Source organism: Streptomyces sp. NPDC093586, assembly GCF_044764905.1.
In the GTDB taxonomy this organism is placed as follows: Bacteria; Actinomycetota; Actinomycetes; order Streptomycetales; family Streptomycetaceae; genus Streptomyces.
Window position 1 is genome coordinate 1 of record NZ_JBIWJA010000038.1, and the last position, 57,671, is coordinate 57,671.

Annotated in this window: 24 protein-coding genes and 1 pseudogene (1 of these 25 running past the window's edge); 12 read left to right on the top strand and 13 right to left on the bottom strand. The window is 69.8% G+C overall.

Features of this window, described 5'->3' with window-relative positions; translation table 11 throughout:
* The 4 genes and pseudogenes from ACIRFH_RS29605 to ACIRFH_RS29620 form a co-directional block, all read right to left on the bottom strand.
* A partial coding sequence (locus ACIRFH_RS29605; RefSeq protein ID WP_403527312.1) for an IS3 family transposase occupies positions 1-425 on the bottom strand: 425 nt, incomplete at its 3' end.
* Complete coding sequence (locus tag ACIRFH_RS29610) at positions 337-786, bottom strand: transposase (RefSeq protein ID WP_403527314.1); 450 nt, start codon at positions 784-786, stop codon at positions 337-339. The genes ACIRFH_RS29610 and ACIRFH_RS29605, both read right to left, overlap by 89 nt.
* 20 nt (positions 787-806) lie before the next feature.
* A pseudogene (locus ACIRFH_RS29615) lies at positions 807-2,084 on the bottom strand (transposase); the annotation flags it as partial.
* Positions 2,085-2,163: 79 nt separating this feature from the next.
* Positions 2,164-2,292, bottom strand: a complete 129-nt coding sequence (locus ACIRFH_RS29620) for a hypothetical protein (protein WP_403527316.1) — start codon at positions 2,290-2,292, stop codon at positions 2,164-2,166.
* A gap of 716 nt (positions 2,293-3,008) precedes the next feature.
* Between ACIRFH_RS29620 and ACIRFH_RS29625 the strand changes: the two genes are divergently transcribed.
* From ACIRFH_RS29625 to ACIRFH_RS29645, 5 genes are all read left to right on the top strand, one after another.
* On the top strand, positions 3,009-8,627 hold the full coding sequence (locus tag ACIRFH_RS29625; RefSeq protein WP_403527319.1) for a DEAD/DEAH box helicase: 5,619 nt from the start codon (positions 3,009-3,011) through the stop codon (positions 8,625-8,627).
* 5 nt (positions 8,628-8,632) lie between these two features.
* Positions 8,633-10,936 (top strand): hypothetical protein, encoded by a 2,304-nt coding sequence (locus tag ACIRFH_RS29630; RefSeq protein ID WP_403527402.1) that lies wholly within the window; start codon positions 8,633-8,635, stop codon positions 10,934-10,936.
* Between the two features lie 131 nt (positions 10,937-11,067).
* Positions 11,068-17,133: a hypothetical protein gene (locus tag ACIRFH_RS29635; RefSeq protein WP_403527321.1), complete on the top strand. Its 6,066-nt coding sequence runs from the start codon at positions 11,068-11,070 to the stop codon at positions 17,131-17,133.
* A gap of 172 nt (positions 17,134-17,305) precedes the next feature.
* Positions 17,306-19,120: a DUF4041 domain-containing protein gene (locus tag ACIRFH_RS29640; protein ID WP_403527324.1), complete on the top strand. Its 1,815-nt coding sequence runs from the start codon at positions 17,306-17,308 to the stop codon at positions 19,118-19,120.
* Positions 19,121-19,327: 207 nt separating this feature from the next.
* A complete protein-coding gene (locus ACIRFH_RS29645) occupies positions 19,328-21,217 on the top strand; it encodes a DNA/RNA helicase domain-containing protein (protein WP_403527326.1) in 1,890 nt (629 codons plus the stop codon).
* Between the two features lie 133 nt (positions 21,218-21,350).
* On the opposite strand, the gene ACIRFH_RS29650 is transcribed toward ACIRFH_RS29645, so the two are convergent.
* A complete protein-coding gene (locus tag ACIRFH_RS29650; protein WP_403527328.1) occupies positions 21,351-23,150 on the bottom strand; it encodes an HNH endonuclease in 1,800 nt (599 codons plus the stop codon).
* Positions 23,151-23,498: 348 nt separating this feature from the next.
* Here ACIRFH_RS29650 and pglW point away from each other — a divergent pair, with 348 nt between their 5' ends.
* From pglW to pglZ, 4 genes are all read left to right on the top strand, one after another.
* The gene (gene pglW, locus ACIRFH_RS29655; RefSeq protein WP_403527331.1) at positions 23,499-28,202 is read left to right on the top strand and encodes a BREX system serine/threonine kinase PglW; all 4,704 of its coding nucleotides are present in this window, start codon (positions 23,499-23,501) and stop codon (positions 28,200-28,202) included.
* The gene (pglX, locus tag ACIRFH_RS29660; protein ID WP_403527334.1) at positions 28,199-31,834 is read left to right on the top strand and encodes a BREX-2 system adenine-specific DNA-methyltransferase PglX; all 3,636 of its coding nucleotides are present in this window, start codon (positions 28,199-28,201) and stop codon (positions 31,832-31,834) included. Before pglW ends, pglX begins: the two co-directional genes overlap by 4 nt.
* A 113-nt stretch (positions 31,835-31,947) precedes the next feature.
* The gene (locus tag ACIRFH_RS29665) at positions 31,948-35,835 is read left to right on the top strand and encodes a phage resistance protein (RefSeq protein WP_403527337.1); all 3,888 of its coding nucleotides are present in this window, start codon (positions 31,948-31,950) and stop codon (positions 35,833-35,835) included.
* Entirely contained in the window at positions 35,832-38,756 is a 2,925-nt protein-coding gene (gene pglZ / locus ACIRFH_RS29670; protein WP_403527340.1) for a BREX-2 system phosphatase PglZ, read from the top strand. Before ACIRFH_RS29665 ends, pglZ begins: the two co-directional genes overlap by 4 nt.
* 58 nt (positions 38,757-38,814) lie before the next feature.
* On the opposite strand, the gene ACIRFH_RS29675 is transcribed toward pglZ, so the two are convergent.
* A complete protein-coding gene (locus tag ACIRFH_RS29675) occupies positions 38,815-39,027 on the bottom strand; it encodes a DUF397 domain-containing protein (protein ID WP_403527343.1) in 213 nt (70 codons plus the stop codon).
* Positions 39,024-39,881, bottom strand: a complete 858-nt coding sequence (locus ACIRFH_RS29680; RefSeq protein ID WP_403527346.1) for a helix-turn-helix domain-containing protein — start codon at positions 39,879-39,881, stop codon at positions 39,024-39,026. The genes ACIRFH_RS29675 and ACIRFH_RS29680 overlap by 4 nt, the downstream gene beginning before the upstream one ends.
* A gap of 174 nt (positions 39,882-40,055) precedes the next feature.
* Between ACIRFH_RS29680 and ACIRFH_RS29685 the strand changes: the two genes are divergently transcribed.
* A complete protein-coding gene (locus ACIRFH_RS29685; RefSeq protein WP_403527349.1) occupies positions 40,056-40,505 on the top strand; it encodes an ATP-binding protein in 450 nt (149 codons plus the stop codon).
* 28 nt (positions 40,506-40,533) lie between these two features.
* Here ACIRFH_RS29685 and ACIRFH_RS29690 read toward each other — a convergent pair whose 3' ends face one another.
* The 3 genes from ACIRFH_RS29690 to ACIRFH_RS29700 form a co-directional block, all read right to left on the bottom strand.
* Positions 40,534-41,586 carry a CBS domain-containing protein gene (locus ACIRFH_RS29690; RefSeq protein WP_403527351.1) on the bottom strand — a complete coding sequence of 351 codons (1,053 nt, stop codon included), beginning with the start codon at positions 41,584-41,586 and terminating at the stop codon, positions 40,534-40,536.
* Complete coding sequence (locus tag ACIRFH_RS29695) at positions 41,583-43,400, bottom strand: DUF262 domain-containing protein (protein ID WP_403527354.1); 1,818 nt, start codon at positions 43,398-43,400, stop codon at positions 41,583-41,585. Before ACIRFH_RS29695 ends, ACIRFH_RS29690 begins: the two co-directional genes overlap by 4 nt.
* Positions 43,401-43,551: 151 nt before the next feature.
* Positions 43,552-44,280, bottom strand: a complete 729-nt coding sequence (locus ACIRFH_RS29700; protein ID WP_403527357.1) for a DUF4839 domain-containing protein — start codon at positions 44,278-44,280, stop codon at positions 43,552-43,554.
* 196 nt (positions 44,281-44,476) lie between these two features.
* Here ACIRFH_RS29700 and brxD point away from each other — a divergent pair, with 196 nt between their 5' ends.
* Together brxD and ACIRFH_RS29710 are read left to right on the top strand one after the other, a co-directional pair.
* Complete coding sequence (gene brxD, locus ACIRFH_RS29705; protein WP_403527359.1) at positions 44,477-45,826, top strand: BREX system ATP-binding protein BrxD; 1,350 nt, start codon at positions 44,477-44,479, stop codon at positions 45,824-45,826.
* On the top strand, positions 45,826-48,009 hold the full coding sequence (locus tag ACIRFH_RS29710; RefSeq protein WP_403527363.1) for a DEAD/DEAH box helicase: 2,184 nt from the start codon (positions 45,826-45,828) through the stop codon (positions 48,007-48,009). Before brxD ends, ACIRFH_RS29710 begins: the two co-directional genes overlap by 1 nt.
* 91 nt (positions 48,010-48,100) lie before the next feature.
* Here the strand turns inward: ACIRFH_RS29710 and ACIRFH_RS29715 are convergent, their stop codons facing one another.
* From ACIRFH_RS29715 to ACIRFH_RS29725, 3 genes are all read right to left on the bottom strand, one after another.
* Positions 48,101-54,787 (bottom strand): DUF3320 domain-containing protein, encoded by a 6,687-nt coding sequence (locus tag ACIRFH_RS29715; protein ID WP_403527366.1) that lies wholly within the window; start codon positions 54,785-54,787, stop codon positions 48,101-48,103.
* 180 nt (positions 54,788-54,967) lie between these two features.
* On the bottom strand, positions 54,968-56,320 hold the full coding sequence (locus ACIRFH_RS29720) for an AAA family ATPase (protein WP_403527369.1): 1,353 nt from the start codon (positions 56,318-56,320) through the stop codon (positions 54,968-54,970).
* Positions 56,317-57,671, bottom strand: the 3' portion of a protein-coding gene (locus ACIRFH_RS29725; RefSeq protein ID WP_403527372.1) for a hypothetical protein. It continues 151 nt past the right edge of the window; 1,355 of the gene's 1,506 nt are visible here — the last part of the coding sequence; its start codon lies beyond the right edge, outside the window; the stop codon is at positions 56,317-56,319. The genes ACIRFH_RS29720 and ACIRFH_RS29725 overlap by 4 nt, the downstream gene beginning before the upstream one ends.

Consider the following 57,671-nt stretch of genomic DNA (forward strand, 5'->3'; position numbering starts at 1 on the left):
TACACCCAGCCCGTCCAGGTGCGGACATAGGTCATATCGGCCACCCGGAGCTGGTCGGGCCGGCTCGCGGTGAAGTCACGGTCGACCAGGTCCGGCGGCCTGGGCGTCGACGGCTCCGGCACGGTGGTGCGGCGCCGCCGGCCGCGGATGACGCCCTCCGGGCCCAGCTCGGCCATCAGCCGCTCGACCGTGCGGCGAGCCACGTGCACACCCTTGCGCTGAAGCGCGCGGGTGATCCGGCGGACGCCATAGGTGCCGCCGGATTCGGCACGGACCTGTCCGGTCAGCGGCATGAGCTGCTCGTCACGCAGCCGGCGGGCCGACTTCGGCCGCTTCTTACGCGCGCAGTACGCCGGCTCGGGCAGCCCCGGCACCCGGCAGGCGAACCCGGCCCCGAGGCCCTTGTCCCTGAGGTGCTTGATCACCTGGTCGGCCTCGTCCGGGGACGGTCGAGTTCCGCCGCAAAAACGCGCTCGCGGCCTTCAGGATCTCGTTCACCCGCCTCAACTCCGCGTTCTCGCGCCGGAGTTTCCTGAGCTCTTCCCGCTCGGCGGTGGTCAGCAGGTCGTCGCGTTCGCCGGTGTCCGCCTCGACTTGGCGGACCCGGCCGCGCAGGGCCTCCTTGTGGATGCCCAGGTCTTTCGCGACATGCGCGATCGGACGGCCGGTGGTACGGACCTCGCGGACGGCCCGCTCGCGGAGCTCGTCCGGGTATTCACGTGGTGCCGGCACTGCTCGTGGTTCTCCTTCGGGCCAGGACCATAAGCCTGGCTTCAGGGACTCCACGAAACCGGGATCAGCTCAGTACGGCAGTCCAGCACTGAGAAGGCGACCCGGATGACGGGCATGCGCCACTGTGAGCTGTGCACGGCCCAGGCTTTGCTGGTGCGGCCGTTCGGGCAGGTGGCGCGCTGGTTCTCCCAGTCGATGGTGAAGGCGTCCTGGTCCCAGGCGCCGTCACCACGCGCGGACTGGACACTGTTGACCGGTTGAAGCGGGCCGTGCAGCTCGACGCCGTAGTCGCGGCGGGCTGCGACCATCGCGGGGCTGTTGGCGTAGCCGGTGTCGACCCAGTGCTCGTCGGGCAGGAGTTCCCGCCGGGCGAGCCCGGCATGGACGGCAGCGGCGGTGGTGACCACATTCATGATCAGGTGCAGGACGTCGGGGCCGCACGTCTCGGTGAGGTGGACCTTGTAGCCGTCCCAGTACAGGTCACGCTTGGAGCCGGTGCGGGTCTCGGTGTCGTAGGGGGTGACCAGGCGTTGTGTGCCTGGCGGGTGGTCTTTTGGGGCCCGGCGCTGCACCTCGCCTTCGACCAGGTGGAAGTGCTGGATCCAGATCTGCCGCAGGACCTCCACCTGCGGCAGAGCACGCAGATGGCACGGCGTATTGGGCGAGGTCACCGCTTGGAGCAGCCGCATGCCGTCGGTGCCGATCCGCCGACCGATCTCCTCCCGTTCGGAGTGGGCCTTGGGGAAACGTGAGTCCTCGGCCCGGGTGGCGTAGTGCCTGAACCAGTCCGGCTCAGCGATCTGGCCCAGCCACTCGGGAGCGGTCTGGGCCAGTGCGTTCAACGCGGCGCACAAAGCCTCCGCCACCATCTCCAGCCAGCGCAGCTCCCGCGCCGCCGACAGCAAGTGAGTGGAGTCGGTCCGTGCTTTCCCGCCGCCGACGAGTAAACCCCTGGTCCGGGCAGCATTCAGGATGCCGTCCAGCACCCGCCGCCCGGCATCTGCCTCGATGATGCGGTCGCGGAACTCCGACAGCACCGAGAAATCGAAGCCAGGATCGGTCAGCTCCAGACCGAGCGCGTACTTGAAGACGATCCTCGCCCGCACCGCCTCCGCGGCCTGCCGGTCGGTCAGCCCCTCCACGAACCGCAGCACCAGCACCACAATCAGCCGGCCCGGCGACCAAGCGGGCTTGCCCCATGACGGAAACAGGTCGGTGAACTGGTCGTCGGTGAACAGCGGGCCCAGCTCGTCCCGGACCCGGATCGCCAGGCTGCCCTTGGGAAAGGCAGCCTTCGCCACCCGCGCGGTCTCTTCCGGGACCTTCCCCTGCGCCACCGGCCGCATCGGCATCGACACTCTCCCCCTACAGGAACGTCGGTCTCCAAGACCACAACCGGGTCTTGGAGACCGACGTCACGCGGGCCCCGAATTAACCAACAGCGTCCGGCCCGGGCGGGGCGGCGTCGGCGAGGGTGGCGGCGAACTCCCGGCGGAGACGCTCCCGGCCGTCGAGGCGGCCGACACCGCCCTGCGCAGCGCCGACCCGGCGGCCGCTCACCGCACCCTCCTCTTCCCGGAGAGCCGCCACCTGATGGGCCGTCTGCTGCACCACCGTGACCGCGTCCAGGTCCGCTGGCTCAAGGCCACATCGGACACGACCTCAACGAGACCGCCGACACCTTCGCCCGCCTCACCCTCCGCCGAGCCACCGGCCGCATCCCTCCCGCAGCGGCTCGCAAGGAGGAGATCCGCATCCTGCGCACACTCGACTCCGGGGCGGCCCTCTTCCGGCGGCCGCCTGAGGGCGGGGGTCGTCATGTGGTTCATCAGGTTCTTCCCGTGTGCCCGTGAACAAAGGGCGTCGACCCAATTATTTCCTCCCGATTCCAAAGTTTTCCAAAGGGGGCTACGATGGGTGCCGTCGTAAAGCGCCGGGGGAGGGAAGCTGTGACTGAACGACAGGGTGCCTCTGCCGCGGCACGCAAGGTCGCGGAACTGGCTCGAGATTTTCCCGCCGGGCTCACGGAACGCGACCTGGTCCAGAAGGCCTCACAGTGCTTCGAGAGGCTTCCGAAACAGCGACTGGCCAAGCTGATCAACGAGGCCCTGGACGCAGGGTTGCTGACGCTTTCCGATGGCCGCCTCCGACCTGTCGCGCCACCGCAGTCGGCCCCTCTCGGTCCGACATCGGAGGGTGGCCCGGTACCGGACGACGGTGCAGTGCGGTCCGAGGCGACCTCGCTTCGAGCGGTGGTGATCGACGTGGAGAGCATCGTGCGCAGCACGACAACCGCGCCCTACGTGGAACGCCACGTCTACCAGGTGGCGGCCGTACGGTTCGGAGCGGATTCCGAATGGGTGCGAGCAGGCAGTCCCTGGCAACGGCACCTCAGATTCCCGGGAGACGCTCAGGAGCTGCACGATCCCGACGTACGGAACACCGTGGTGGAACGAGGGGTTTCCGCCGAACAGGCGTGGAAGGAACTGCATGTCTTCCTGAAGGACGCCGATGTCGTGGTCGCGTACAACGGCAGCGCACTCGACTTTCCCCTCATCACCGAAGCGGCGACGCAGTCAGGGACCGAAGACCCCCTTGCCGCCCCGCGAACGGTCGACGCTCTGTACCTCACCCATGCCCTGTGGCCGACGGCTCCGTCGCACCGGCTCCACGACCTGGCGCGAGAGCTGGGTGTCACCGTGACGGGACTCCGCGCACACACAGCGGACGGTGACGTGTCCCTGCTCGTCGGATTGCTGGAGCAGGCCGCCGCGGAGTTCGCGAACCGAGCGCCCGGATGGCGTGATCTCGTCGCCGATGTCTGCCCGGATTCCGACGCTTGGCGGCTGCTGCGGGAACTGGCCTCCGGTCAGTCGGCCGGCGAGCGTGAGCACCTCGTGTGGGAACAGGCCCACGTGGCCCGGCTGCTGGGCGCCGAGCTCGCGCAGCACCCGCCGCGTCGTATTCCTGGCAGCCGGCCTCCGGGGCTCGGTGCGGTGGTCGTTCCCGACACGCTCCGGGACTCCGACGGCCGGGTCGACCCGACCGCCCTCGCACGCGTCGTGCACGGCTCGCGCGTGGAGCCGCGCCCGGCCCAGCAGCGGATGACGAAGGCACTGCACGAGTGGACCGACCGCGGTGTCAGCGGCCTGTTGGAGGCGCCCACGGGTACCGGCAAGAGCTACGCAGTACTCGCCGCCGCGCTCGACTGGCTGGCCGGTGGCGAGGACCGTACGGCGGTCATCGCCACATACACCAAGCAGCTGCAGAGCCAGATGGCACGGGACCTGCACGACCTGGAACAGGCACTGCCCGATGTTCTCGGGGTCGCCGACCTGGTCAAGGGCAAGTCCAGTCGGCTCTCCCTGGCGGCGCTCACCAAAGCACTGGCCGACGCCACCCGCCCGGGGCCGTCACGGAGTCCGGTCCGCGTCCGGGGTGCCGCGCAGCCACGCTTCCGGGAGCTGATCGTCTTCCTCGCGCTGCGGCTGCTCACCGACAAGAAGCCCCCGCAGTCATGGGTAGCACGTTCCGTGGACATTGTGGACCTGCCCGCCTTCTTCCCCCCGTACATGGGGCCTGCCCTGCCCTCATGGCTGGAGACGCTGTCCCAACGTGACGGGGACTACACCTCCGACGCGGGTAATCCGCTCGCCGCCCACACAGACACCGTCCGCGAAGCCATCGACGGCCACCGCCTCATCCTTGCCAACCACGCCCTGGTCCTCTCCCACCTGGATGATCTGCGTGCCCTCGGCCCGGACATCCTCCTTGTGCTCGACGAGGCGCACGAATTGGAGAGCGCCGCCACCTCGGCGTTGACGACCGCCGTCGACTACCAGGACCTGGAAGCGGTGCTGACAGAGCACCAGGCATGGCTGGCCTCGGCATTCGCCGGCACCGAACAGGACCGGGCCGCCACGGCGATCGGCGAACTGGAACGTCTCCTCGACGACGAACGCCTGCCCCGGCTCGCCGCACAGGCATTCGACGCCTGTGCCAAGGGAGTGGGCGTACGCATCGGCAACCGCACGACCACGCTCGCCAGCCCGTACTCGGGTACCGCCGGAAGCCGGGACACCCGCCGGCTGTCCCGGCTGCTGGACCGTGTCGCCAAAGCGCTCTCGACCTGCCGTGTCGCTCTGGAACGGTACATCGCACAACACGCAGCCCGGATCGATGCGTTCACGCAGGAACGCCTGACCGCACTCGCACAGCGCACAGACGCCCTCACCGTGGCCCTCGACCGCATCACGGCCGACATCGGCGTTTTCCTCGACCCCGCCGTCACACTGGACGATGCGCTCCCCTCGCGCGTCATCCACCTGGAGGAGCTGGCCGAACCGAAGGCAGAGTTGCGGTCCTACCGGTTCCGGATCGCCACCAGCCCCGTCGACCTGCCCGCCGATCCGGAATGGCGGCGCTGTCTGGAGTCCTTCGACCGAGTCCACTACGTCTCCGCCACCCTCCGCGTCGCCGGGGAGTGGGATTTCGTACGGAGCCGGCTCGGTCTGCCGGAGGACTTGCCCGCCCTGGCCCTGCCCTCACCGTTCGATCTGGGGAACCAGGCCGAAGTGGTGTGCTTCTCCGACTTCCCCTCCTGGGCCGAACAGGAAGAAGGGGCGCTGCGCACCGTCGCCCACCAAGTCGCCGGATTCGCGGAGGAAATGACGTACAGGCGTCCCGACGGCCAGGGGTTCGACGGCGGTGGGCTGATCCTCACCACTGCTCGCTCGACCGCCGCCGGCATCGGTTGTCACCTCGTGGCCGAGCTGCGTTCCCGTGCTCGGGATATCCCGGTCGTCGAAGCGGTCCCCCTCGGCAACGCCCGCGCTTACCAGACCTTCACCGACCCCCAGGACGGCGGTGGTTTTCTCGTCGGGACCAAGGGACTGTGGCAGGGTGTCGACGTCTCCGACGCCGCACGGATGCGCCTGGTCTGGATCAACAAGTTGCCCTTCGCACCGTTCGCCGCCCCGGTCGTCGAGGCTCGCCGCGCAGCCGTCGCCGCCCGCGCGGCGCAGGCGGGACACCCCGATCCGGACGGCGCCGCCACCGAGCACTACTATCTGCCGCTCGCCGCGCTCCAGCTCCGCCAGGCGGTCGGACGGCTCATCCGGTCCGACCGGCACCGCGGTGTCGTCGTCATCAGCGACCGTAAACTCGGCGGTCAGAGCAGCCTGCGCCGTTCCTACCGGCGAGCCTTCCTCGGGAGTCTCGACGAAGGGCTGGAGCGACCCCACCCGGACACCGGCGAGACCGGCGGCGGCAACGTCACCACCATGGCCGAAGGGTGGCGCCGCATCTGGCGGTTCATGGCGGACCATGGAGCCCTCGACCCGGCACGAGCCGACGAACTGTGCACCGACGAAGCCCTCGAACAGCACACCCTGCTGCCCCACACCCGGCGTATCCGGGACCTGACCCTCACGACAGAGGATGTCCAGAAGCTGCGAGACCAGGGCACACTCGCCGAAGAAGTGCTGGAGCGCTGCGCCAGTATCGGCGGCCTGCTGCGACTGTCCGATGATCCGGTGTCCCTCAAGCCCGCCCAGCAGGCCGTCGTCACCGCCGCGGCCGAGGGCCGCAACGTCCTCGGGCTGTTGCCCACCGGATTCGGGAAGAGCTTCACCTTCCAGCTGCCCGCGCTGGTTCTGCCCGGGGTCACCGTCGTGGTCAGCCCGCTCGTCGCCCTCATGCACGACCAGGCCCTCGAACTCAACCGCTCCATCGGGGGAGCGGTCCGCGCCCTGATCTCACCGCTGCGCGAGTCCAGCAGCAGAGCCGGCAAGACCGAAGTGGCGGACCAGCTGCTCGGTCGAGCCGAGCACGGCATCCGACTGGTGTACGTCAGCCCGGAAAGACTGTGCCAACGGCGCTTCCGTGAGGTCGTACGGAAGGCGGCGCAGGCCGGCCGGCTCACCCGCATCGCCGTCGACGAGGCGCACACCCTGGCCCAGTGGGAGGACTTCCGGCCCAGCATGCGCCGGGTCGGCCGGTTCCTGAACGAACTGCGCCGCGACCACGGCGTGGCCGTCACCGCGGTGACCGCGACAGCGAACCGGGCCGTCCACGAGGCCATCCGCGAAGGGCTGTTCGCCCTGCCGGCAGTCGTTCCCGAACCCGGGACGGCCGAGGCACGCGACGAAGCGGAACGCCCCGAGGTCGTCGGTGGACTCGTGACAGTGCGGGAGAACCCGATCCGGCCCGAACTGGCCGTCTTCCGGCGCTCCCTCGACCGGCTGGGACAGGGAGGTGTCGCAGGGCTGGTGGAGCGCGTGGTCGACGCACTGGACGGCCACGCCGTCCTCTACTGCCTCACGGTCAAGGAGGTCAACACCCTCTACACCCACTTGCGTGAGTACGTCGGAGACACCGGCGTCCGGGTACTGCGCTTCCACGGCCGTCTCACCGAGGCGGAGAAGTCCGCCGTCATGACCGAGTTCCGCGAGGCACCACATCAGGACGACGACGCCTTCGTCCCCGTCGTCGTGGTCGCCACCTCTGCCTTCGGCCTCGGAGTCAACCGGCCCGACGTACGCACCGTGATGTGCGTGTCGCCCCCCACCGACCTGGCGGCGCTGTACCAGCAGATCGGACGGGCCGGACGCGACAGCGCGGACCGGGGCACGGCCGCGGACGGTCCCGTCAACAGCGGCCTCGCTCTGGCCACGAGCCGCGGGATACGCATGGTCCGCTTCATGACCGGCCAGGAACTGCCGCCCTCCTTGCTGCGGCGCATGGGCAACCTCGTCCTGGCCCAGCACGAGGGCACACTCGATCCGTCGCACTTGGCCGGTCTCCTCATGGCAGAGGACGCCGCTGACGGCACTCTCGGCGAGTCCGAACTGGAGGACCGGTACACCCAGGAGCGCTATCAGAACGGCGTCATGCGGGCCTTCAGTGCTCTCGCCGACCTCGGAGCCGTCGAGGACCACGGCGACCACCCCCCGTACTGCGCGGTGAAACCCGGCGACCTGTGGCCGGCGTCGTCCGCCGTACAGGGCACGGACGACTCTGCCGGAAAAGAGGAGAGCGAGCTGATCCGGCTCGAGCGGGCCGTCATCCACACAGCCCTGTCCTGGGACACCCCCGGCAGAGTCGACGTCCGTCTCCTTCACCGGCACCTCACCGTGCACTGCGCCGACTACCCCGCGTATGCCGACGGTCCCGCGGCGACCTGGGAGCTCCTCGCCGACCTGCACGACCGAGGTCTCCTCGACGTCTCGGCCGCACCCAGCCGACGACTGGTCACGGGCCTCACCGTGCGCCGACGCACCCTGCCGGACGGCTATCTGGGGTTGCTCGGCCGACGCAGTCGGCGGGCCGCGGAGGAACTGGCCAGGCTGAGGAATTTCTTCGACGCCCACACGGTCTGCTCCCAGCGTCTCTTCGCCGACTACTTCGGCGTGACAGACCTCCCCGCGGGCTGTTGCAGCACGGCCCGCTGCCGTTGCTCGGCCTGCTGGGACACCAACCGCGGAACGGTCGGCGAGAGGCGTCCCGCAGTCGCCGAGGCCTTCCACAGCCCGCGGCCCCAGGACGGAGGCCGGGCCGACACCTCGCTGCGTGACCGCCGGGTCGACCTGCAGGTCCACCGGCTGCTGCAACTCCAGCCACAGGGCATCCATCCGCGCAGGCTCTGGCACGCGCTGCGCGGTGACGAGACCTCGTACAACCCCAGGAGCCGAAGGATGATCGCCCTGCCGGCGGCCCTGCGTGACAGCCGCCACTTCGGAGGCCGCGCCGACCTGGCCTATGCCGCCGTCGGCGAGAGTCTGGCCCGGCTCGCCGCAGCGGGAGCCGCCACCGAGGACGGCCAGGGGCTCTGGCGTGCGATCCGCGCGGCACGGCCTGCGGGGAGCGGACCGGAACAGAAGAGGAGTGGCGCGTGACGACGATGAGCACCGCCGGAGCGAACACCTGGCAGCCGTACGAGGACGAGCCCGTGCTCACCCCCGCCATGACCGAAGGCCACCGGGCCACGCCCGGGAAGGAGATGGACAGGCTCCGGAGGTACCTGGAAGCCGTCGTCGACGACCGTCGGGGCGGCCCGGTGCACACCGCGGTCGCCTTCAACGCCGCCTACTTCGGATACGAACTGGGCGGTGAGGGTTACGGCAACGGTGCCTTCGACATTGACACCTTCCCCGCCCTGACTCTGGGGGACGAGACACCGGCCCTGCCCGTCGGCGCACTCGTCCGCATCGAGACGGGCTCCGATCCGCTGCATGCCGAGATCGTGTACAAGGAAGGGCGCCACCCCTGTATGTCGTCCGGCGCCGACATCCCGGCCTGGCTGTCCGGTGCACCGGCCGGTGCCGAAGGACCGGGCCGGTGGCAGGACGCGTCGAGCCCCGTACGCCGGGAGCTTCTCGTCCCCGACCTGACGGTCTTCGGCCCCGCTCTCCAACTGCCCGAGGCCAAACTCAAGCGGTTCCGCGCACGTCAGAAGTGGCTCAACAAGGACGGCCACGTCGTCGTGGACGCTCGCTACGCCTCCGCGTCCGAGGCGGAACTCGACGACACCGCGGCCTTCGTGCACCATCTGCTCACTCGCCAGCGGGAATCCCTGCTGAGCCCGCTTGTTCCAGTGTCCATCGTCCAACTGGCGGGTGGCGGCGGCGAGGAGGAGTGGCTGAGGGAGGCACTCACCGGGCTGCTCGACACGGTCCGGTACGCCCTGCGCACCAGCGAAGCACTGCGCAGCTGGGGTCACTACGTCCTGGCCCGCACCCGCATCGCGTCAGGGCTCCGCCACGACGGAGCGCTGGGCGAGGCGGACCTGTACGCCCTCACAGGCTCTGTGGAACGTGCCGCCGCCCCGACCACCCGCCGACGCCATGGTCTGCAGGGCCCGCGCACGGCCTTCACGGCGATCGGTCCGTGGCTGCGTGCCCTGGCAGGTGCCGAACCCCTGCTGACCGGTGTGGAATACGCGGTCTCGGTGTGCCGGGCCAACCTCGCCGTCGCGGACTTCGTCCGGAGGGACACGGACAACGGCCTGCGCGTCGGCAGCGGAGTACGGATCACGCTGGACGACGACTTCGAGAGCGGTGGCATCTGGCGTTCCCACCACCCCGGTGCGGACGAGGCCGACGGCAGCGATCCCCTCACCCCGGCCGGACGCGGCTGGCGGGACACCGTCCGACCGCCCGAGACGCCGGCCACCGAGGCCACCGATCACACCGCAGAAATGGAGGAGGTCCCGGAAGCTCCGTTCGCCGACCAGGCACTCACCGACGAGACGATCGGTATCCAGAACTACCTCCGCATCGCCGACAGTGAGCTGTGCTGGCAGACACCGCTCCGCCTCGCCCACCTCATGGAGGATTACCTTCCACTCACCCCGATGGTCTGCGACATGCTTCGCCTCCTCGGTGCCGAAACCCTCTCCGTACGGCTGGAACTCGGCCATCCCGGGGGCACGCTCGAGGCCTCTGAAGAGGTACAGGAGGTCACACTGGACCTCACCGGGGAGACCGGCGCGCTGCGCGGCGTCCAGTGGCCCATCGACTTCTTCCCCGGCCTCCGGATCTACGTCCAGTGGCCGCGCGGCGGCACCGTCTTCCGGCTCTCCACGGCCGAACTCGAGGAGCCGGTCGACGTCGACGGGCAGCTGATCAGCCACCGCTACGACCCCCAGGTGCTGACCCGCGACGGCGCACCCGGAAGCGGACGCGACGGCGACTCGTCCGACGGCCTCGACACCCGGCGCCTCGTCCTGCGCGCCGTACGCCGACTCGGCCGGCTCACACCCGACGGGCACGCTCTGCTCGACCGCGCGGCGCTGCCGAGAGGTGTCTACGCCACAAGCCCTGCCGCACACCAGATCACCGCGCTGGAACAGGCGGTGGGGGAACTCCTCGACGAGCGGCACCTGTACGCGGCCACCGGCAGCCGCGGGGCGGACGGGCAACCGCACCATCCCGCACGTGAGGGTGAGATTCCGATCCCTCTGATCGGTTACGCACCGAACCCCGTGGTGCTGCCACGGCCCGGTACAGGCGGACCCGGACCCGGGCAGGTCATAGGGACGGAACACTTCGTTCACGGCTTCCTGCGGCGGCTGCCCGCCGGTTGGGAGCCGACCGACGCGCAGCGTGCGGCCTATCGCGAGCACTGTCGCCGCGTCGGAAAGGCGGACGGCTGGGAACTGCCCCACGGCTACACCTTCGTCACCGCGCACTCCCGCCGTCGCTGACAGGCTCCCGGCCGCGGCCACCGGATCCTCTCGCCGTTCCTCACCGATTCGGGCTCTCCCGCCTGCAGCCCTCACATACTCTCCATGTTCACCACGGCAACATCACATCGCTACAAGAAAGTCGGCACTGTATGACCTTCAGCCATCCGGTGGTCGCAGACCCCCCGTTCACCCCGCCGGGTATATCCGTCGACCTGCTCACGGACCTGGCCACCGCCCTGGACGGACTCGGTTCCGTGCTCGATTCCTCCCTTGCCGGGCTCACCGTCGAGGAGACGGAACTCGCACTCAACTCCTTGGCGCCCACGGCCCGTCAGACCATCATGCGGGGCCTCGGCTTCCGCAAGGTCGAACCACGTCGCTTCGGCCGGGTGCTCAGCGAGCAGGTGCTCAAGCGGGTGCAGCGGCTGAAGCACGGACCGGACCGCAGACACGCCGTGTCTCATCTCACCGTCCGGATCATCGACGACGTCGTCCACGCGGCCCTGGGACACTCGTCCGCACGGCAGGACACCGGTCCGGTGGAGCGCTGGGGAACCCGCCTGGTACGCCTCGCGCTGTTCTCCCACCTTCAGGCATCGGCGTTCGACGCCCGCCTGCTGATGTGGGCCTCCGGCCACGACTGGTGCGGTGTCGAGGCGGACGAGGCCACCAGGGCCGCGGTGACCGAGGCGGCGCAGCGGGTGATCGATGCGACGCCCGACTTCGGACTGCTGCCCACACCGAAGGTAGGCCAGGACACCGAGGAGGACCGTGATCCGACGGCGGCCTCTGCCCTCCGACAGACCCGAGGTGACGAACCCGGGAAGGTGCTCGCGGAGACCGGACGAAAGGAGGAGCCGATGCCGGAAACGGGCAGGGCTCGACAGTCGCAGGGAGAGCGGTCGGTCATCGACGACCCCGCTTCCGCGGGCGAGGTGCTGCGGCACACCGTCGACGAGGCGCGGAAGGCCGCGGAGCGGGCCAGTGCGGCCCTGTTGGACGGATGTCCGCCCGCCGCCTCCGACCTGGAGGCGCTCACCGCCGTCGCGCCGGCTTTCTCCCGGGCACGGGAGGTGCTCTCGGCGGCCGGTGTCACCGGCGTCACCGACCGCCTCACCGACGTGCTCGCGGCGATCGACACCGTGCGGGAGGCAGCCGAGAGGAACGAGCGGAACGAGCAGGTCCGTCGCCTGTTGGCGACCGTGCTGACGCTGGAGTGCCCGCCGGGCAGCGCGGTGGCCGAGGTGATCGCCGATGCCCGGCGGCGTGCCGGAGGGCTGCTCGCCAAGCGAACCTGGGACGAACAGGACGACGCCTGCGCACACTTCCTCAGCCTGTTGGTACGTCTCGTTGAACTGAGGGAACAGGCTGGTTCGGGACCGGCGATCATCGAGTTGCAGCAACAGCTGTCGCTGGCCCACCCGCCGTACGCCGTGGCCGCCGTGCTGCACGAGCAGATCACCGTGGTGACGGACCGGGACGCCAGAGCCAAGGTGCCCCCGCAGCAGAGCGGACGGCCGGATGCGGGCAGCCGGACGCCCACCGAGACGGCGTCGGAAACACCGGCTGCGTCCACGGGCGTACCCACACCGCCCGACTCGCCCCCGGCCGACCTGCCGGAGCCGCCGGACGCACCCGAACCGTCCGCCGAGCCGGCCGACACCTCGGAAGCATCGGCGGCTGTTCCCACCGCTCCGGCCGAGCCCACCACCGGTGAGACGGCTGCTGCCGACCACGCCCCGGCCGGCACCGCATCCGTGCACCCGGAGATCCCGGCAGCTCCCGGCGACCGACAGGTGCAGGAGGTGGAGCCGACCCTCGCCCGCCTCATCGCCGAGAAGCGGTTCGGCCTCGCCGCCCACCTCTCCCGCACAGCCGGACGGCCGGAGACGGAGTCAGCCGCGCTGCGCCTGTCCGCCGCGTCGGTCCTGCTGACCCCGCGCTCGGACCGGGCCGCACGCTTCGTCGAGGACTCGCTGCGTGAGTGGGACGGACAGGAGGACACCACGGCCGGCGGTCTGGAACTGCTCCTGCTGCCCGTCCTCGTGCAGGCCGCCCTGGTGACCGGTGCCCCGGTCGTCGGCGCCCAGCTGCGGGCACTGTCCCAGCACCTGCCGGGTTCGCTGCAGCAGGTGGCCGCGGAAGTGGCGGAACGCACCCTGAACAGCGCGCTGCTGCTGGCCCCCTTGCACACCGTCGTCGCCGACGCCTCGCAGACCGAGAGCCGTTTGCAGGACGCGGTCGAGGCATGCCGGAACCAGCTCGTGCCGCCGCGAATGCGGTTCCAGCGTGCCTCCCAGATGGTGAAGCAGTGGCTGGCGCCCCACGGGCTGCTCGGCAGCGTTCTGACCGCTGTCGTCAACGGTGCCGCGGACGCGGAGGAACGGGCGGACGCCCTGCTGAAGCGGCTGGACCGGCCGTCGTACATCGAGGACGAGATCGACCGGATGGACGGTGAGCTGCGCGGCACCGGCGGACGCGTCATCCACGGAGCCGGACGCAACAACGTGCGGCAGTTCGTCGAGCGGGTGCGCGCTGCGGTGTGGGAGTGGCGCAACGCCCAGCGTGAACTGGGTATGGCGAGCTCAGAGGAGACCGCCTGGGCCGCCGAGTCCGTGGCCGGCCTGCGCCTGTCCCTGCTCGGGCTGCGCAAGAGGGCCCTGGAAGAGCTGGCCTCCGCAGGCCGCCGGAGTCGCCCGGTGGCCAGGGCCGCCGCCCACGCCGCCGGTGACATGCTCGAAAAGATCCTCGCTGAGCTGGAGAACGGAACCACTCCGGCGTCGACGTCGGCGGTGCCCGAGACCGAGGTCTCCGAGCTGCTCGACATCGAGCTGCACAAGCTGCCGGACTGGCCGTACACGGCGCCCACGGTCTCCGGGCTGCTCGCAGCGGTGGACCGGACGTGGGACGACGCGATCGGTTTCCAGACCGCCCGGGACGGGTTCGCCGCGGTACGGACCATCCTGCGCCTCGCGGAAAGGAGAGTCCTGCCCGCAGCCGACGGCCTGGAGCTGTCCGACGACCGCCTCGCCCGGCTTGCACAGGCGGAACAGCAGCGGCACGACGCGCTCACCGAGCAGGCCCGCTCGCTCGGCGCGGAGCTGCGCCGTGCCCAGGCGGACGGGGCGCTCACCGACGAGCAGGACGTCAACCTCCAGGAACTGCTCGCCGACGCCACCGGACGCACCGAGAGCGGCGAGCCCCGCGAACTGTCGGTGATCCGGCGCAACCTCGACCGGGTCGCCGAACTGCTGCCGCACTACCGCAAGGAGGCCGCCGACCGGCTCCGCGCCCGGCTCGATGCCCTGACCGACATCAGCGAGGAAGACCGGGAACGCGTCCGGCGCAACCTGGACACCGACAGCCTGGCCACGGCCGCGGAACTGGTCTACTTCCTCGAACTGGGCGAGCCCGTCCCGGAGATCCGTGCCGAGGACTCGCACCTGGAGATGTTCTTCCCTGCCGTGCCCGACGCGCTGCCCGGAGGCATCACCCCTGATCTGATCCAGGCCGTCCGGTCCCGAGGACGACTGCGCAGGCCGGCGGTGCTGGACTACTCGTCGCTGTCCGAGGGCGAGGCGGAACGAGCGGCCGACGCCCTCGAACGGTGGGCGAAGCTTGCCACGACCCGGGACCGGGCCAACATCAACCCCCGGATCGACCTGATCCCCGCCCTGTCCCTGCTCGGTTTCGAGGCGAGGAAGGCGGTGCCGCTGCGCGAGTTGCGGTACGGCAAGGACTACCGGTTCTTCGAACTCGGGGAGACGGAGGTCACCGGCCGTGCCTGGGCCCCGGCCTTCGGATCGCAGATCAAGGACCGCGGCAACAAGCTGCGTGCCCTGCTGATCTGGGGATGTCCGCCGGCGAAGCTGCTGATCAGCCGCATCTCCCAGGACCCCGACGAGAGCAGCCTGCTCGTCGTGCACTTCGGTACGCTCGACAGCAGGACGCGCACCGAACTCGCCGCCGCCTCCCAGGGCAGCAAACCCATCCTGGTCGTGGACGACGCGGCCCTCGCCTACCTCACCGCGCACGGCAACCGGCGGGTGGACGCCGCCACGGAGACGCTGCTGCCGTTCTCCGGGGTGAACCCGTACATCAAGGAGAAGCGGGGCCAGATCGGCCGCGAGATGTTCTACGGACGTGACCGGGAACGCAAGAGCATCATCGATCCGGCCGGGACGCAGATCATCTACGGCGGCCGCGGCCTCGGCAAGTCCGCCCTGCTCGCCGACGCGGGCGACCGGTTCGTGGAACAGCGGCCCGGGGCGCACCGCAAGCTCTACCTCAACCTCGACAAGATCGGCATCGGCAAGGGAACCGCTCTCGGTGCCGCCGCGATCTGGACCACCCTGGACCAGGAACTGACCAAGTCGGGGGTCTTGGAGGAGCCTCGCCGCAAGGGACCCCGTCCGGAGCCCTGGCAGCGGGTCACCGAGGGCATCGCCAAGTGGCTGGCGCACGACGCCGACCGGCGGCTGCTCATCCTCCTCGACGAATGCGACCGTTTCTTCGAGGCGGACGTGCCCGAGTGCACGGAGACCCGCCGCCTGCGCGGCCTGGGCGAGGACTCCCGGGGCCGGGCCAAGGTGGTCTTCGCCGGTCTGCACTCCGTGCAGCGGTTCACCCGCCTGGCCAGGAACGGCCCGTTCAGCCACCTGGCACAGACGCCGACCGTCGTCGGACCGCTCACCCCGCAGTTCGCCGCGGACCTGATCGTCCACCCGATGCGGGCCCTCGGCTTCGAGTTCGCCGACGTCGATCTGGTCAACCGGGTGCTCGGCTTCTGCTCGTACCAGCCCTTCCTGCTGCAGATCTTCGGCAGTCGCATGGTGCAGGTCATGCAGGACAAGCGGGCCCGCCAGCCGCTCCTGCCGCCCCCGTACACCATCGAGGCGGCCGACGTGGACGAGGTGGAGCAGGACGCCTCACTGCGCTCGGACATCACCGCGGCCTTCAAGGACACCCTCGCTCTCGACGACCGCTACAACGTCATCGCCAACGTCCTCGCCCAGCACGCCCGCGACAACGGACTGGAGACCAGGCTCAGCGACCGGGAACTGCGCGAGGAGTGCGCCGGCTGGTGGCCGCAGGGCTTCGCCAAGCTGGACAGCGAGGGCTTCCGCGCCTACCTGCAGGAAATGGTGGGCCTCGGTGTCCTGGCACCCAACCATGACGGACAGGGCTGGCACCTGCGCGGTCCGAACGCGCTCCGCATGATCGGCACCGCTCAGGAGATCGAGGCCCGGCTCTGGGGCGCCGAGCAGGAGTCACGCCTGGAGGAGGCCGTCGTCCTGGAAAGCCGTCCCGGGCTCGACGGCGGCCGTCGCTCCGCACCACTGACGATCAACCAGATCGACTACCTGCTCGGCGAGGGCGGCAACCAGGTCCGCGTCGTGCTCGGCACCCGTGCCACGGGAATCGGTGACGTGGAACGCACCCTGCGGGACGCCACCGGCCGCGTGGCCGGCTGGACCCTGCCGCCGATCGGCAGCGCCAACACCTACCGCAAGGCACTCGCGGAGGGCCGGGCCGGCGAACGACGGCTGCTCATCAGCGACCTGGCCGCGTGCAGCGACAAGACCTGCCGGGAGTCGCTGGAACAGGCCAGGACCATCCTGCCCGCCGTCGCCGACGCCACCCGGTCCGTGGTCCTGGTCTCGAGCGCCGCGCAGCTCGCCTTCTGGCGCGAGTTGTTCGGTGACACCGAGGCACTGGCGGACGGGGACGACCTCATGGTGGTGCTGCGCCGCTACGACCGGCGAGGCCTGCGGGACTGGACGCAGTACCACAGCGCCTACGAGACCGAGGAACGGATGGCACGGCTGGCCGCGGTCACCGGCGGCTGGCCGTTCCTCCTGGACCGCGTGCTGGAACTGCGCGAGCAGTACAAGGACCAGGACCGCGCCCTGCACGAGCTGGAACAGCGGCTCGGGCGGTCGGACAGCGCGGAGGAGTTCGCCGACGCCACGGGTTTCCTGGAGCAGGAATCGCTCCGGGCGGGCTACGACGCGATCGTCGAGCAGCTCGGCACCGGATGGAACGCCGAGGCCGACTGCGTGGCCGCGGCCGAACTCGCGGGCCTCGCCTCCGACGACGCACGGTGGTCACTCACCTGCCTGGAAACCCTTCAGGCCCTGGACCGTGACGGCAACCGCCTGCGCGTCGAACCGGTCCTCCACGCGGCGCTGCGAGTGGTCGACGCGAAACAGTGACCCACACCGGTGGGGGCCGAACCTGTCTCGGCCCCCACCGGCTCGGACTCCCCACGTGTGCACGACACTGACTGAGAGAAAGCGAACCCCCTTGTCCGTACAGTCTTCCCGCCCCGATGTCGATGCGGCGGCCGCTGCGATGAAAGGCATCTCGTTCCCGGTCAGGGGCACCGTGAAGAGCCTCCCGGAGGTACTGACATCCGACGAGACGGTCCAGGCCCTCGCCGTGGCCCATCACGACGGTGTCCTGGGCGTCCTCGCCCTGACCGACCGCCGCGCGCTGTTCCGGGCGCAGGGCTGGGCGGGGCAGCGGCTCGTGTCGCACGCCCTCGTCGAGATCACCGACGTGCGCTGGTCGGGCGGCTTGGGACAGGGCGTGCTCACCCTGTTCGTCGCCGGATGGGCGGCCGAGTTCAAGAACATGGACAAGCGGGACGGCCAGAATCTCGCCGACCGCCTCCAGCAGTGGCGGCAGTGGTACGCGGGACAGCCTGGTACGGCTGCGCCGGCACCGGTCGTTCCCCCACAGCCAGTACAGCCCGCCACCACTCTCGCTCCTGTGCCGGCACAGTCGTCCGGAGGCGGAGGACTCTTCGGTCGGCGCCGCAGAGAGGCGGAGGCGGAAGCCGTGCGCCTCGGTGAGGAACTGCTCGCCAGGACCACCGAGGCCGATGCCCTGCGGGCGGAGAACCATCGCCTGCTGACCGGGCTGAGCGCCGTCGCCGGTGCCGACGCGGTCCGGCTGGTCCAGGAGACCGAACGGATCCGCCGCACCCACTCCGAGCACCTGGCCGAGCTGCAGAGGATCGACGCCGTACTCGACGCGAAGGTGGAGGCCGCCGTCGAACGCGCTGAGCGGGACCTCCAGGGCGCCCGGCAGCGGTTGCACGAGCTGGAGACACAGGTCCAGGAGGCGGAACGCCGGCTCACCGCGGCCAGGGCCGGTCTGGTTCTCACGGACGATCTGGCGTTGATGCAGGAGGCCGGTATCTACGAGTATCGCCACCCGCTCGCCGACGCCGTCGCCTACAAGGCACAACTCGACCGCATCAAGGACCAGTACAAGGTTCTCACCAAGAACGGGCGAGCCGTCGTCGGTGTCACCGAGTGGACGGTCAACGGCTCCGCCGCCGAAGGCCGTCGCATGGTGCGTGACTTCTCCAAGCTGATGCTGCGCGCCTACAACGCCGAGGCGGACGCAGCGGTGCGAGGCATGAAACCGCACCGTCTCACCTCTCTCATCGACAGGCTGGACAAGTCCCGGGAGACCATCGCACGGCTCGGCAAGACCATGCAGATCCGGGTCACCGACGAGTACCACCGCCTGCGAGTGCGCGAGCTGGAACTGACCGCGGACCATCTGGCCAAGGTCGAGGAGGAGAAGGAGCAACGCCGGGAGGAACGGGCACGTCAGCGTGAGGAGGAGCGACTGGAGCGGGAGATCGCCCGCGAGCGCGCCCGGCTCGACAAGGAGCGCAACCGGCTGGTCCTGGCACTGAACCGGGCCCGCGCGGCGGGCCAGGCGGACGCCGCCCAGATCGCGGAACTGGAGCGGAAGCTCGGCGATATCGATGCTGAGGAAGAGGCCATCGACCGGCGCGAGGCCAACCGCCGTGCCGGGTACGTGTACGTCATCTCCAACATCGGCGCCTTCGGCGAGTCGATGGTCAAGATCGGCCTCACCCGCCGTCTGGACCCCATGGACCGGGTCAACGAACTCGGCGACGCGTCCGTACCGTTCCGCTTCGACGTCCACGCGCTGATCTACAGCGACGACGCCGTAGGCCTGGAGCGCGCACTGCACCAGGACTTCGAGGAGCAAAGGGTCAACAGGGTCAACGCGCGTCGCGAGTTCTTCCATGCCACCCCGGCCCAGGTCCGCGAAGCGCTCGCCCAGCACGCCGGCCAGCACCTTCTGGAGTTCCACGAGGAGCCGGACGCTCCGGAATGGCGCGCGAGCATCGCCGCGGCACGCTCACACCGCTGACGGGACCACGATCGGGAGGCGAAGGGACCGCCCGGAGAACACGGTCCCCCGGCGCCTCGGCGGCCACCAGGGACCTCTGTCAGTGCCACAAGGTAATCTCGCACATATCGTCAACGCGGCCCGACGGGCTTCCGCTCCACCCCGGTGGAGTCTCAAAGGACATGCCCCCACCCGCACGAGTCACTTCGTGCTGCCTGGGGGAAGTCCTTGCTGCTCCGCGAGTCCGCCAAGTCGATCGCCGCGAGGGCGCTCGACAGCTCGCTCTATCTGCACCTCACCGAGCAATTCGTCCACATGCACGGTTACCGGCCCAGCGCCGCGGAGGTCCGCTCCTGGGAGCGGAGCATCCCCGCACTGGCGGCGGTCCTCAACGACGCGGGTCTCGGTGACGTCGAGGTCATGCTCGAGTATGCGCTTCCGCTCAACAGCAAACGCGCAGACGCCGTACTCGCCGGTGTGCATCCGGCCACGGGGGAACCGTCGTACGTCGTTGTGGAGCTGAAGCAGTGGAGCCAGGCACTCCCGAACGAGGACGACCCCACCCTGTGTCATGTGGATGCTTACACCCACCCCGTTCTCAACCCCATTGAGCAAGTACGCCGATACTGCGAATACCTGGTCAACTTCAACGGTGCTGTGGCGGAGTACGGGCATCGGGTCAACGGGGTGGCTTTCCTGCACAACGCCACCGAGTTCGGAGTCGCCGGACTGCGGGAGATCGAGCGGGACGGTCACGGCCTGCTCTTCACCGGAGAACGTCGTGGCGCTTTCATGGACCACCTTCGCGCCCGGCTCAGCGACAAGCACTCGGGCGCCCGGGCGGCGGACGAGCTGTGTGACGGTGTCGCGGTGCCCTCGAAGCAGCTCATGTCCGTGGCAGCCGAAGAGGTGCGCGAGCGCACGCAGTTCGTCCTTCTCGACGAGCAGCAGGTCGCGTACCGCATGGTGCTCAACGCGGTGCAGAAGGCGAAGAACGCCGACCGCAAGGAAGTCGTCATCGTCACGGGCGGTCCCGGAACCGGCAAGAGCGTCATCGCCCTCCAGCTGCTCGGCGAGCTGTACCGACGCGGCGTACCCGCACTGCACGCCACCGGCTCCCAGTCCTTCACGAAGACGATGCGCAAGATCGCCGGAGCCCGCAAGAGGGAAGTCCAGGACCTCTTCAAGTACTTCAACAGCTTCATGACTGCCGAGAAAAACAGTCTCGGCGCCCTGATCTGCGACGAGGCCCACCGCATCCGGGAGACCTCGGCCAACCGCTACACGCGCGCCGAGCTGCGGACCGGCCGGGCCCAGGTCGACGAACTCATCGACGTGGCCTACGTCCCGGTCTTCTTCCTCGATGAGCATCAGGTCGTCCGCCCCGGCGAGATGGGCACCGTGGCCGACATCAAGGAGGCGGCTGCGAGACGGGGCATCCCCTGTCACGTCGTTCCGCTGGACAGTCAGTTCCGCTGTGGTGGCAGTGACGCCTACCTGCGCTGGGTGGTCCGGCTCCTGGGCCTCGAGACCGGTGGTCCGGTGGTCTGGGAACCCGACGGCCGCATGCAGCTGCTGGTCGCCGACAGCCCGCAGGAGATGGAGGCATTCCTGGAAGCCCGCCGCTCCCAGGGCTACGGCGCCCGCATGTCCGCCGGTTACTGCTGGCGCTGGTCACCGGAACCCAAGCCCGGAGAGCCGCTCCCGCCCGACGTGGTCATCGGTGACTGGGCGCGCCCCTGGAACCTGCGCGGCGACCGTTCCGTCTCCGGTGCGCCTCCGGCCGCCCTGTGGGCCACCGACCCGGCAGGTTTCGGCCAGGTCGGCTGCGTCTACACAGCCCAGGGTTTCGAGTACGACTGGTCCGGCGTCATCATCGGTCCCGACCTGCTCTGGCGCGGCGACCGGTGGATCACGGACCGCACGGCGTCGAAGGATCCGGTCTTCAAGAAGTCGACCCCGGACGACGACGTCGACCGGCTGATCCGCAACACCTACAAAGTGCTGCTGACGCGCGGCATGGTCGGCACCGTCGTCTACTCGACGGACCCGGAGACGCGGCAGAAGCTGCGGGAGCTGGCAGGCGGGGACGTACGGGAAGCAGTGCCGACCGCTTGACACAACAGGTGCGATGTCCGTGTGCCCGCACGGATTGAGGCCGACGGACGGACCCGGAAGAATCTTCGGTCCGATCGGCACCCGTGTGATCTGAGATCCAAGGGTGCCGATCGGCGGCGTCGTACCTGAGCCGTTACTTCTTCGTCAGCATGTTGAGTTCGCACAGAGTGCGGTGGTAGTGCAGGTATGCCTCATCGATCTGGTGGTCGTCGTGCCGGCGCAGACGTCCCAAGGGATCGCCCCCGTGGGTCCGCTTCACGATGCCGTCAACGTCCACGTAGATCTCGAGACCGTCGAACAGAACGTGATGGTTGGGACACAGGCAGAGCAGGTTCTGCAATTCGTCCGGACCGTCATGAGGAGACCCCAGACCACGAATGTGAGCGGCCTCGCTGTAGGGCCTGCGCTTGTACTGCAGGCGGGTGTCGCACACCTGGCAGGCATGGCCGTGCAATTCCTTGACGCGGTTGGCGATCGCAGCATCGCGAACCAGTCGGGACACAGTGGCTTCCCGGCGGGTCGCCGGGCCGGTCGCCCGCTCTTCGTGGTCGGTCTCGGGGACAGGGCTGTCCTCGTCACCATCGACCAGGCCATCGGCTGTGGCGTACCCGGCGAGACCCACCCGACCGAGCAGCGCCCGCTGATCGACGTCATCGAGGTAGGTACTGCAGAGCTTGATCACGGCTTCCAAGCGAGTCAGCGGGTTCTGCAGTAGTTCAGCGCTCGCCCGAGTGAGGCCCGCGACAGGTTGCACCGTGTTGAAGGTCACCACCTGCGGCATGGAGCCGGCATCGCTCGGGACGCCGTGCACCTCCCAGAGGCCACTGCCCTGCAAGTGCCAGAAGGGGTACTCAGGAGTGACCTTGGAATCCGGCAGGCCGAAATCGGCCAGGAGCTGACTGACTTCCGAGCGGAAGGAAGACCACGGCGCCAGGCGCGGCTTTCCCGCCGCGATTCGGGAGATCGCCCACAGCAGAGACAGCGGTTGGTGACGACTGGGAGCATCGCTGCCCGTGCGGCGATGAGTGTTGAGGGAGCCGATCCGGTACAGCAGGTCTTTGGCGGTCAGCGGGGCGGACACAGCTGGAAGCGGATGCGGTGGCTCGGAAGAAGCGTTCCTGCGCCTTTCGGGAAGGAGTTCGACAGTACGGCGGTAGTCCTCACCCGACCGAAGGGTGAGGCTGCGCAACGGTGCAGGAACGTTCAGGCGTGCCAGTATGGGCGCCGCGGGAAGCGGCGTGGGGAACTCCTCGACTTCCCCCAGGGCCATGATGTGTTCCCACGTGGCGTTGTCCTCGTCCGTACCCCAGACTTCCTGTGCCACGGGCAGACTGTCGAACAGGTGGAGGATGCGAGCGCGAGCGATGAAGTGGTTCTCTGCGTAGAACAGCACGTCATCCCCGACTCGGCGGTTGCGCAGAGCCTTCGCCTTCTCGTTGTTGGCCTGCGTGGTGGGAGTGGACCCCCACAGCCGAGCGACCCCGTCCGGGTACAACGCGGTGAACACGCGCACCTGCTCGCCGAGCGCGTCTTCGATGTCTGTGATCGGTACACCTTGCCGTACCGACTTGGCGAAATTCTGCGGTCCACGATCCCGGGCGCCGCCGCGGGGCTGGAGAACCACCTGCGGTTCTCCTTGCCGACCGTCTGTGACGGCGCTCCCGTCCTCCACGGTGAAGCCGAGCGCACGCAGACGGTGGGCGACCGTGCGCGCGCCACCGCTGAAGTCTTCGGCCGACAGCAGGCTGCCGGCCGAGTACAGGTGTGCCACCCCTGCGATGGCCTTCGAGTCGAAGCGGCTGCCGCCCACGACCAGCTCGTATGTCTTTGCCCGGCCGAAACCGTACTGGCGACGAAACGTTTCGCGCCCCAGCTGCTGACACTCGGCGACCGCGGCCAACACCCCTGCGCGAGTTAGATTTCCAAGACCCATACCGAGGAGGTTAGTGGGACGGTATGACAATCATCGGTTCATGCTGAACGGCACCGTTCTGCCTGCTTCATGGTGAGCTGCAGCAGTACAGGCGTGCTGTGTCAACATGCGTTTCAGGTCTGCCCCTCCTCATCGAGGCCGGGTCCTTCCATGCGCCACCAAGTGCTCTTATTTCTCAAGTTGGCCATATTCAAAGGAACCGGGCATTTCGCCAGAGTGGGTCGAATGTCCTATAGTCCCGTCCTTCACCGCCTCTTCTCATGTGGCATGCAACCACTAGGATGCGCAGCGAGGGTCTGACCATGGGGAACGGCGGCCCTTGAAGCGAACGAAGAGCGGGGAACAGGCATGCGGGAAGGCCGGTGGGTCACGGTCACCGAGTCCGAGTTCGATCACGAACGCCGCGGCCTGGAGGCGATCCGCCAGAAGCTGCCGGACTCCGACCCCTGGCGTGCCTGGTCGAACTTCACCTTCACCGCGAACACCGGCCACGTCCGCGAGGTCGACCTGCTGGTCGTCGCCCCCGGCGGTCTGTGCATGATCGAGCTGAAGGACTGGCACGGCTCGGTCACCTCCGAGAACGGCACCTGGGTCCAGACCACCCCCGGCGGCCACCGCCGCACCCACGGCAACCCGCTCCACCTGGTCAACCGCAAGGCGAAGGAGCTGGCCGGCCTGCTCGGGCAGACCGGCGGCAAGCGGGTCTGGGTCGCCGAGGCCGTCTGCTTCACGGACAACAACCTGCGCGTACGGCTGCCCGCTCACGACCAGAACGGCGTCTACACCGTCGACGAACTGGTCGAGATGCTCAAGCAGCCCCCGCGCGACGAGCGGCGCCGCGTCACCGCCATCGACTCCCGCGAGGTCAGGGCCGCCCTCGAGAAGGTCGGCGTGCGGCGCAGCGACGCCCAGTACAAGGTCGGCCCCTACGAGCTGGAGCGGAAGTCCTTCGACTCCGGACCGACCTGGGCCGACTATCTCGCCCGCCACAGCGACCTTCCCGAGGCCGTCCGCGTCCGCATCTACCTCAGCGAACGCGGCTCCGACGCCTCCCTGCGCCAGTCCGTCGAGAACGCCGCCCGCCGCGAGGCCGCCGTGCTCGGCCGCTTCAAGCACCCGGGCGCCGTGCAGCTCAAGCAGTACTTCCCCTCCGGTCACGCGGCCGGCCCGGCGCTGATCTTCGACTACCACCCGCACACGCTGAAACTGGACGAGTACCTGGTCCAGTACGGCGAGAAGCTCGACATCCTCGGCCGGATGGCACTGGTGCGCCAGCTCGCCGAGACCATCCGCTCCGCGCACGCCAGCCGCATCCACCACCGGGCACTCGCCGCCCGCTCCGTGCTCGTCGTGCCCCGGCCGCGCGGCGGCAAGGGACGTGCCGTCGGGGAGGAGGCCGCCTGGCTCGCCCCGCAACTGCAGATCTCCGACTGGCAGATCGCCACCCAGCGCAGCGGTGACTCCTCGCCGGGGCAGGGCCTGACCCGGTTCGCGCCCACCACCCTGTCCGCCATGCACCTGGCCGACGACGCCGACGCCTACCTCGCCCCCGAGCTCACCGCGCTCAACCCCGACCCGGTCTACCTCGACGTGTACGGGCTCGGCGTCCTCACCTACCTGCTGGTCACCGGCAAGGCCCCGGCCGCCAGCCAGGCCGAGCTGCTGGCCCGTCTGGAGGCGGGGGAGGGCCTGCGCCCCAGCTCCCTGGTGGACGGCCTGTCCGAGGACGTGGACGAGCTGGTGCAGGCCGCCACCGCCTACCGGCCCGGACAGCGCCTCTCCAGCGTCGACGAGTTCCTGGAGCTGCTGGAGGTCGTCGAGGACTCCCTGACCGCCCCCGCCACCGCAGCGGCCACCGGCCCGGACGACGGGCGGGGCGAGGAGGACAGGACTGCAGCCGACAAGGATCCGCTGGAGGCCGTCGCCGGCGACGTGCTCGCGGGACGGTGGGAGGTCCGCCGCCGCCTCGGCACCGGCTCCACCAGCCGCGCCTTCCTCGTCCGCGACCTCGAGGCCGAAGCCCGCAAGACCCGTCCGCTGGCCGTGCTGAAGGTCGCCCTGTCCGACAGTCGCGGCGAGATCCTCGTCCGCGAGGCCGAGGCCATGGGCCGCCTGCGCCCCCACTCCGGCATCATCCGCCTCGTCGAGCCCGAGCCGCTGCACATCGGCGGCCGCACCGTCCTGGCGATCGAGTACGTCGGCGACGAGCGCGAGGACGACGGCCAGGGCGCCGAGGGCACGGCCCGCCCGCGCCGCCGCGAGGAGACCGTCGCCCGCCAGCTCCGCGAGCACGGCCGTCTCCCGGTCGACCAGCTGGAGGCGTACGGCGACTACCTCTTCGGCGCCGTCGACTTCCTGGAGGGCGAGGGCGTCTGGCACCGCGACATCAAGCCGGACAACATCGCCGTCCGCATCCGCCCCAACCGCACCCGCGAGCTCGTCCTCATCGACTTCTCGCTGGCCGGTTTCCCGGCGAAGAGCACCGAAGCGGGCACCGAGGGCTACCTCGACCCCTTCGTCGACGTCATCACCCGCGGCTCGTACGACTCGCACGCCGAGCGGTACGCCGTCGCCGTCACCCTGCACCAGATGGCCTCCGGCGAGCTGCCCAAGTGGGGTGACGGCAGCGTGCTGCCCCGCATGACCGACCCGAAGGAGTGGCCGTACCCGACCATCGCGGCCGAGGCCTTCGACCCGGCCGTGCGGGATGGGCTCGTCGCCTTCTTCCAGAAGGCCCTGCACCGCGACGCGGGCAAGCGGTTCCCCGAGCTGAAGCCGATGCGCGACGCCTGGCGCAAGGTCTTCCTCGACGCCTCGCAGACCGTCCCCTCCAGCCACCGCACCCGCCACGCTGCCCCCGCCGCCACGTCGGCCGGTGAGGGAGCCCCCGTCGAGACCGCCGCCGTTGCTGCGGGCATCGCGGACGCCGAGCCGGAGACCGCCGACCAGCAGCGCGACCGGCTCGCAGCCGAGGCCGCCCTCGACACCCCGCTGACCGTCTCCGGCCTCACCCCCGCCGCCCAGTCCTTCCTCTACGGCCTGGGCATCACGACGGTCGGTGAACTCCTCGACTACAGCCGCCGCAAGCTCGTCAACGCCCCGGGCCTCGGTGCCAAGACCCGCAACGAGGTCCAGCGGCGCCAGCGGGAGTGGGGCGAGCGGCTGCGCGAGGCCCCCGTCTCGCCGCTCACGCCGAAGGGGCGGGCGGAGGCCAAGGAGGAGCTGGAGCAGCTCACCGCCGCCGAGTCGGCCCTCGCCGGCCAGCTCGTGACGGGCGGGGCGGCGGGCACGCTGTCCGCCCGCACCCTGCGCTCGGTCAGCCTCGACACCCTCGCCACCGTCTTCGTGCCGGCCGTCAACAACAACGGCTCCAACCGCAACAAGGCGGAGATGGTGCGACTGCTGCTGCGCCTGCCCGACGAGCACGGTGTCCTGCCCGACATCGGCGTCTGGCCGAAGCAGAAGGACGTCGCCGACGCGCTCGGCCTGAGCCACGGACGCATCCCGCAGATGCTCAAGGAGGAGCGCAAGCGCTGGAAGGCGGAGCCCGCCGTCCAGGCACTGCGGGACGAGATCATCGACCTGCTGGTGAGCATGGGACGCGTCGCCTCCGCCGTGGAGATCGCCGACGCCCTCGCCGTCCGGCGCGGCACGCACCTCGCCGGACGCGAGCAGCGGCGCGCGATGGCCCTGGCGGCGGTACGGGCCGTCGTCGAGGCCGAGCAACTGGTGCCGCAGGAGGCCGAGTTCCAGCACCAGGCGAACCGCAAGGCGACCGACGAGTCGCTCGGCGCCGGCCTGCTCGCCCTCGACGTCCGTGAGAACGACGGCCCGGACACCCCGACCGCGCCCGGCCTGCTGGAGTACGCGACGCGGCTCGGCAGAACGGCCGACCGGCTCGCCAAGCTGGACACCCTGCCGACGGCGGCCACCGTGTTGGCCGAGCTGGGCGCGCTGACCGTGCCGCCCGGCACGATCGACTGGGACGAGCGGCGCATGGTGGAACTGGCCGCCGCCGCGTCCGTGAACGCCGCCGCCACTCCGCGCCTGGAGATCTACCCGCGAGACCTGCCGCTCGTCCGGGCGCTGCGGCTGACCCAGGCGGGCCTGGTCCGCTGGATCCCGGGTGTGCCCGAGGGACGCCAGCCCGGCCTGACCGGCGAGGACGTGCACGAGCGGGTCCGCGTCCGCTTCCCCGAACTGGTCGTCCCGGACGGGCGCGGCGGCACGACCCACGAACTGCCGACGGGCGGTCCGCTCACCAAGGCTTTGCGCGACGCGGGCTTCGAGCTGTCGCTCAGCATGCGTGAGGACACAGGCACGCTGCGCTACCTGCCGACGAAGGTGGACGACGCCTCCAGCTACCTCACGACGGGGGCGTGGCGACAGTCGACACGTACGGGCGCGGTCACGCGGTACGCGGACGACCCGCAGCTCGCGGGCGCGGTGCGTGCGGAGGAACGGCTGCTCGCGTCGGCCCGCCGGGACGGGTACCGGGTGCTGACGGTGGGGCAGCGGTCGGTGCGCCAGGCCGTGGCCGGGCTGGGCAGCGAACGGATCGGGGCCGAGGCGGTCTCGGTGACCGAGCTGTTCCTCCAGGCCCTGCACGCCCAGGTCACCCCGGGCACCAAGCCCACCTGGGAGACCCTGCTCAAGGCGGACGCCGCCGAGCCGGGTTCCAAGGGCGCGGTGCGGTTCGCGGAGTACGCGCGCACGGCGTGGGGCGGGGTCGAGCCCCGGATCATGGAGCTGCTGGGCAACGGTGGCGGCGGTGCGGGTCCCATCCTGCTGACGGAGGCCGGGGTGTTCGCCCGGTACGACGCGATGGGCGTACTGGACCGGCTGGCGTCGGAGGCCCGGCGGGGCGGGCGGGGGCTGTGGCTCCTGGTCCCGCAGAGCGACCCCTCGCGCGAGCCCCGGCTCGGGCAGGTGGCCGTGCCGTACCAGGCCGGCCTGGGGGAGTGGATTCAGCTTCCGGACACGTGGGTGGACAACGCCCATCGCGGGTCCGGTGAGATCGTGGCAAGTGGTGTCGAGGGAGACGTCAAGTGATCGACCGCAAGGCTCTGTTGGACGACCTGAAGCAGCAGGTCAAGGCGGTCGAGGCCGACTTGGGCAAGCAGGTGAAGGCGCTGGACGAGGTCGGTGCGCGACTGCGCGCCGAGTACGATCAGGCGCGCAAGCTCGGGCGCACGGCGGCGACGTGGAACTCGTGGCTGGACGAGCGGGTCACCCAGGTCGCGGTGGCGTGGGTGCTGGGCACGGTCTTCGTGCGGTTCTGCGAGGACAACCGGCTGATTCCCGAGCCGTACCTGACGGGGCCGGACGGTGACCGACGCGAGCTGGCGGAGGCCCGGTACGACGCGTACGTGGAGACGGACGACAACCCGACCTACCGCGGCTGGCTGGAGAAGGCGTTCGACGAGCTGGGCCAGGGCCAGGCCGGCCGGCTCCTCTTCGACAAGCGGCACAACCCGCTGTACCAGATCCCGCTCTCGCACGACGGTGCACGCGAGCTGGTCGAGTTCTGGCGCCGGCGCAACGAGGCGGGCGTCCTCGTCCACGACTTCACCGACGCGCTGAACGAGGACGGCACGGAGGGTTGGGACACGCGGTTCCTGGGCGACCTGTACCAGGACCTGAGCGAGGCCGCCCGGAAGACGTACGCGCTGCTCCAGACGCCGGAGTTCGTGGAGGAATTCATCCTCGACCGGACGATGAACCCGGCGGTGCGGGAGTTCGGGTACGAGGAACTGAAGATGATCGACCCTACGTGCGGGTCAGGGCACTTTGTGCTGGGAGCGTTTCGGCGGTTGGTGCGGCTGTGGGGGGAGGGGCAGCCGGGGAAGGACGTGCACGAGCGGGTGCGGGCTGCGCTCGACTCGGTGCACGGGGTGGACGTCAACCCGTTCGCGGTGGCTGTTGCGCGATTCCGGCTGCTGGTTGCGGCGATGGCTGCGAGCGGTGTGCGAACGCTGGCGGAGGCGGCGAAATACGAGTGGCCGGTGAACCTGGCTGTGGGAGACTCGCTGATCAAGTCCCGCCGCTCCCAGCAGGGCAACCTGTTCGGCGAGGTGGACGAAGAACACGAAGACGAGCTGGCCGAGTTCAAGTACGCCACCGAGGATGTACACGAGTACCCAGAGATCCTGCGGCGGGGGCGATACCACGTGGTGGTGGGGAACCCGCCCTACATCACGGTGGAGGACAAGAAACTCAACGAGCTGTACCGAGAGCTCTATTCGGCGTGTGCGGGCACATATGCACTGTCGGTACCGTTTGCTCAACGGTTCTTCGAACTGGCTAAGCGCGGAAACGCTGAGGGCCGCGGCTTCGGCATGGTTGGGCAGATCACCGCCAATTCCTTCATGAAGCGGGAGTTCGGATCCAAGCTTATCGAGGGATACTTCGGGCACACAGTGGAGCTGACCGAGGTCATCGACACCTCAGGAGCGTATATTCCGGGACATGGAACGCCGACGGTAATCCTGATTGGTAAGCAGCGAGGTGGGGACGGACGAGCGCCGATTATCCGCACCGTACGCAGCGTACAGGGAGAGCCTGCCGCCCCAGAGAATGCTGAGGAGGGCCTGGTGTGGCGGGCGATCGTTGAACAGATTGACAAGCCGGGCTCTGTTAGCCAGTGGGTATCCGTCGATGACCTGGATCGGAAGAGATATTTCGGTCAGCAGCCTTGGATCTTGGCCGATGGTGGGTTGGAGATGGTAGAGCAACTGCAGCACGTCTCCGATGTATCTTTGGGGCAAGTGGTGGAGGTGATTGGGCGCACGACGAAGTCTGGCGCCGACGACATCTATTTTCTGCCCAATGCGGCGGCGGCTCGACGTCTTCGCTTGAACGACAGTGTTCGTTCGCTGGTCGTGGGAACGAGCGTTCGCGACTTTCAGATCGCCGACACGATTACCCTCTGTGCTCCCTATCAGGACCGCAAGAATGAGCATCCGATTGACGAGACGAGCCATGTGGTCTCACGTTACCTATGGGCAGCTCGTACCTTGCTCCGTAGGCGCAGACTCTTCGGGAAGACGATGGTCGAGCATGGGCGACCGTGGTACGCCCACTTGGAGAGCTATTCCAAAAGGCTTCGAACCCGAAGCGGCTTGACCTTCCCATTCGTTGCAACGCACAACCATGTCGCGTTCGACCGCGACGGGGCTTTGTTTGGCAGTACTGCTCCGGTGATCAAGTTGCGGGAGGGGGCGAGTGAGGAGGAGCACCTGCGGTTGCTTGGGCTGCTGAATAGTTCCACGGCTGGCTTCTGGCTGCGGCAGGTGAGCTATCCGAAGGGCGGAGATCCGGTCGGTGACGAGGGTGCGCGCGTAAGCGTGCATCCATGGTCTGACAGGTACGAGTTCACTGGTACGAAGTTGCAGGAGTTGCCGCTTCCTGCCAACTACCCCACCGAACTGGCCACGGCCCTCGACACTCTGGCCCAGCAGCTCTCTGCTGCATCCCCCCTGGCCCTTGCCGAGAGGGAAACACCTAACGCTTCCGTTCTCCGCGAGGCTAAGTCCCGCTGGACGTCCCTGCGTGCCCGCATGATCGCCCTCCAGGAAGAGTTGGACTGGCAGGTCTACTCCCTCTACAACCTTCACCCCGAAGACCTCCGCGTCTCCGGGGGCCCCGACGACCCCAAAATTCCCGAACTCGCCCTCGGTGAGCGCGTCTTCGAGATCGTTCTTGCACGCCGCGTAGCCGCGGGTGAGGCCAGCGACGAGTGGTTCAAGCGGCACGGCTCCACCCCCATCACGGAGATCCCCGCCCACTGGCCCGTCCCCTACCGCAAGATCGTCCAGAAGCGGATCGAAGCGATCGAGTCAAACCGTGCCATCGGCATGGTCGAACGCCCCGAGTACAAGCGTCGGTGGGCCACCGAGGGGTGGGACGCACTCCAGGAGAAGGCCCTCCGCTCCTGGCTGCTCGACCGCATGGAGAAGCGCGACCTCTGGTTCGACGAGAACGGCCAGCCCACCATCCTCACCCTGGCCCGCCTCACCGACGCCCTCTCCCATGACGAGGACTTCGTCTCCGTCGCCAAGCTCTACGCGCCCCGCAAGGAACTCGCGAAGGTCGTCGCCGAGCTGATCACCGATGAGCACGTGCCGTTCCTCTCGGCTCTGCGCTACAAGCCGTCCGGGCTGAAGAAGCGGGCGGACTGGGAAGAGGTGTGGGACCTCCAGCGCAAGGAGGACGCCGCGCCCGACGAGCTGGCCAAGCGGAAGATCCGGGACTCCATCCCCGTGCCGCCGAAGTACACCTCAGCCGACTTCCTCCGCACCTCTTACTGGAAGGCGCGCGGCAAGCTGGACGTGCCCAAGGAGCGGTTCATCTCCTATGGGCAGACCAACGCCGCCACCCCCGAGCTGTACGGGTGGGCCGGCTGGGATCACAAGGAGCAGGCGCAGGCGTTGGCGACGTACTTCACCAATACCGCCCTTTCCACCGAGGAGATCACGCCGTTCCTCGCCGGTCTGCTGGAACTCCAGCCGTGGCTGTACCAGTGGCACAACGAGTTCGACATGCTCTACAGCGGCTCCCCGGCGGACTTCTTCGCCGCCTACCGCCAGCAGAAGCAGGGCGAGCACGGCCTCACCGATGACGACCTCCGCGCCTGGCGGCCCTCGGCCGCAACCCGAGGCCGTCGCACCGCCGTGAAGAAGTAGCAGAACAGAAGCAGAGCCAGGGGCGGACAGCCCAGTTCACCAACGGCAGCCCGTCCCTCGCCCCGCCCCACAGACCCCACCCCGCACGTCCGCAAGGAGAGCGAGAACCCGCAATGGCCCAGCAGCCCCTCCTCCGCGATGTCATCGACATCAAGGAGTCCATCTCCACCTCGGACTTCGTGTTGTCTCTCGCCGAGGCGACGACACCCGAGGGCGCCCAGCACGCGCTCAAGGACTACGTAGTCACCGAGCGGCTGCTGGAGAACTTCAACGAGGCGCTGGCCCTCATCAAGTCCTCGCTCGACGGGCACCGCTCCAAGGCCGCCTACCTCCACGGCTCCTTCGGTTCAGGTAAGTCGCACTTCATGGCCGTGCTGTACGCGCTGCTCAGCGGCAACCCGGCCGCCCGTGCCCGCACCGAGTTCGACCCGGTGCTGACCAAGCACGAGTGGCTGAGCACGGAGGGCAAGAAGTTCCTGCTCGTGCCGTACCACATGCTCGGCGCGAAGGCCCTGGAACAGCGCGTCCTCGGCGGGTACGTGCACCACGTCAAGAAGCTGCACCCGGAGGCCCCGACCCCGCAGGTCTACCGGACCGACTCCCTTTTCGATGACATCCGCGCACTGCGCGCCAGCACGGGTGACGAGGCCGTCATCCGTGGCCTGGGCAGCAGTGGCGTGGACGACGATGATGAGGACGAGTGGGGCGAGGGCTTCGCCTGGACCCCGCAGCTCCTCGACACCGCGCTCGCCGCCGAGGAGAACCACGAGGCGGGTGTCTCGCTCAACCTCCTCAACCCCTCCACCCCGGCCGAGCTGCGCGCCAAGCTCGTCAACGACGCCGGCACCAACCTCCTCCCCGGCTTCACCAAGAACGCCGCCGAGGACGAGCACGGCTTCATCTCCCTGGACGCTGGCCTCTCCGTCATCGCCGAGCACGCCAAGTCGCTCGGCTACGACGGCCTGATCCTGTTCATGGACGAGCTGATCCTCTGGCTGGCCACCCTCATCCACGACCAGAAGTTCGTGGCCCGCGAGGCCAGCAAGATCACGAACTTCGTAGAGGGCGGCGACGCCCGCCGTGCCATCCCGATCGTGTCGTTCATCGCCCGCCAGCGCGATCTGCGCGAACTGGTCGGCGAGGAGGTGTCCGGTGCCGCCGAGTCGTCCATCCAGGACACCCTGAACCTGGCCTCCGGCCGGTTCGACAAGATCACCCTCGAGGACCGCAACCTCCCTCAGATCGCCCACGCCCGCCTCCTCAAGCCCAAGGACGCCGAGGCGGACAAGCTCATCGACGCGGCCTTCGAGCAGACCAAGCGGGTCGGCTCCCAGGTCTGGGACACCCTCCTCGGCTCGGACAAGGGCACGACCGGCGCGGACGCGGAGTCGTTCCGGCTGACATACCCGTTTTCGCCGGCGTTCATGGACACCCTCGTCCACATCTCCTCCGCGCTGCAGCGGTCCCGTACCGGTCTGAAGCTGATGGGCCAGCTCCTCGCCGACCACCGCAACGAGATCCGCCTCGGCCAGCTCATCCCCGTCGGTGACCTCTACCCGGTGATCGCGGAGGGCGGCGACAAGCCGTTCACCGACAGCCTGAAGGTCGTCTTCGAGGCTGCCGACAAGCTCTACAAGATCAAGCTCCGCCCCTACCTCCTCAGCTCGTACGACATCACCGAGGACGACGTCGAGCAGTACCGCAACCGGCCCGAGGCCATCACCGACCCGCAGCGCGCCAACCGCTGCCGGATGTTCGTCGGCGACAACCGCCTCGTGTGCACCCTGCTGCTCTCCGCACTCGCGCCCAGCGTGCCCGCCCTGTCCGACCTGACCATCCGGCGGCTCGGCGCGCTCAACCACGGGTCGGTCCTCGCGCCGATCCCGGGCGCCGAGGTCGGCATCATCAAGAACAAGGTCGCCGAGTGGGCGGCCAGGTTCCCGGAGATCAAGGAGACCGGCACCGACGCCAACCCCGGCGTCCGCCTCGAGCTCTCCGGCGTCGACGTGGACTCCGTCATCGCCAACGCCCAGGTCAACGACAACCCAGGAAACCGCGTCGCACTCGCTCGCCGCCTGCTGTCCGAGGAACTGGGCGTCGAGCACGGCCAGCTGAGCGACCAGCTCGGCTTCACCTGGCGCGGCACCGCGCGTACCGCCGAGATCGTCTTCGGTAACGTCGCCGACGAGGACGAGCTGCCCGACCACGACCTGATGCCGCAGGAGGAGGGCCGCTGGCGCATCGCCATAGACCTCCCCTTCGACGAGGGCGAGTGGGGCCCGGTCGAGGACGTCAACCGGATCCAGCGGCTGCGCGAGCGCCAGCAGGGCGAGCGGTCCCGCACCGTCGCCTGGCTGCCCGCCCACCTGTCCGCGCAGCGCTTCGCCGACTTCCGGCGTCTCGTCGTCATCGACAAGGCCCTCGCCGACGAGCACCGCTTCGACACCCAGTACGCCGGCCACCTCAACGCCGACAACCGCAGCCGCGCCAAGGGCCTGCTCGAAACCCAGCGCGAAGCCCTGCTCAAGCAGGTCAAGGGTGCCTTCAAGCAGGCGTACGGCCTCGCGCAGAAGCAGGCCGCCGACGTCGTGCCCGACTTCGACGACCACCTCGTCGCGCTGCCCGACGTCGACGGCCTCACCCTGTCCTTCGGACAGAGCCTGTACGACGGCATCCGGCATGTCGCGGGCAAGTTGCTCGCCCATCAGTACCCGGCCCACCCCGACCTCGACCCCGACGCCACCGGCACAGCCGTCAAGCCTGCCGACACGAAGAAGGTGTTCACCCACGTCCGGGCCGCCGCCGAGGCGCGCGACGGACGGATCGAGGTCCCGGCCGCCGACCGCAAGCTCATGCAGCGGATCGCCGGACCCCTGCGTCTCGGACAGCAGAAGGAAGCGTACTTCGAGCTGTCCCGCTACTGGGCCGACCACTTCCGTCAGCAGGCCAGCTCCCAGGGCGTCACCGGGGACCTGTCCCTGATCACGCTCACCGACTGGACCGACCAGCCGGAGCCGCGCGGCCTGCCCGACTTCCTCGCCCGGCTCGTCGTCGCTTCCTTCGCCGAGATGGACGACCGGGTGTGGGTGCGCGGCGGCACCGTCCTCGACCCCGCGCCCGAGCTGTCCGCGATCAGGGACCACGACGCGCTGCGCAGCCAGCCGCTGCCCGCCGAGTCCGACTGGGACATCGCACGGCAGCGCTTTGAGACGATCTTCGGGGCGAAGCCGCCCGCGCTGCGGCGCGGCCGGATGGTCAACCAGTTCGCCCGGCAGATCATCGAGGCCGCCCGCGCCCACCGGGACCACGCGGCCGACCTGGTGCACCAGCTGGAGGCCCACGCCTCCTTCCTCGGCCTCGACCAGACCGCCGACACCGGACGCCTCGCCCTCGCCCGTCACTCCCTGGAACTGCTGGACGCGCTCACGGCGGAGGCCGGCAAGGGTGCGGCCGGGGCGAAGAAGACCGTGGAGGCCCTCGCCTCCTTCGACCTGGGCGAGACCAGCGCCGACCGGTACGGCACCTCCATCAAGAAGGCCCGCGCCGTCGCCGAGGCCGTCGCCTCCGCACCCTGGAGCACCCTGGAACTCGCCGCCGGGCTCGGCCCCGAGGGTGCGGCGCTGCTCGACTCGCTGCGCAACGTCGCCCGCGACGACCAGCGCACCGCCGACCTGCGCGACGCCCTCTCTCGCACCCAGCGTGAGGTCGTCGCCCTGGTCAAGCGCAGCCAAGCCGCCGCCACTCCGCCGCCCGCACCCGCCGCACCGCAGCCCACGGCCGGCGACCTGTCCCTGGACACGCCGACCAGCGACCCGCGGATCCCGTACACCCCGTCGCAGGAGACGCCCGCCCCGGCGAGCGGCGACGGCACGGCGCGGAAGTCCGGACGCCGCAGCACGACCGCGGCGCGGGCCGCCGCCGACCTGCAGGCGGAACTGTCCGACCTGGCCGCCCGCCACCCCGACGCGACCATCGAGATCACCTGGCAGGTCATCGAATGACGGGCACCGTCACCGCCGCCCCGGGCGCGGTCCGGCTGAACACCGCGACCGTCACCCAGTACCTGGCCTCGCAGTCCTCTCTCGTCGACTCCCTGACGGGGGACGGTGAGGGCAGGCGCCGCGCCGTGCTGCTGCGGTCCGCACCTCAGTGGGACGGCCCCGCCGAACCGGCCTGGGACGGCGGCCGGACGGCGGGTGTCGCGGTGGCACCGTCGCCGCTCGCCGTGCACGAGCTCGTCCTCGACCACCTGGCGGGCCGCCGGCCCGGCCCCGCCGTCCTGGTCGTCCTCACCGACCGCGAGCAGAACGAACTCGACCCGGCGATCCTCGCCCGCGTCCACAAGCAGCGCATCGACACGGTCGACAGCTGGGACGTCGTCCGCGAGGCGTTCGGCGCCCGGCAGATCGACCCGCGCCTCAAGGACGTCAACTGGGCCGCCGAAGCCCTCCTCGACGCCACCCCGCCCGGCGGCTGGCCGTCCGTGTCCGGCGGCTGGCTGTCCCGCCAGTACGCACTCACCGCGCTCGCCCACCGCCGCCTGCGCCTCGGGCGTTACGACACCGAGAACGGCACACGGCTGCGCCCCGGCGACGACCGGCTCGACGCGCAGACCCTGCTGAACTGGTCGACGCGGCCCGGCGCCCCCGAACGGCTCCTCGCCCTGCGTGGCCCCGAACGCGCCGGACTGACCGCCTTCCTCGGCGAGGAGGACCAGGCGGGTCTCGCCGGCCGCGCCCTGCTCGCCCTCGTCGACGCGGAACGCGGCACGGACGCCGCCGCCTTCGGCCTCGTCTGCGCCGCACTGTGGCAGCACGCCGAACCGGCCCCCGAGACGTACCAGGCCCGGGGCCGCGCCGAGCGCTACTTCGGCGAGCAGCCCCCGGCGGCCGGTGACCAGCTCGACGCTCTGGTGACCGTCTTCGGCCGAGCCGCCGAGGAGTACGTGACCACCCTGCTGGCGGTCGGCCACCGCACCGGCGGCACCGACACCGACCAGGCCCGCGAGGCACGCCGTACCACCGGCATCGTGCTCGACCGGGCGGCCACGCTGGCCCGCCAGTTCGGCGCCGAGCGGGCCGTCGCGGCGAGCCCCGTCCTGCGTGGCGGACTCGACGCCCGGTTCACCGCCGTCGGCCAGGCCCTCGCCACGGGTGACACGGCCGCCGTGGCGGATGCCGTACGGAAGCTGGAGAACCACCGGCTCGCCACCGAACCGGAGGAAGCCGCCCGCATCGAATGCGCCCGCATGGGGCAGCGCCTCACCCGCTGGCTGGCCACCGACCCGAGCGTCGACGTCCCCACCGTCGCCGACGCCATACAGCGGCACATCGACGAGACTGGCTGGGCCGACCTCGCCCTGGAGCACATCGAGGCCGGCGGCGATCCGGACCCCGTCCTCAAGGCCGCGTACGACACCCTCGGCACCCGTGTCAGGGACCGGCGCCGGCACATCGACGAAGCCTTCGCACGCTCCCTGGCCTCCTGGACGGAGGCCGGCACCACGCCCGGCAAGATGCTCACCGTCGAGACCTTCCTCGACCGCGTGATCGGCCCCGTCGTCCGGCGCGGAGAGGAGCGACGGGTGCTCCTGCTCGTCCTCGACGGCATGAGCGCGGCCATCGCGAACGAACTCGGCGAGGAACTGCGCCGTACCTGGGCGGAGTTCGATCCGCTGCCGATCGAGGACGCCCCGCACCGACGGGCGATGGCCGCCGCCCTGCCCACCGTGACGGCGGTGTCCCGCACCTCCCTCTTCGCCGGCACGCTGATGAAGGGCACCCAGACCGACGAGACACGGCTCTTCCCCGCACTGAAGCTATGGGGCGGGGCCCCCGCCGCCGTGTTCCACAAGGACGACCTGCGCACCGAGACCGCGGGCGACACCTTCGGCCCGGCGCTCACGGAAGCGCTCGGCGACGGCAGGACCCATGTGGCCGTCGTCCTCAACGCCATCGACGACCGGCTCGCCAAGGAGCAGAAGCTCGGCGACGGGGCCTGGCGGGTGGACGACGTGCCTGGCCTGCGAGAACTGCTGAGGGCAGCGGCCACACAGGGCATGGCGGTCATCGTCACCAGCGACCACGGCCACGTCGTCGACCGGCACGGCACGAAGGTCGCCGCCGCCGATCCGGCCTCCGCCCGCCACCGCGCGCCCGGCGAAGGCCCGCTCGACGAACGCGAGGTCGCGCTGACCGGGCCGCGCGTGGTCTGGCCCGAGCCCGGCGCGTCCATCGTCGCGCTGTGGGACGCCGACTCCCGCTACACCGCCCTCAAGGCCGGCTACCACGGCGGGGCGTCACTCGCCGAGTTCACCATCCCGGTGCTTGCCTTCCTGCCCTTCGGGGCGGAACCCCCCAAGGGCTGGCGGGAACTGGGAGATCAGCGGCCGAGCTGGTGGGCCCCGGAGGAGACCGGGAGTGCCGCGCTGCCGAGCGAGCAGACCGCTCGGCCGGCGGTCGGCGGGATCCCGGCCGCTCCCAAGAAGCCGACCACCAAGGCCAAGAAGCAACAGGCGGAAGTCGACCGGACCCACGAGGCACTCTTCGACGTCACGCTAACCGCCGGGGGAGACGACGCGCTCCTCACTCCGACCGTCGTCTCCCGAACGGAGACGCTCGTGACGGCGCTGCTCGACTCGGAGACGTACCAGGCACAGCTCGGCGGCCTGGCCCGCAAGCCGCAGCAGGAGCAGGTCCACAAGGCACTCGCAGCCCTGCTCGACGCGGGCGGCACCCTGCCCGTCACCGCCCTCGCCCAGCGCGCGGGTATGCCCACCACGCGGGGTGACGGCTTCGCCGCCGTGTTGCGTCAGCTCCTCAACTACGACGGCGTACAGGTCCTGGAGACCCTGCCGGACGGCCGTACGCTGCGGCTCCACGAGGCGCTGCTGCGCGAACAGTTCGCCCTCGGAACAGGCTGACGACACGACTCGGAGTGCCTCCGGATCTCGTCCTGGAGGCACCCCGAGCGGTCTGTTCTCAGGCGGTGGTCTCACCCGCGTAGGCGATGAACGTCGCCCACTGCTCCCGAGGGAAGGCCAGCACCGCGCCTTCCTGCGCCTTCGAGTCCCGGACATGTACGGCGCCGGGCGCGGCGGCGACCTCTACGCAGTCGCCGCCGTTCGTGCCGCTGTAGCTGCTTTTGAACCAAGCCAGTTCACCAAGTTGCTTGGTGTGCTGTTCGATGCTCATAGCTCCCCTGCCATGTGCTCGATGAGGCGGGCAGACTCTTCCGTGTGGAGGGCCTGTGACCGCAGCATTCCATACCGCAACCAGAACTCGCTGACTTCGTTCCGGTTGGAACGGATGCTCATGATGCCTTGAGCTTCGATACAGACGAACTGCCGATGTCCGAGTGTCTCCAGTAGGACCATTTGACCGTTGACCCCGCTGTGGGCAGCGCGCTGGGTGGGCATCACTTGAATCTCCACGTTCCGCAGGCGGCTGCACTCTTGAAGCCATCCCAGTTGCTCCTGCATGACCGCCGTGCCACCCACCATGCGGTGGAGTGATCCTTCCTCCAAGATGAAGGAGAACACGACGCACGGGTTCTTCCGGCTGAGAAGAGCCTGTCGAGCAAGCCGGGCGGTGAGATGCTGTTCGATTGCGTCATCGTCAAGCGGCGGAAAGTGTGCTTCAAGAAGGGCGCGAGCGTATGACTCGGTCTGCAACAGCCCTGGCACCAGCATTGGATCATAGGAGAACCGACTGACCGCCTCGGCCTCCAGCAAGGCGAAGTCTTGGAAGAACTCGGGCAACTTGGCCCGGTCCACGTCCTCCTGAAGCACCCGCAGCGCCCCGCCCGCCCCCAGTACCCGTTCCGTAGCCTCCGTGAACGCAGCCTTGGCCGGGCGCCGCCCCTGCTCCACCGAGGCGACCTGTTCCAACGAGTACCCGATGGCCTCGGCGAGGGCCTGCTGGGTCAGCCCCGCCCGTTCGCGGAAGAGGCGGACCAGCTTGCCGTACGCGCTCCACACCGCGGGGTGTTCCTTGCCCGGTGGACGCCTGCCCGTCGTCCGGCACTCGCGCTCGCTCGTCCTGCCCATGGCGCCCCCTGCCCGTCGCAGTGTCCCGTACCGTCCGTAACGAGCCAACCGGCTGTCCGGTCTCGGCCCCGGGCCCGTACAGATGCCGTACCGACCCGTACAACGGCCGTACCGTGCACCCGGGTACGACCGACCGACCTGGCCGGGCGGTGTCCGTGACGAGACAGTCACTGTATGAAGTCGATCGATGCAGTAGCCGAGGCAACCGCTCACCTCCCGCAGTTCACCATTCGCCTCAGCGCCACGAGACGCGGAGCACGCCTCGCCCGCCGTCTCGCCGTGCAACAACTCGCGGCCTGGGGCGTCCCGTACGACAGCGAGGCGTCCCACGCCGTCGCCGTCGTCACAGCCGAACTGGCCACCAACGCCGTCACCCACGGCCGGCTGCCGGGACGGGACTTCAGGCTCTCCCTGCTGCGGCTTCCGGGGCACGTCCGTGTCGAGGTGACCGACGCGCGGCCCGAACGACTGCCACCGACGGCCCCCGCCGCCGAGCCCTGCTCACTGGATGCGGACTCAGGACGGGGACTGGTCCTGGTGTCGGCGTACGCCGAACGCTGGGGCTGCGAGGCGCGGAACACCTGCACGAAGACGGTGTGGGCCGAGATCGCGTGCCCGTGGTGAGCAGCCCTGTCCCGCTGCCTTGCGACAGTCACGACGCGAACGCCCGCAGCACCTTCGCGAAGGTCGTCAGCTCGTCGAGCATCTCCTGCGGAAGCGGCTTCTCGTCGAAGTGGGCGATCCGGTTGCGGATGTCCTTCACTCGCTTCAGCAGGTCGATGAACTGCGCCCGGGGCATGTTGGGCCACTTCAGGGCCTCCCAGTTGCGGTCGGCCTGCTGGGCGAGGGACTGCTTTGTCTGATCACCGTCCAGGAGTCTCAGGTAGTCGCCGAACATGAGGTCCGACACCTGGCCGGTACGGTGCTCCGGTTTCTTGTTCGTCTGGACCGTTTTGATGGTCTCCGTGTCCAGTGCCGCACCCAGGCAACGGCGCAGCAGCGACTCGATCTCGCCCACGATGAAGAAGGGGCGCGCCGCCCCTTCGAAACGCTCCGTGACGTCTGCGGCGGTGACGATACCCGCGAGGCAGCCGTCGTCACCCCGGACGAGCAAGTAGCCGTGTTCGCGAATGACCGGGAGGGCGGCGAAGAATTCCTGGCGGGCGTCGGCGACGGGCAGCGAGTCCTTCTCCATGGCGTTGTCGAGGGTGGCCTCCTTGCCAGCCTCGTACATCTTGGCCACGGACCCCCAGGTGACCACCCCGTGGACCTGCGCCATGCCGCTGGTCACAGGGATCTGGGAGAGACCTTTCGTACGCATGAGGAAGGTCGTCTGGGACAGGGGCGTACCGGGACCCACGGACACCAGGCCACGTCGCGCCGACGGGATGTCGCCGAGCAGCAGACGCTGAGGCAGGGCCTGCGAGGGCAGGGCCTCTTCCGCCGCGTCAGGCTCGTCGTCCGCGTCGGCCGGCGTGCGCTGTGCGGGGACGGACGCCAGAGGCACGACGTCGACGGTGCTGCGCAGACCGCAGACGGCGAAGTCCGGCAGGGTGGTCAGCCCGGCGTCGGTCAGGGCCTGCGAGATACGGTGCACCGTCCGGTGATCGCGGACTCTGACCTGGAACAGGTCCAGGATCTCCTGCACAGAAACTGTCCTGCCCTTGAGGGAGGAGACGTCCTGCTCGTGCGGCCTGATCGTCATCGGGCGTCGTCCTCAGGCAGGTCACGGAGCATCGTCCTCTTGCCCATGGCGGAGTGCACGAGCTCCTGCAACTGCTTGGAACGGTCGCGGTAGAAACGCTCGTAGTCGTTCTCGCGCAGCGCGTCAGGATCGATCAGATGCGTGGTCAGGACGTCGTCGAACCACTCGGGCCGCATGTCGGACGCGGCGATCATCGTGGACAGGTACGACGAGGGCGCCCCCGTCATGTCCATCGCGGCTCGGTACGACAAGGGCGTCTTGTTCACGATCGAATTCGTGGGCAGGCCGCTGCTGTTGCCCCGCCGGAACCACGTCCTGGGGAAGATCTGCCGCACGTCCACGCCGTACTCGTCCAGCCGGCCGGGACTGAGCGGGGCGCTTGTGTGATGCCAATCCACCGCCCCCTGCTTGATCAGCAGAGCGTAGATGCCCTTGTAGGCGGCGCTGTTGCGAGTGGTGAGGGTGTCGAGGCGCTCGGCGAAGAAGAACGCTTCCGTGACCGTTTCGGGCGCCCTGTCACCCTGCCTGATCCAGGGGACGAGTTGTTCGATGTCCTTGGTGAAACGCGTCTCCGTGGAGCCGCCGTACATCTCCCCGAGTACCCCGCACCAGTACCACTGCTCGATCTTCTCCTCCGCTCCCAGACCGTCCGTCGCCGTGTCCAGGATGGCGCGGAGGGCGGCGAGCGGGATGAGCTGCGTCCTGTACGGCAGGTCGGCCGGGCGGACGATGCACTGGCGTTCCAGGAAGTCACCCACCCACGCGAAGGCGTCGGCGAGCCTGGGTGCCAGGCGGACGAAGTCGGCCAGGGGGAGGTCCAGCAGGTCGCGGCGCTTGCAGGACACCGTGGCACCGATGCCCTCCTGTTTCCGCTCCCAGGTGCGTACCAGGGCGATGGCCTGCAGAAAGTCGATGCTGCTCAGCCCGTTCTCGATGCCGCTCTCCAGACGGCCGAAGACCGGGTACTTGCTCGCCAGTGCCTGCTTGATCTCCCGCCACACCACGGGAAGCTGGTAGTAGTCCCCGGTCCGCTCCACGTACTCGCGGTCCCCGGCGTAGGTGGCGGTGAGCAGTTCGAAGACGTTCAGGGGCACGCCGCCCGTGTTGACCCGCTCGAACACCGCGCAGACGGCGTCCATGGAGGTGGAGGCGGCCAGCCGGATCATCGGAACCTGAAAGGCGCGGACCTGCTGGAGGACCGCCTCGTCGAACTGGCCCCACAGGTCCCAGTTCCGGTCCTCGTCCGCCTTGATGTAGGCCTTCTTCCACTCGTTCACACGCTGGGCGTCGAAGACGAAGTGCAGAGGGAAGAGGCCGGCCGCGCACTCGGCCTCCGTGGTGCTCAGGTCCAGCACCACGGTGCGGTTGAAGTCCGTCCGGAGCACCTTGTCAGCAGGGACGGACACGATGGCCTCGTCGCGGTCCGCGGACGGCCCGACGGCCTTCGCGATGTCGACGTAGTACCACCGCTGAATGGGCTTGCCCCGCGCGTCCGCCGTCTCCACCGGGGCGTCCAGCCACAGGGCCTGGAAGAGGGAGGTGAGACGCTGCTGCCCGTCCAGCAGCAGGAGGTCGGCCGGCGGATCACCGTGCGGCTGTGCGCCGGTGAGGGTCCGGGAGCGGAACCGGGTGGCGCCGCCGGTCTGCAGCGTCATCACGACGCCGAGCGGATAGTCCAGCGTGACCGTCGCGATGATCGCCCGGATCCGGTCGTCGTCCCACTTCCAGTTCCGCTGGAAGTCAGGCAGTTGCAAGGAGCCCGAGGCGACATCCGCCAGAACGTCCTTGAGCTTCACGTTGTCGAGGGCCGCCATGTGTCTCCACTCTCTGCCCTGTTTCCTGTACGGAGAGTGATTCCAGCAGCGCCCTGTGGTGACGGTCAAGCCGGTTCGAAGATGGACGAGACAACCTGTAAGCACCGGCTGGCGGAGAGAGGTTCTTGGTACCCCTGTCGGAGAAGGGATGTTACCGAGTTGCCGTCGAGACAGGGTCGAGGTAGAGCAGGCACTGGCCTGCGTTGAAGTCGCCCACCTCGGCGACGAAGCGGAATTTGTCACCTACGCCGACGGTGGCCGGGACGTTCTTGCCGGTCAGTCTCAGTTCGGCGATGTTGACGTCCTCGTATTTGAAGGCTGGGCCGACCGTCGTGTTTGACCCCTTGTCGCCAGGGCCCAGGAGGAAGTCGTAGCGGGTGTCGTAGTCACCGTGAGGTGTCATGTCGACAATCGAGCCGTTGAACGCGATCGTCTGGCCCCTATGCGTGGTCGCGAAGTCTGCGTTCGCATTGTCGCAGGTGTCCGCCGTCTTCAGTAGCGCCGCGAACTCCGGGCTGTTCTCAGGCGTGATCATCTCGGTGGCAGCCAGCTCGGCCGCGGTCGGAGTCGGCGTAGCCGAAGGCTTCTCGCTCGCGGCGGCCGTTGGCTTGGCTGCCTCGCCCTTTTTCTCATCTCCGTTGCTGAGTGCGGTGGCAGTGCCGATGACGATGGCCAAGATCGCGAGGCCGGCGGCTCCCGTGCCGATCAGGGGCCACGGCAGCGGCTTCTTCGGCCGGCGGAAGTTGAGGGTGGAGCGGAGCGTGCTCTGGGACTGTTCGACGAACTCCCAGCCGTCCTTCTGCATCTTCGAGATCACCAAGCCATCGGTGCCGCGAACGGTCTGCACGGTCTTGTACTCGTACTTGATCTCGTCGGCCATGTGCTGCGCCCCCCCAATGCACTGTTCACACCAACTGCCTCGCGCAGCATAAGGGGCTGCGGTGGAAACCCCGTCATCGTCGACTCGCCATCGGTTTCGAGCGCGAAATTCAAACAATCGGACATTTAGAAGTTAATCGGATATTTTGCCTCTTCGTTCGGGCGTTGAGCTACGAGGAGATGGAACACTGTTCTCCGTGAGCACCACCGGATCCAAGCGCCCCGCACAGGTCAGTGCCGCCCGCCGCCGTACCGTCATCGACGCCCTGCGCCGCGGGGCCGTGCCCGAGAGCGGGCTCGACCTGCTGGCCACCGGGCTCGACCGGTTCGAGACGGCCCTTGATGCGGAACTGGACGCCGTGGCGTCCGGCGGTTCCGTGTTCAAGGCCGTGCGTGGTGAGTACGGGTCCGGCAAGACGTTCTTCACCCGCTGGCTGGGGGAGCGGGCCAAGCGCCGCAACTTCGCTGTGGCCGAGATCCAGATCTCCGAGACCGAGACGCCGCTGCACAAGCTGGAGACGGTCTACCGGCGGCTCACCGAGCGCCTCACCACCTCCAGCTTCCCGCCCAGCGCACTGCGTCCCGTGGTCGACGCCTGGTTCTACGCCTTGGAGGAGGACGCCCTTGCCGCCGGCGCGACCGAGGAGGAGCTGCCCGGCGAGGTGGAGAAACTGCTCGTCGCGCGGCTCGCCGAGGTCTCCCGGCACGCCCCGTCCTTCGCCACCGCCCTGCGCGGCTACCGGGCCGCCCTCGCCGACGGCGACGAGGCGACCGCCGCGGCCGTCCTGGCGTGGCTCGGCGGTCAGCCACACGTCGCCGCCGCCGCGCGCCGGTCCGCCGGGGTGCGCGGTGACCTGGACCACTTCGGGGCGCTCGGCTTCCTGCAGGGTCTGCTCACCGTGCTGCGCGACTCCGGGCACACCGGGCTCTTCGTCGTCCTCGATGAGGTCGAGACCCTGCAGCGGGTGCGGTCCGACGCCCGCGACAAGGCACTCAACGCGCTGCGCCAGCTCATCGACGAGGTGCACTCCGGCCGTTTCCCCGGCCTGTACCTCGTCATCACCGGCACCCCCGCCTTCTACGACGGTCAGCAGGGCGTCCAGCGCCTGGCCCCGCTCGCCCAGCGGCTCGCCACCGACTTCACCACCGACCCGCGCTTCGACAACCCCCGCGCCGTCCAGATCCGGCTGCCCGGCTTCACCCAGGAGTCCCTGGTCGGCCTCGGCGTCACCATCCGGGACCTGTATGCGGACGCCGCACAGGCTCCCGAGCGCGTGCGGACGGTCGTCGACGACGCCTACGTCGCGGACCTCGCGCGGGCCGTCGGCGGAGCGCTGGGCGGGAAGGTCGGTGTGGCGCCCCGGCTGTTCCTGAAGAAGCTCGTCGGGGATGTCCTCGACCGCGTGGACCAGTTCGACGACTTCGACCCCCGGCAGCACTACAAGCTGACCGTCGCGAACAGCGAACTCACCGACGTGGAGCGGAACCTGGCCGTCGCGGTCACCGGCGGTTCCGCGTCCGCCGACGACATCGACCTGGAGCTGTGATGGCCGACGCCGACAGCCCGGCCGGGACGGGGCCGGCCGGGGGAGGGACCGACGTGCTCGACCGGCTCGACCCCGTCGTCCTGCACCACATCGTCAACACCCTCGGCTGGCCGGACCTGCGCCCTCTCCAGCGGGCGTCGATCACCCCGCTCATGGACGGCGAGGACGCCGTGCTCCTGGCACCGACGGCCGGCGGCAAGACCGAGGCGGCTTGCTTCCCTCTGCTGTCGGCGATGGCGGAACAGAAGTGGACCGGCACCTCCGTGCTGTACCTGTGCCCCCTCAAGGCGCTCCTCAACAACCTCGTCGGCCGCGTCGACACGTACGCCCAGTGGCTGGGGCGGCGCGCGGCGCTCTGGCACGGCGACACCAAGGAGTCGCAGCGACAGCGCATCCGCGCCGAGGCACCGGACATCCTGCTGACCACGCCCGAGTCGCTCGAGGCGATGCTGATCGGCGTCAAGACCGACCACGCACGGCTGCTGGGCGGCGTACGAGCCATTGTCGTCGACGAGGTGCACGCCTTCGCGGGCGACGACCGGGGCTGGCACCTGCTGGCCGTACTGGAACGGCTGGAGCGGGTCACCGGACGGTCCATCCAGCGGATCGGACTGTCCGCGACCGTCGGCAACCCCGGCCAGCTCCTGCACTGGCTGCAGGGATCAGGCGCCGGGAGCCGTACGGGGCAGGTCGTCGCCCCGGACGTCTCACCACCACCCGGGTCCGGCACGGCAACCGCGGAACAAACCCCCAGGCCCGCGGGCGAGGTGGAACTCGACTACGTGGGCTCCCTGGACAACGCCGCCAAACTCATCGCGGCCCTGCACCGTGGCGAGAAGCGGCTCGTCTTCTGCGATTCGCGCCGCCAGGTCGAGGAACTGGGCGCCGCGCTGCGTGCCCGCGAGGTGACCGTCTTCCTGTCCCACGCCTCCCTCTCCGTCGACGAACGCACCCGCTCCGAGCAGGCCTTCGCCGAGGCCCGTGACTGCGTCATCGTCTCCACCTCGACCCTCGAACTCGGCATCGATGTCGGTGACCTGGACCGGGTCATCCAGATCGACTCACCGGCCTCTGTCGCCTCTTTCCTGCAGCGCATCGGCCGCACCGGCCGGCGCGCGGGCACGGTGCGCAACTGCCTGTTCCTCACCACCCGGCCGGACACCCTTCTGCAAGCGGCCGGGCTGCTCCTGCTCTGGTCGCGCGGCTGGGTCGAACCGGTCGTCGCACCGCCCGAGCCGCGCCACCTCGTGGCCCAGCAGCTCCTCGCCGTCACCCTGCAACAGCACAAGCTCGGCGACCAGCTGTGGGACCAGCAGTGGAACGGCCTCGCCCCCTTCGACCGGTCCGCCGCCCCGATCCTGCGCCACCTCACCGACGAAGGCTTCCTCGACAACGACGGCGGCATGCTGTTCGTCGGACCCGAGGCGGAACGCCGTTTCGGCAAGCGGCATTTCATCGAACTGACGGCGTCCTTCACCGCGCCGCCGCAGTTCACCGTCCTGTCCGGCCGTACCGAGATCGGTCGCACCGACCCGAGCGTGCTCACCGAGGAACGCCCGGGTCCTCGGCGACTGCTGCTGGGCGGACGCAGTTGGCAGGTCGCCTACATCGACTGGCTGCGCAAACGCGTCTTCGTCGAACCCGCCGACGGCGGCGGTGTCGCCAAGTGGATGAACGGTGGTATCGCCGGCCTGTCGTACGCCCTGACCCGCGCCATGCGAGAGGTGCTGCTGGGCACGGATCCGCCCGTCTCTCTCACCCGGCGTGCCGAGGCGTGCCTGGCCGAGCAGCGCGAGAGCGACGCACCCGACACCGTGCACCCGGGCGGCACCCTCGTCACGCGTGCCGGCAACGACGTGCGCTGGTGGACCTGGGCCGGCTACCGCGCCAACGCCACCCTCGCGGCCACCCTGTCCTCGGTCAGTGACCCCCTGCAGCGCCCCACCGACTGCTGGGTACGCCTGCGTGAGGACGTGACACCGGCCGCCTGGCGCGCGGCCCGGGAGAGCGTCGGCGACAACCTCGTCCTGCCTGACGTGGACCGCCGGGCGGTACGCGGACTGAAGTTCTCCGCCGCCCTTCCCGAACGCCTCGCCGTCGCCACGGTCGCGGCACGACTGGCCGACTTCGAGAACGCCCGCTCGGTGCTGGCGGAAACGGTGCGGTTCGAGCAGGGGCAGTGACCCGAGGCCCGGCGATCCGGGCGCGCTTGCCGTGGCCTCGGCGGGTGGCGTCCGCCAAGGCCACGGTGGACGCCACCAACACCGATGCCGGTCAGCGGCTTCCGGCAGGGCCCTCTAGGGGAACCAGCCCCGAGGGCCCCTCCTCGACCGCGTTCCGGGCCAGCAGCTCCTCGATGTCCTTGTCGAAGGCGGCCTTGATGTCCGTGCCCAGGCGCAGCCACCCGAAGAAGCGGGCCGTCTCCCTGGCCAGCTCCTCGCGCCGCATGCCCGGTGACTCGGACAGGATGCCGAGCAGAGCGACCTGGCGCTCCGCCGGCGGAACCTGGGAGACCTTCTTGCGGTCGAAGTCCGGGCTCGGCGTACGGGCCACGGTCACCTCCCGGCCGGGCAGGTCCCACACGGTGCCGGTCCGCACGGCCTTCTGCTTCTTGCGCAGCAGTTGCAGAGCGTCGCGAACGCTGCTCTGCACGATCTGGCCCGAACGGTCGAGCAGCCATGCACTGCGGACCCGGCCGATCAGGACGTCCTCCTCGACGGGGCCTTCCATCGTGATGATGTGGTGGGCCACCTCGGCCACCACGGTACGCGCTGCGGGGTCGCGCAGATCGATCCGCGGAAGCCCGGCCGCCGTGGACAGGGCGTCCTTCAGCTCGTACAACTCCTCCCACCCCAGAGCACGGTACGGTCGGCTCCACTCCGAGCGGTCGGACTCGGCCACCGGAACGATCGCTATCTCCGCCGGTGCCTTCCGGGGTGCGGGGACCGGTGCGGCCTCCGGCACGGGCGCGTACGGATCGGCCGCGCAGGCGGCCTCGACGGCCTCGCGCAGCCGCCGTTGCGCATCCTTGCGGTTGCGGTACCAGTCGGTGCCCCAGATCCGGTGGAGGTTCCACCCCAGACCGCGCAGGATCTCCTCCCGCAGCCGGTCGCGGTCGCGCGCGGCACGGGACGAGTGGTACATCGCACCGTCGCACTCGATCCCCAGGGCGTACGAGCCGGGAGCTCCCGGGTGCCGGACCGCCATGTCGATCCGGAAACCCGCGACGCCCACCTGGGGCTGCACGTCGTAGCCCCAGTCCCGCAGGACCGCCAGCACGTCCTCCTCGAACGGGCTCTCCGGCGCCGCGTCCGCGTCCGGCGCGGCCGTGGCCAGGACGGCGGGGCCCTGCTCCGCGTACTGCAGGTACCGCTTGAGGTGCTGGACGCTCTTGTTGGTGCTGTCCGGCAGGTCGGCGCCGTGGAAGGACGCCACGACCTCCACCCGGTGCCGGGCGCGGGTGACGGCCACGTTCAGCCGCCGCCAGCCGCCCTCGCGGTTGATCGGGCCGAACTGGGCACGCAGCTTGCCCTGGGCGTCGGGGCCGTAGCCGACCGACAGGATGATCACGTCGCGTTCATCACCCTGCACGGTTTCCAGGTTCTTCACGAAGAAGCCGCCCAGACGGTCCTCGGTGAAGTACTCGTCGAGGTCGGGCCGGGCCTTGCGAGCCTCGGCGATGGCGTCCTCCACGGCATCGGCCTGCGCCTTGGAGAGCGTGACGATGCCCAAGGACAGGCCGGGCCGCGTGGAGAAGTGGTGGATGACCCGCTCGGCCACCAGCTGGGCCTCGCGGACGTTGTCACGCCGGTTGCTGCGGTCGTAGACGCCGTCGGCCTTGAAGAACGCCACACCCACGTCGTGGCCGTCGGTGACCGCGCCCGGGAACACGACCATCGAGTCGTCGTAGAACTCGTGGTTGCTGAAGGCGATCAGGTTCTCGTGACGGCTGCGGTAGTGCCAGCGCAGTGACATCTCGCGCAACACGCCACTGGCCTTGCAGGCGTCCAGGATGGACTCGAAGGAGTCGGGGATCTCCTCGTCCCACTCGTCGTCATCGTCGGCGTCGCCGCCGGAGCTGAAGAACGACGTGGGCGGGAGCTGCCGCGGGTCACCCGCCACGATCAGGGCGTCACCGCGGTAGACGGCGTTGACGGCGTCCTGCGGGAGCACCTGCGACGCCTCGTCGAAGATGACCACGTCGAAACGGAAGTCCGGCGGAAGGTACTGGCTGACCGTCAGGGGGCTCATCATGAAGCACGGCTTGAGCCGCTGGACGACGACCCGGGTCTCGTCCAGGAGCCGCCGCACCGGCATGTGCCGTCGCTGCAGTTTCGCCTGACGGCTCAGGATCGCGGCCTGGCCGGTCGTCGCCCTCCGGGGACGCCGGGCGTTGCAGGCGGCGATCACCGTCGCATGGGCGGCCTGGACCAGTCCACGGTCCAGCCGGCGGTAGCGCTCCACCAGCTGGTCCCGGTCGGTGGCCCGCACCGCGGACAGACGGCTGTCGGTCGCCAGCTGGTGCTCCACCCAGACACGCAGCACGGTACGTTCCACGGCCACCCGGAACAGCGACGCCGGCACGTCGCGCTCCGCCAACTGAGACGGCAGCTCCTCCAGACCGTAGCCGCCCAGCACGTCGCGGGCCTCGGCGGAACGGATCCAGGCGTCCGGACCGTACGGGTCGTCGGACATGCGGTCGAGCAGGGCCTCCGCGGACGGGAACCCGGCCTCCAGCTCGCCGCGGATCTCCGCCGCCCGCGCAGGGGAGAAGTGACCGATGAGCACTTCCGTACGGTCCAGCCAGTCGCGGTTGCGGCGCTTCACCGACGCATCCGGTGCAGTGTGCAGCAGAAGGCGCGCGGCCTCGGGCGCCAGGGGAGCCGCCGCGCCGGTGGCGGAAGCGGTGCGCCTGACGGTGAGGGTCCAGTCCAGGGCACGGTCGACGGTGTCCCGGGACGTGTTGATGCCTTCGTAGAGGCCACCGAGCAGTCGGCGGTGCTCCGCTTCCGACCGCAGGAAGTCCTCCTCGGCGGCCCGTGCGGCCACCACGGCTGCCAGGGAGGCGCGAGCCCCGCTCAACGTCAGCCAGTCGGGGGAGCTTCCCGAGGGGCCGGTGGCACGAGCCACCGCATGGATCAGGGAAGCCGCCTCGTCGAGCGGGTCGAGATGGGCGCGCAACCACGCCATGGCCTCGGCGAGCGAGCGCGCCCGCAGTCCGGAAGCGGCGGGTGCCAGTGCCGGTGCGTTCGTGAAGGTCTCCCAGTCGGCGCACTGTGCCCGCAGACGGGCGGCCGTCTCCAGCAGTCCGGCGACGACGGGGTGCCGGGCGCCGAGTGCGCGGACGAGACCGCTGCGACGGGCAGGGTCCGCGAGGACCGGCCCCGCCAGCCGGTGCGCCTCCGACGCGGCGGCGAGCGCGGCTGCCAGGGCCGCGGTGCGCGGCCGGCCGCCCGGAGCGTAGTCGCCCAGGATCTCCATCGCTTCGTGAGTGGTCGGTCTTGCTCCGGAGGAGCCGTCGTCCGGTGCCGTCAGCCGCAGGGCGCGCCGCAGCAGATCCCCTTCCACCGATGCGCCGTCATCGGGACTCGACAGGTCGTCGAGACGCGTGTCCAGGCCCGCGTACCAGGAGCACAGCAGTTCCCGGTCGTAGGTCTCCTGGGACGCGAACGCCGCATCCTCCCGCTGCGCCGCGTGCGCGCAGGCGACCGCCGTGCGCGCGGAGGCGAGGGTGTGCCCCGCTCCCTCACCGAAGTCCCTGCGGCCGACGGACTGGACGGCGTCGATGAGCCGCACGGCGCTTTCCAGCACCGGCACATGAGCGCGCAGCCACGCGGCCGCCGCTGCCGGTCCGAGAGGCGCCAGGGCGATGCTGTGCGGACGCAGTCGCGGCTCCCGCAGCGCCGCCTCCCACGTGCTCAGCGAGCTCTTCAACCGCTCGCCCCATGCGTGGAGTTCGCTGTCAGGAGCGAAGCCGTGGGCCAGCTGTGCGACGAGCCGGCGGCGGCGGTCCGGATCGGCCACCACCGCCGGGGCGAGCCGGTGGGCGTCCTCGGCCTGGCGCAGCGCACCGTCCAGCGCGTCGAGATCGGGCAGGCCGTCACCGGCGTGCGCGCCGAGCAGCTCCGTCTGCTCGGCCACCTTGGCCCGCACGGCCTGGTGCGCCTGCTGCCAGGCCGCTGCCTTGTCCAGGTCCTGCTGCAGGCCGCTCTGCCACGATCCGCCGATGCTCACCCCGCCGACGAGCTTCCGGTCGGCCCGCACCTGTGCGGAGAGACCCGCCGCGAACCGTCGGCCGTTCTCCGAGAGCCGGCGTACGGTGTCGGCCAAGCCCGCGGTGTGCGGAGTGGCGGGACCGAACACGCCCTGTGCCGCTTGCCGGGCCCGGTCGAGAGCGTCCATGAGGACACGCAGTTCGCCCACGACCTGGCGTGCCCGCGGCAGCACCGCGGGATCGAACCAGGCCTCGGGTGCCCGGTGGGCAGCGGTGGACAGCACGACGAGATCCGCCACCGACCGGACCTCCGAAGCGGTGCCTGGTAGGTCGCAGCCCAGCAGGCTTGCCGCGTCCGCCGCACACCGCGCGGTGTCCTCCAGCATGTCGGCGAGGGCGTCCCAGCGAGAAGCCAGCGCACCGGCTTCGTCCCGGCCGAGAACGGTGAGATCGGCGCCGGGCGGTTCGAGAACACCGAGCGCCTCCTCCGCGGCCTCCGGCTGCCGGGGCAGATGCGACGGCAGGTCCGCCCAGCCTGGCCCGGCGTGCTCCTGCGCGGTGGTGCGCGCCGTGACCGTGCGCGCACGGCGGTCCTCGAACTCACGTACCGCGGCAGTCACGAGGCCGACGGCCTCCTGCTGTGCGGCGGCCAGGCCCTCCGGAGAGAACCACGCCTCCAGCGGACGATGCGGGACAGCGGACAGGTCGGCCAGATAGCACAGGGCCTTCGCCTCGGCCAGGGAGGCCGGTTCGTCGACTTCCAGGAGTCGGGACAGCTCGCGGGCCGAGGCTGTCGCGCCCACCAGGAGGTCGGCCGCACCGGCCAGGTCCCGGCCCAGTTCCTTTGCCTGCGGCTCGGTCAGGCCGGCCAGTTCAAGACCTCGTGGTTGCAGAGAGGCCAGCGCCTGCTCGGTCGCCGCCGGCTCGGCACGCAGCCGCGGAGACACTTCCTGCCAGCGGTCACCCACCAGGTCCCGGGCGGTCTGCTGCGCGCGCCGGACGTGACGCAACGCGTCGAGGAAGGACTCGACCGGACCGGTCACGTCGAGCGCGACGTCGTCGTCGGTGAGCCACCATTCGGGCACTGGGAGCCGCTCGTCCAGCAGGTCCAGCAACCGGACGAGACGTGCGACCTGGCTCGACGTCGTGAACTGCGCACCGTCCGTGTTGAGCGCCTCGTAGCCGCTCAGGGCGGACCGGAGGCCGGCCAGGGCGGTTCGCGTCTCCTCCAGCACCGGGCCGGGGTGCGGCCGGTCCGTGCGCAGTCCGCGCCACGGGAAGCCCGGATCGGCCACCGCCTGCCAGGCGTCGCCGATGGCGTCGGCGGCCATGAGGAGGTTCTCCAGATCGCCTGCCGTGAGGGACGAGGCGTCGAACCGCGCGGAGGCGTTGTCACCGGAGGACGAGAGGTAGGCGACAGGCGCGTCGTCGAGACGGCCCACCCGGCCGATGACGTCGTGCAGCGTACGGCCCAGCGGCTGGCGCACCTCGTTCATCGCCGCGGCGTACGCGGACAGCGCCTCGCGGTCCAGCCGCGCCTGGGCCCTCTCCTGGTCGGGGAGTTCCGTCGCCTGCGGCTGCTCGGAAAGCGCACGGCCCAGCTCCTGGGCGACGGCCTTGCGGCTGGTGTTACGGCTGTGCAGGGCGAAGGCGTAGGAATCCAGCCCGACCGACTTCAGGCGCTGCAGGACGACGTCCAGGGCCGCGGCCTTCTCACTGACGAACAGCACATTGCGGCCGGCGTGCATCAGGCCGGCGATGATGTTGGTGATCGTCTGGCTCTTGCCCGTGCCCGGAGGGCCGTCGAGCACGAACGACCGGCCGGCCACCGCCGCGGCGACCGCCTGCCGCTGCGAGGTGTCCGCGTCGAGGACCAGGGGCGAGTCCTCGGGAGGGGCCAGCTCGTCGATCCGCTCCGACGGCACCTCCTCGAAGTCGAAGCGGTTGGCGGCGAGGGCAGAACCGGGTCCCACCGCCACCGCGCGCACCAGGGCGCTCGCCAGAAGCCGGTCCTCGTTTTCCAGCAGGTCCCGGTACATCGATTCTTTGTGCGAGGCGAAGAGCGACATGACGACCCGCTCCTCCACCTCCCACAGGGACTTGCCGGACACGGCCTTGCGGACGGCCTCCACCACGGCTGTCACATCACGGCAGTCCGTCTCCGCGACCGGTGTCCAGTCGATGCCGAACTGCTCCAGCTTGATGGGCAGGGCCGGATTGAGCTGGGGATCCTCGTCGTCGTTCGCCTGAAGGAGGATCTGACCGGTGGGCGTCCGCACGAGTTCCACGGGGAACAGGACCAACGGTGCCTGGCTGCTGGTGGTGGCCCCGTCCTCGCGCCAGTGCAGGATGCCGACGCCCAGGTGGAGGGTCCACAGGCCGTAGTCGTTGAACACCTGCGTGGCCTTGGAACGGAGGGAGCGCAACGCCCTCTGCAGGGCCGGAGCCGTGGTCTTCTGCGTGACGATGTCGTTCTCACCAGGGGGAGGGCATGCCGATTCCTCCTCGCCTTCCGCAGGCACCTCGTCCGGGAGCGGGGCGAAGTGCAGGGCCCGATTCTCGAGCAGGCCGACCAGGGCCGACGGCGACGGAGCCGACAACTCGAGCGTCGAGGCACGAGTGTGCTTGAAGTTCAGAAGCCGATTGCGACCACTGAGATCCACGAGCGACGTGCGCCAGCCCGCCAGGATCGTCTTGAGACGCTCCAGATCGCTGCCGCCCCCGAATGCACCCGGATTGGTCGTCACGGTTCCCTGCTCTCATGTTGCATTGCTCAGGTCCGGGAGGGGGAAGCGACGGATTTCTCCCAGGGGCACGGTGATGCGGGCAGGCCCGGTGTCTCCGATCGATCCCCCTATGCGCGGCACGTTCGCCTTGTCACACTCGCCCCCCACGGGCGGACGAATTCTATGGTGACGGTGTGGAAATCAGAAGCGGGCCTTGTGGTCACCGCTTCCCAGGTGCTCCATCACCACCTGATGCGCCCGCCACCCGTCCGGGAACTTCGGCGGCACGTCCAGGTACACCGGGCTGCTGCGCGGATGCCGGTCCAGCAGGTCCGTGATGCCCGCACGGGCCACCACCACACAGGCGAAGCGGTGCCGGGAGAGCAGGACGCACAGGCGGCCCGTCTCCAGGTGGAAGTCGGAGGCGTCCTGGCGGCCGGAGAGCGGGTGCCAGACGAGGGTGACGTCGAACTCGCGGCCCTGCAGGCGGTTGGCGGTGTCCACGGTGACACCGGTCAGCCCGAGCGCCGCCAGCCGGGACCGTACCGCCTCCACCTGGACCGTCCGCGCCGCGCCGATCGCGATGCGGGCGGCGGTGAGCGGCTCACCGTTGACGAGAGCACCGCGTTCCAGGAGACGGGCCGCCGTCGCGGCGAGGGCCTCGGCGACCTCCGGGTCGTCGTCCAGGGTGTGCCGGGCCGGCAGCTCCAGCAGCCCCCAGCCCGACTCGGCGGCGCGGGCCAGGACGGCGTCGTGCGGGGTCGGGCGGTGAGCCGCACTGCCGAAGGCGAGGACGCGGTCGGCGGCCTTCGTGCCCGAGATGAAGGGATAGAAGGGGTAGAACGCCTTCTCCACCAGGGGCGCCGCCATCTCCGGAAGCCGCCAGGAGACGGGCAACTGGTGGCGCTCCAGGTCCGCGTTGTGGGCGAGGGTGACGTCGACCGCGTTGCGCAGCGGGTCCCAGGTCAGGCCGTGCCAGCGGTCGGTGTCCACGGTGGCGAACGGGTCCAGCTGGCCGGGGTCGCCGACGAACAGCACCCGGGAGTCCTCGGGACCGAAGAGCGGCGCCGTGGCGAGCAGGGCGTCGGACCGCATCTGATAGGCCTCGTCGACGATCGCCCAGCTCCACGGAGCGCACTTGTCCGGATTCACGTAGGACCACTTCTTGGCCGTGGAGACCACCACGGGCAGGTCCCGCAGCTCCGTGATCTCCTTGCTGCCGGTCACGTTGGCGTGCCGGCGGACGCGCTCGGGGAGCGTGAACGTGCTCGCGTGCAGGCGGCCGAGTGCCAGGTGCGGGTATTCCCGGGCGATGTTGTCGACCAGGTCGTCGACCTGCTCGTTGGTCTGCGCGACGATCATCAGCTGATGACCGGCCGAGGTGAGGTGGCCCGTGGCGCGCTTCACCAGCGTGGACTTCCCTGCGCCCGGCGGGGAGTCGACGACCACACCCCGGCCGGTGGCCGTGTCCAGGCTCGACAGGATGCCCGCGACCGCCCGGTCGGCGAGGACGCCGGGGGCGGCCGTGCGGTCGGCCTCCGGGGCTGTGGTCATTCCCAGATCTCCTCTGCGTCCTCGACGGTCGGTTCGTACGGCTCGGGCGGACCCCCGTGGGTCCACGGCGTGTCCTCCTCGGCGGGCAGGACGGAGGGCATGGCCTTGGGATCGACGGAGGTGTACGTGACGGTCTCACCGACCTCGGCCAGCGTGCCGGGCGGGGCCGGGGGCTTGCGCTTGTTGTTGAAACCGCCGTTCAGCTGCACCAGTACGGTGTGCCCGTCGCCGTCCGGGATCACCTCGACGATCTCGGCCTTCTGGCCGGGGCGCGCCGGGCACTTGATCTCCGTGCCCGGACGCAGGCGTACGGGCAGCTCGCTGCGCACGGTGATCGCCGGACGCCACTTCGGACTACGCGCTCCCGGCAGGAAGCGGTCCTCGTCGCGGGCCACGACCACCCCGCTGAACGCCTCGCCCGTCAGCTCGTACTCCGCCATCACCAGCGGGTCGTCGAACGCCCGCTGCGCGTTGTACCGGGCCATCGCCTCTTCCATGCGCGCCAGGCGGCGGGCCGCGCCGACGGCGTGGTCGCGGCGGGCCTGCGGGCGGCCGTCGTCGTCGAGGTAGGCCGCGTACTCGGCGAACAGCCGCCGGTCGTACGCCCACCGCTCGGGCACGTGGCCGCCCGTGGGCAGTCCGCGCAGCAGCTCCACCCCACGCCACACCAGCTCCCAGGTCGGCAGCATCTGGCCGCGCAGCTCGCGGTCGATCTGACGGCCGACGGCCTCCCGGCCGCGGTCGTCAGCGGTCTCGTCGTACCGGGCCATCAGCTCGTCCAAGGTGCGGTCGAAGACGACGTCCGTCGCCGGACCGGCGGGCGGGTACAGCAGCGGGTCCTCCGCCTCCCGGGCGGCCTCCGCGCCCGTGCGGCCGTCGGGCGGGTCGATCCAGGCGAGCAGAGAAGCGAGATGGGAGTCCTCGGCGGCGCTCTGCCCGGTGGCCCAATGGGCGGCGAGCAGCCGGGTCATGGCCTGCAGCAGACCGGAGCCGGGGAACTCCGCACGATCGGCGAACCAGGTCAGCCACTTCCCGAGGAGGGGCACGGACGGATCCACGGCGTACGGGCCCTCGACGGCACGGAGCCTGGTCAGCCGGCCGAGCAGCCGCAGATACGCGATGCCCTCACCGTTGGGCACCAGGATCTGCGGCGCGCGCAGGGAGCGCAGGCGCTCCTCCTTGTCCGCTCCGCGGCCCACGGTGTACGTCTCCGTCTCCGCCGTACGGCACTCCTCGATGTACGGCAGCAGCAGCGCGGCGAGGCGCTCGACGAAAGCGAATCGCTCGGCCCGGTTGCGGGGCTGCCGTACCGTCAGCAGCACCGGGTGGTCCGGATCGGTGCCGGCCAGCG

Bases quoted from the DNA above. Each gene is read 5' to 3' on its own strand.
- ACIRFH_RS29680 (WP_403527346.1), bottom strand. From the start codon at position 39,881: ATGGGCAGGACGAGCGAGCGCGAGTGCCGGACGACGGGCAGGCGTCCA.
- pglW (WP_403527331.1), top strand. From the start codon at position 23,499: ATGCGGGAAGGCCGGTGGGTCACGGTCACCGAGTCCGAGTTCGATCAC.
- ACIRFH_RS29720 (WP_403527369.1), bottom strand. From the start codon at position 56,320: ATGACCACAGCCCCGGAGGCCGACCGCACGGCCGCCCCCGGCGTCCTC.
- ACIRFH_RS29630 (WP_403527402.1), top strand. From the start codon at position 8,633: ATGAGCACCGCCGGAGCGAACACCTGGCAGCCGTACGAGGACGAGCCC.
- ACIRFH_RS29685 (WP_403527349.1), top strand. From the start codon at position 40,056: ATGAAGTCGATCGATGCAGTAGCCGAGGCAACCGCTCACCTCCCGCAG.
- ACIRFH_RS29690 (WP_403527351.1), bottom strand. From the start codon at position 41,586: ATGACGATCAGGCCGCACGAGCAGGACGTCTCCTCCCTCAAGGGCAGG.
- pglZ (WP_403527340.1), top strand. From the start codon at position 35,832: ATGACGGGCACCGTCACCGCCGCCCCGGGCGCGGTCCGGCTGAACACC.
- ACIRFH_RS29675 (WP_403527343.1), bottom strand. From the start codon at position 39,027: ATGAGCATCGAACAGCACACCAAGCAACTTGGTGAACTGGCTTGGTTC.
- ACIRFH_RS29710 (WP_403527363.1), top strand. From the start codon at position 45,826: ATGGCCGACGCCGACAGCCCGGCCGGGACGGGGCCGGCCGGGGGAGGG.
- ACIRFH_RS29665 (WP_403527337.1), top strand. From the start codon at position 31,948: ATGGCCCAGCAGCCCCTCCTCCGCGATGTCATCGACATCAAGGAGTCC.
- ACIRFH_RS29700 (WP_403527357.1), bottom strand. From the start codon at position 44,280: ATGGCCGACGAGATCAAGTACGAGTACAAGACCGTGCAGACCGTTCGC.
- ACIRFH_RS29650 (WP_403527328.1), bottom strand. From the start codon at position 23,150: ATGGGTCTTGGAAATCTAACTCGCGCAGGGGTGTTGGCCGCGGTCGCC.
- ACIRFH_RS29695 (WP_403527354.1), bottom strand. From the start codon at position 43,400: ATGGCGGCCCTCGACAACGTGAAGCTCAAGGACGTTCTGGCGGATGTC.
- ACIRFH_RS29635 (WP_403527321.1), top strand. From the start codon at position 11,068: ATGACCTTCAGCCATCCGGTGGTCGCAGACCCCCCGTTCACCCCGCCG.